The organism is Paenibacillus brevis, assembly GCF_018919145.1.
In the GTDB taxonomy this organism is placed as follows: Bacteria; Bacillota; Bacilli; order Paenibacillales; family Paenibacillaceae; genus Fontibacillus; species Fontibacillus brevis.
Map to the genome: position 1 here is coordinate 57,672 of NZ_JAHLQJ010000006.1, position 57,473 is coordinate 115,144.

Sequence of the window (57,473 nt, forward strand, 5' to 3'; positions counted from 1 at the left end):
TGACCCGGGGAGAAGAGGGGCGGGTGTTTCTTTATACAGACACACGGTGGCCGGAGCAGGCAGGCAATACTGGAATCGCCTTCGAGGTCCCCGTTCAAATCGTGTCTATCGGGCCAGAGCAGACAGCAAATGCTGCAATCGAACAGTTTGGGGTAAAGCGTTCTGCTGGAGAAGAGCCGGGAAGCAAGGGCAATGAAGACTCTAATGGGTCCCATTTTGGAGTAGCCGTAATCCGCAATGACGGTCCGGCCAGTGAATTGAAGCTGGATCTGTACGGAGACGGCAAGCTGATTGCATCCCGTGATTTCACGGCCGATGCGGGCCGGAGAACAACGGTGGAGTTCAACAGTTTACCTTCTGCGGAGGTATATCGTTTATCTTTACTACCGGAAGACAGCTATCCGCTGGACAATGAATCATTCGCTTTCCTGGAGCAGGCCGGAGCGACCAAGGTATGGCTGATCTCAAAAGGAAATTTATTTCTGGAAAAAGCGCTGCAGCTGACCGGTGCGCAGGTTACCCGGATCACTGAGACAAAGACGGACGGCGCGGGGGAGGCAGAAGCTCCTGCCATCCCGGAAACCAAGCCCGATGTCATTGTCATTGAAGGCGTATTGCCAGGCTATGCGAAGAGCGGAGCCTGGGCAAAGCTGCTTGCCGAGACGCCGCAGTGGATTATTGGCGGAGCTGATGCGGGCGTTGATCTTGAGCATGCGGAGACGGTAACGGCCAAGCATCCGGTCACGCGTTATTTGCAGCTCAAAGAGCCCCCGGCAGGCAGGCTTATCGACGCACCGATTCCGGCCTGGGGAAAACCGATCCTAACCGTAGGCGGGAAGACAGCAGCACATGCCGGAACAGAGAACGGCCGACCGAAGCTGGTCTTTCTGTTCCGGCTGGAGGATGGGGATTTGACGCTCAAGCCGGAATTTCCGGTGCTTGTTGACAATGCAGTGACCTGGCTCAAGTCGGGTCTGAGAACCGGCTTGGGTAGAGCAGTGGCTGGAGCAGAGCTCGATATTCCCGTAGCACAGGATGCGGCAACAGCAGTTTGGAGCCCGATGGATGGGTATGCCCTGAAGTCGGGAGCGGAGCCGATTCCGGCAGTCCGTCTGAAGAGCGGTGCTCTATCAGCGAAGCAACCGGCGCCGTCCATCCCTGGGCTTTGGCGGCTTGATGTCACTGGAAGCGATGGAGAGGCACAGCCTGGATATTGGCTGGCAGTAGCGGCGGATCCGTTGGAGTCGGCTACATCACCCGATCAAGCCTTGTTGACTGCTCTGGTTGCTGATTCCGGACAACCGGCCAGCGGGAATGACGGGGCGCAGGGTGAAACGGACTACGACGGACAGTCGGCAGGCAGATCTGAAGCCGGGGATGTCCATCATGAGGAAGCGCCGCTGCTGAAATGGATCGTACTGATCGTGCTGCTGCTGATTTTAGTCGAATGGGGGGTGTACCAACGTGGGCGTTCAATTTGATCATCCCTGGGTACTGCTGTTGCTTCCCCTTGTGATTGCAGGTGCCGTCTATGCATACCGTAAAGATTTCAGACTTGCAGGGGCACGAAAAAAATGGGCTATAAGCTTGCGGACGGCCATATGTGCGCTGTTTATTTTCGTGCTGGCAGGCTTCCATACCTACACGCTTGCTTTGAATAAAGAGGTCGTATTTATTGCAGACCGTTCCTCAAGCATTTCCTCCACGGTCCCGATCGATGAATGGATAGGGGAAGCCGTAAAGTCAAAGGGAGATCACGATCTTGCCGGAGCCGTCTCCTTCGGTATGAATACTGTAGTGGATAAAAGCCTGAGTGAGTCGGTTGGGCTCCCTGGCTGGGGTCAAAGGGAAGTATCGCGGGAGTTTACTCATATCGAGCATGCACTATCCCTGGCAGGAAGCCTGTTTCAGGGCAAGGAAAACCGGAGATTGGTGCTTATTACAGACGGAATGGAGAATGTCGGGGCCGTACTGGACGAGGCACAGCTGTTGAAGGAAAGAGGAATTGCGGTCGATGTGCTGCCGGTAACCTCACCGGAGCAAAGGGATGCATCCATTGAGGAGTTTCTTGTGCCTGAGAAGCTATATCCTGCCGAGTCATTTGCCTTCGAGGTGCTTGTCCGCAGTACTTATGCGGGAAGCGGAGAGCTCAGGCTGTATGAGGATAATCGCGAAATCGGACGTCATGCGGTCACCCTGGAGCGGGGAGATAACCGGTATTCTTTGCAAGGACTGGCTAAGGAGATGGGATTGCATCGTTACCGGGCCGAGATCTATATTGAAGGAGATGAGCAGTCCGCCAACAATGCGCATTATGCCTTCACCCGGGTGACAGGCAGTCCGAAGGTGCTGATTGTAGAAGGGGCTTCGGGTACGTCTGCGAACCTGGAAAATGCCTTAAGTGCGGGCTTGATCGATTATTCCGTCATTTCCCCCGGAATGCTCTCCTCCGAATTGTCTAAATACGCGGCCTATGACAGCATCATATTCAACAATGTGTCCGGCGAGCAGGTAGGCGGACGGCAAATGGAATTAATCGAGCAGGCCGTACGCTCCTACGGGGTTGGCTTTATGATGGTCGGGGGCCAGGACAGCTTTGGAATGGGCGGATATTTCAAAACGCCGATCGAGCAGCTTCTTCCGGTTTCGATGGAGCTTGAGGGAAAACGGGAAATTCCTTCCCTGGGGCTGATTCTGGTTATCGACCGTTCCGGAAGTATGGACGGAGAAAAGCTGAGACTGGCCAAGGAGTCCGCCATCCGTACCGTGGAATTGCTTCGGGAAAAGGACACGGTGGGCGTTCTCGCCTTTGATGACCGCCCATGGTGGGTAGTTGAGCCGCAGAGGCTGGACGATAAGGAGAGCGTGATCTCCACCATCAATGGAATCCCTTCGGGCGGGGGCACGGACATTTATCCGGCTGTTGCCGATGCCACTGCCAAAATGCTGGATCTGGATGCTCAGCGCAAGCATATCATTTTGCTGACAGACGGCCAATCTGCAGGAAGCTCGGGTTATGTGAATCTAATCGAGAGCATGGTTGAAGGTAATATTACGATGTCGACGGTGGCCGTTGGTGGAGATGCCGACGTACAGCTCCTCCAATCACTGGCTTCAGGGGCAAAGGGACGGTACTATCTGGTAGAGGACGAGACGACCCTTCCGGCGATTTTCAGCCGGGAAGCGGCGATGATTGCACGAACCTATATCGTAGACAAGCCCTTTGTACCGGCACAGGTTCAGGGAGGAGACTGGAGCTCGTGGTTCAAGGGCGGCTTGCCGCAAATTTACGGTTATGTAGCAACTACGGCAAAGTCCACCGCCCAGACCGTGCTGGCAAGCCCGGAGCCTGACCCGCTGTTGGCTAGATGGCAATACGGCTCGGGCCGGACCGTTGCCTGGACAAGTGATATGACCGGCAAGTGGTCGCGGGATTGGGTAGCTTGGCCCAGCTTCCCGGGATTATTCACGGATATGGTGAAGTGGACCTTCCCGCAGTTCTCTTCCTCTACCTTTGAAGTGGAGACGGAGCAGTCGGGCAGTGAAGTTCACTTTACAGTACGCGCTGTAAATGAACCGTATCCCGGCGAGTTGACCGGGAAGGTAACAGGTAATAACGGGGAAGAAGCTGAGGTTGTGCTAAGCCAGGTATCTCCAGGAAATTATGAAGGAGTTATGACCGTAACGGAGCCGGGATCTTTTCTGCTGCATGTGTCCGGCTCGGAAGAGGAGGCGGAGGCAGGCAGCACGAGCACTGGCTTTGTCGTACCTTATTCACCGGAATATCGGCTTAGCGCCGATTTTGACCCGGAGGAGCGGATGGAGGCCTTAGCGGAGCTGACCGGCGGAAGATGGCTGGCTTGGGATGAGCCCGAAGCGGCTTATGATTTTACCCCGTATCCGCAGCGCAAGCTGGATAATTGGGATCGGCTGCTGTTAATTCTGGCACTGCTGCTGTGGGTCTGCGACATCGCCGTCCGGCGGCTCGCAGTATCCTGGAGCCGGATAGCTGAACGGCTCGGGCAATGGGCCGGTCGGGGACGAAGACCGGCCGTGAGCGGCGGCGCGGTGCCTGCCGTGCCGCGTGAAGACAGCGGGCTGGGCCGGTTGGCCGCCCGCAAATCCCGCACTGCCGCGTTCTACGGCGGCAGTGATGCTGGCGCTGACCGCGTCCGCGGGGTCAGCGCCGAAGAAGGCGGCGCGCCTGCGGAGGCGCCGCCGATCCGTCCGCCGCGCAGCGAGGCGGACGCCGCAAGGCCCGCGGCCACAGGCACGCGGACCGAGTCTTCGTCTCCGTCCGTGGAGGAGACGAAGGAGGGGGCGGCCCCTGTCTCCGCACCCGGGCAAGAGCGGCTTGGCCGCCTGCTGGAGGCCAAGCGGCGGGGCGGGCGGCGAGGCTAGCCCGCTCCGCGCAGCGCACAACTGCCGAATTCACAAACATCCAGTCGTGATCCTTGATTCGTGATTTGTGATTTGTGATGCATCTCTAGGCCATGTTGGAATTATGTACGAAAATTCGTGCAAGCACTGTCTCCAAAGGAGCCAACTCGATGGTTTTATACGATAATTCGTATAAACGACGCTGTTGAAGGGAGCCAGCTCGAATATCCTATAAGCAAACCGTCAGCCCCAACCGGGCTGACGGTTTTTTCATAATATCCAAAACCTGAAAAAAACAAACCTGAATCCCAAAATTCGCACCTTGTTGGAAGCGCTATAGGACGTAATAATGAACATATCTTGAACGAGGGGGCATGAATGGATGGTAAACAGAAAGGTAAAAAAATCGGCGGCATTGCTGCTGACCGTGCTGATGGCGCTTAGTCTGGCGGCTTGCGGCGGCAATGGAGGCGGCAAGGAGAATGCGGCCGCTGAAAATACCGGCAGCAACAACGGGGCTGCCAAGAGCGGCGACAGCGAAAAGAAGGTTACGATCACGTTCCAGAATATTTACCCTGACCCGACGACCCCATCGCACAAAATGATCAACGAGCTTGTGAAGGAGTACGAAACGGCGAATCCGAACATCAAGATTGAACTGGATACGCTCAATACCGACCAGCAGAAGATCAAGCTCAAGACACAGGCGGCCTCGAAGGAAATACCGGATATTACGATTGTGAACCCGGCCGCGCAAATGAAGCCGTTTGTGGATGCCGGGCTGCTTGCTCCTTTGAATGACATGCTGGATCAAAACGGACTCAAGGATACGTATCAAAGCGGCTTGCTCGATTATTACAGCTTCGACGGTAATGTGTATGCGCTGCCGGACGGCAACAATATCGAAGTCGTGTATTATAATAAAGAAATTTTTGAACAGAACGGAATCAAGGATACACCAAAGACCTTCGATGAGTTCCTTGATGTAGTGAAGACGCTGAAGGCTAAAGGGATTACGCCGCTCGCGATCGGGGAGAAGGATTCCTGGACAGGATCATTCCTGTTCATGAATATCGTGCTGCGGACGAATGGCGGTCCAGGCTTCCTGCAGGATGTGATGGACGGCAAAAAGACGTTCGAGGATCCGGCCTTTGTCGAAGCGGTGGATGCCTTCCAGGAGCTGGTTCAAGCCGGCGCGTTCCCGGATGGGGCGACGTCGATTGATGCCACGGCAGGCGGTAATATTTTCAAATCGGGTCAAGCGGCCATGTGGGTGATCGGCTCCTGGGAGACAGGCGCGATTGATGCTTCTTCCGTAGCCGGTAAAGTCGGCGCATTCCAATTCCCGACGGTGAACGGCAAGGGAGACCCGAACGAATTCATGCTGGCTCCGGGAAGCGCGTTTGCGGTCTCGGCGAACAGCGAGCATTTGCAGGAAACAAAGGATTTCCTCAATTTCTTTACGCTGAACCTGCCCAAGAAGCAATTTGAACTGAAGAACGCAGTCGGTCTGGGACAAAAGGTGGATGGTGACCTCAAGGCGGCCGGTTACTCCGATCTGGCCATCCAGATTGCCGAGCTGTTCAACAACGTCAAGGGCGGAGACCTGGCCTTCGATAACACGATGAACCCTGCTACAGCGCAGGTTCATCTCAGCAGCATTCAAAACCTGTTCGTTCAGAAGGTAGATTCCGCTCAAGTCGCCAAGGAGCATCAAACGGCATTTGAAGCGAACAAAGAATAAGCTGAGCGAGTTATCGATCAATGCGGAGCGGCCTGGGACGGCTGCTTCGCATTGAATTTCATAGAGAGGGCGGAAATTAGATGAAAGTGCTCAAGGTGCCGGCCCGAACGATAGCCGTCTTCGTATTGCCGTGTCTGCTGCTGTATGTGTGCCTTGTGTTTGTTCCGATCCTGGTCTCTTTTTATAGCGGTTTGCTGAAATGGGACGGGATCACTACCGCCAAATTCGTCGGTCTGGCGAATTTCGGAGATATGTTCTGGAATGATCCGGTGTTCTGGCCGTCGGTCAGAAGGACGCTGCTCTATGCTCTGGCTTCCATGCTGGAAATTCCCCTGTGTCTGGGAATGGCAATCCTCCTTCACCGCTACTTGAAGCGGGGCAACACCCTGGCGTCGATTTATTTCACGCCTGTCATTTTATCGGTGGTTATTATCGGACAACTCTGGAAGACGATTTATAACCCGACCTCGATGGGCGGGATGCTGAACGGCCTGCTGATATCGCTAGGTCTGGACAACTGGACGCATAACTGGCTCACGGAGCCGAAGATTGCCATGTACAGTATTTATTTTGTATCGCTATGGCAGTATTTCGGCTACCATCTGCTGATTCAGTTCACCGGGGTATCCAACATTCCGGAGGAGCTCTATGAAGCCGCAAAGATTGATGGAGCAGACGGCTTGAAGGCAGACCGTTATATTACGTTGCCGCTTATTATCCCGATTTTTAAAATATCGATTGTCCTCGCCTTCATTGGTTCCTTGCAGGCCTTCGATATGGTTATGGTCATGACGGCGGGAGGGCCGGCCCATGCTACGGATGTCATCTCGACCCATATGTATAACAGTTCATTCTTGTCCTTGAAGTACGGTTACGGCAGTGCCCTCGCCACCTTCCTGGTTATTCTCTGCCTCACGTTTACGGTGGCCATCAATTTCGTCTTCAACAAGCTTGAGAAAAAATATAGCTAGGAAGGAGTACGCGATATGTCTAAGCTGAAAAAGGGAGTCGTGTACCTCCTTTTTGCCATTCCGGTTGTCACCCAGCTTTACCCGCTGTTGTGGCTCCTGTTGTATTCCCTGAAGACGAATGAAGAGATCCTGAGCGGCAGCTTCTTCTCGTTGCCCAAGTCGCCGATGTGGCAGAACTACCAGCAAGCCTATCAGCTTGGCAGCTATCCGAAATATTTGGCTAACAGCGTATTGGTGACAGGCGCTACAATGATCTGTGTCATTCTGCTCAGCTCGATGGTTGCGTATGCGATCTCCCGGTTCCGCTGGAAGTACGGCGGGCTGGTCATGACCGTATTTTTGATGGGAATGATGATCCCGATGCAGGCGACGCTGCTGCCGTTAATGGTTATTTTCAAAAATATGGGGATCCTGAATACGCATCTCTCGCTGATTCTGCCGTATATCGCTTTTTCCACACCGATTTCCGTATTTATTCTTAGCGGGTTCATGAAGAGCATTCCTCATGAGATCGAGGAGTCGGCATATATCGACGGGGCGAGCATTTACCGGATCTTCCGCAGTGTCATATTGCCGGTGTCTGTGCCGCCTATGATGACGGTATGCATCCTGACGTTCATCACCATTTGGAATGAGTATATTCTTGCAGCGACCTTCATCTCGTCCGAGCGCTTAAAGACATTGCCGTTCGGTGTGTATACCTTTGTCAGCCAGTACTCGGTCAACTATGGTAATATCGGGGCGTTTCTGGTGATGGGAGCGTTGCCGGTCATTCTCATTTATTTCTTCCTGTCCGGACAAATTACGAAGGGGATGGTTGCAGGGGCGGTTAAGGGCTGACGGGATTATGATATCGCTTTATAATGAAGAAGCAGTAAAACATCGACAGGGGAGGGAGTTGCATGCCCAAGGGATTTCGCTCCATTCACCATCGGCTGTTTTTGCTGTTTCTTTTTTGTATGTCCGGAATTGTGCTGATCGTCAGCTTGCTCTACTATAGCCGGGCTACTGAGGATTATCATGAGAAGCTCAGCGATCTGTCGCAGAAGAACGTTGCCCAGACCGCGGGATTGTTCAGGCTGCTCTATCAAGGCTATGACAGTCTGTCCAAGTCGCTAATCAACAACTTTGAGATGATCCGGCTTCTGAACGAGAACAGCGGAGAGCCTGCGGTGGAATACATAAATGAGCAGTCCATTACGAATATTCTTGGCGCGATCTTCTATTCCCGGGATGATCTGGTAGGAATCCATATCATTTCGGACAAGGGCAAAATTTATAATTACGGTAATGTCATGAATGTCGTCGATCCTGACTACCGGAATTCGGAATGGTATAAGCAGGTTAAGGCCTCAAGGGGGAAAATGGTCTGGCTAGGGATCTTTGAGCATTCCTTGATCGATAAGGTGGAGGATCAGCCTGTGTTTGCGTTTGGCCGGCAAATTTATGATTTGAATGAGCATAAGCCGATCGGGATTGCCTTGTATGAGATGAATCCGGCTCCGATCATGAATGCGCTGGAGAACCTCAAGCTTAGCGAGAACAGTAAGGTATATTTGCTGTCCGGCGACGGCAGTATGGTCTCTCCCGGCGAAGAGCTTCCTGCAGAGATCGGCAGCTTGCCGCTCCTTCAGAATCCGGGACAGGTGAAGGTTGAGCGCTTCGGGGGCAAGCTGATCATTGCTTCACAGCTTCCCTTGTCAGGCTGGTCGGTGGTTAGTGTTACACCGGCCCAAGATCTCAACGTCGAGCTGGCCCAGACGAAACGTTTTTTGCTTATTGTAATCTCGATCCTGATTGTGGTGTCCGCATTGATCGCTTCCATTGTATCCAGAACGATTTCTTCCCCGCTCAAACGGCTGATCCGGCAAATGAAGCAGGTCGAGACCGGGAATTTCCGCGGCACGCTAGAGGTAGCCTCTTATCAGGAGATCCATATTCTCGTGGCCTCCTTCAACCGGATGGTTCGAACCATTGAAGAACTGATCGAGCAGGTCAAGGTTTCCTCTGTCAGTGAAAAAAATGCAGAGCTGCAAGCTCTTCAATCCCAGGTGAATCCGCATTTCCTATATAACACGCTCGACATGATCTATTGGATGCTGGATGAGAAGGAGCAGGATCAGCTCGGGGAGCTTGTGCTCTCGCTGTCCTCGATGTTCAGGTACAGCAGTATTTGGAGCGAGGGCGCCGAGGTCACGCTTCGCGAGGAGCTAGAACAAACACGGCATTATCTGAAGATTATTTCGATTCGTCTTGAAGGCAGGCTCACTGTGATATGCGATGTCGATGAGCAGTGGCTGGATGTTCATCTGCCGAAAATGACGGTCCAGCCGGTCATCGAAAATGCAGTGAAGCATGGTCTGGAACGGGCGGGACGCCCGGGAGTTCTGCGTCTTTCCTCGCTGTTAGAGGGCTCCGCGCTGAAGATTATTATTGAGGATAACGGTGTGGGGATGGATCATGAACGGCATCAGCAGCTGAAGGATTCTTTGGCTCAAGCTGATCAGTCCGGCAACGGAGAGACCGGTATCGGGCTGATTAATCTGCATCGCCGCTTGCAGCATATGTTCGGCCGGGCTGGAGGCTTGCAGATCGAGAGCGAGCAGCATGCCGGAACCAGGGTGGCGATCATACTGCCATTGAAAGGAAGGGATGAATACCATGCAAATTCTGATAGCGGATGACGAGCGGGCGATTCGCGAAGGAATCCGGAGAACGCTGCAGCGGAAATGGCCGGAATGGGACATCCGAATTGCGGCCTCTGCGGAGGAAGCGATTGCCGTCATGGAGGATAGCCTAATGGATATTGTGTTGACTGATATTCTAATGCCGGGATTGAACGGTCTCGAATTCATGAAAATGATGAAACGCCAGTACCCGGGAGTGAAATGGGTTGTAATCTCCGCCCATAGCGAGTTCAGCTATGCCCAGCAAGCCGTACGGCTCGGAGCCAGCGATTATATGCTCAAGCCCATCGGGAAGGAACGCTTGTATGAGTTGATCGGCAGCCTGGAGCAGGAGATTCGGAAGGAGCGTGAAAGCCGGCTTGACGGGATCCACTTGAAGGCCAGCCTAACCTATCTCCGTGAAGGCATTTTTCAGCGGCTTGCGCTTGGGCTTGATGTCGGGAATCTGGATTTAAGCACGTTTTCCGAGGAGTACCCGGAGTTCTATCTGTTTCTGACCTCGATCAAAGCGGAAGAGCAGAGCGCAAGATTGGAGCATTTTATCGTTAGAAATGTGATCTCTGAGCTGGCGGAAGGGTACGGAAAAGGCTGCATTATCAGCTATGACAGGAAAAGTCTGATCGGCCTGGTCTTCATCCAGCGGAAGGGAGGACCGGAGGATTTCCAGCAGGATGTCCGATCCCATTTGACTCATTACTTGAAGGCTCCGTTTCAGTTCGCGTCCTCCGGGTTAACTCGTGATATTGGAGAGATCCCTGCTGTAGTATCCCAGCTGCGCCTGGCTTGCGCTGCAACCGATTCGGAGCCGGAGCCGCTGAAGGGCAGCGGAGAGCGGGCAATTGAAGTGGCGCTCGAATATATCAGAAGGCATTATTGCGAGGAGCTGTCATTGGAGAAGATTGCGTCGGCTGTTTATCTGAATCCGGCTTACTTCAGCCAGTTGTTCAAGCAAAAGACGGGGCAGGGCTACAAAGAATACGTGATATCTCTGCGTTTGGAAAAAGCCAAGGGACTACTGCTTAATCCGAAGCTAAGACTTGCCGAAATTGCCCTGCGTGTCGGATATCAGGATGTCCGGCATTTTACCCAGGTGTTTCGCAAACGCTATCAGTTGACGCCGACGGAGTACCGTCACCGGCAGCAAGTAAACATCATTTCTTAATTCAGCGGCGGACGGCTATAAGTTGTGCAATGTTGGAATAATGGTATGGAAAACGAAGGGATGAAGTGTTACAATAGATAAAGTCAAAATGATCTTTTCAATTTGAATGTTTTGTGCACGCGCAATTTCCATGACCAAGGAGGAAATGAAATGCCACTCTCTGACAACACAACGATTGACAATTTATCGATTACCACGATTCGAACGCTGGCGATCGACGCGATTGAGAAGGCGAAATCCGGGCATCCGGGGATGCCGATGGGTTCCGCACCGATGGGATACCAGCTGTTCGCGAAGACGATGAATCACAATCCGGATCAACCTGATTGGGTGAACCGTGACCGGTTCGTACTGTCTGCAGGACATGGATCGATGCTGTTATACAGCTTGCTCCACCTGTCAGGCTATGATCTGTCATTGGATGAATTGAAGCAATTCCGTCAATGGGGAAGCAAGACACCTGGACATCCGGAGTTCGGACACACCGCCGGCGTGGACGCTACCACCGGACCGCTTGGTCAAGGGATTGCCATGGCAGTGGGGATGGCTCTGGCCGAGACTCAACTGGCAGCAACTTATAATAAAGGTGATCTGAAACTGGTTGATCATTATACTTACGGCATCTGCGGCGACGGCGATTTGATGGAAGGCGTTGCAAGTGAAGCTGCTTCTCTTGCCGGGCATTTGAAGCTGGGCAAATTGATCTTCCTGTATGACTCCAATGACATCTCGCTCGACGGCGAGCTGAACCTGAGCTTCTCCGAGAATGTAAGACAACGCTTTGAGGCATACGGCTGGCAGACATTGCGTGTGGAAGACGGCAATGATCTGGCTGCGATCGAGGCTGCTATTGAAGAAGCCAAGCGCGATTCGGAGCATCCGACCCTGATCGAAGTGAAGACTGTCATCGGTTATGGCAGCCCGAACAAACAAGGCAAGGGCGGGCATGGCGGTACGCACGGTTCTCCGCTCGGAGCTGATGAAGCTAAACTGACCAAGGACTTCTACAAATGGGTATACGAAGAAGATTTCTATGTGCCTGAGGAAGTACGTGAGCACTTCGCAAAAGTGAAGGAGCGGGGCATTTCCGCTTATAACACTTGGAAGCAAACGCTAGACAAGTATAAAGCTGAATATCCTGAGCTTGCCGCTCAATTTGAGCTGGCTGTTGCAGGCAAGCTTCCGGAAGGCTGGGATGCGGCGCTTCCTAAGTACACCTCCAGCGACAAGGCAGTCTCGACTCGCGTTGCCTCTGGAAATGCATTGAATGGGCTTGCTGCGGGCGTTCCTCAGCTTCTTGGCGGCTCCGCCGACCTGGAGAGCTCTACAATGACGCATTTGAAGGGCTTGACGGTATATACTCCGCAAAGCCGTGAAGGCCGCAACCTGTACTTCGGTGTGCGTGAATTCGGTATGGCAGCAGCCATGAACGGGATTGCTCTGCACAGCGGTCTGAAGGTATTCGGCGGAACCTTCTTTGTCTTCACCGACTATCTGCGTCCAGCCGTACGCCTTTCTTCCATTATGAGGCTGCCGGTGACTTATGTGCTGACCCACGACAGTATTGCTGTCGGTGAGGACGGACCTACGCATGAGCCGATTGAACAGCTGGCATCCCTTCGAATTATTCCAGGCCTGACGGTAATCCGTCCAGCTGACGGCAATGAAACCTCGGCTGCATGGGCTTATGCGGTAGAGAACACCTCAAATCCAGTTGCGCTTGTGCTGACTCGTCAAAACCTGCCGATTCTGGAAGGCACGGATGTTTCTGCGCGTGAAGGTGTTACCCGCGGGGGCTATGTGGTCTCCGAAGCAAAAGACGGCAAGCCGGTTGCTCAACTGATCGCCACAGGCTCTGAAGTACAATTGGCGGTAAAAGCACAGGCTGCCTTGGCGGAAGAAGGTATTCACGTTCGCGTGGTCAGTCTGCCTAGCTGGGATTTGTTCGATAAACAGGATCAAGCTTACAAAGATTCGGTCATCCTGCCTGAAGTCAAATCACGCGTAGCCATCGAAATGGCACATCCATTTGGCTGGGAACGTTATGTAGGCGAAAAAGGCTCTATCATCGGAATTAACACGTTTGGCGCATCCGCTCCTGGCGACCGCGTCATTGCTGAATATGGCTTTACGGTAGAAAATGTTGTGAAGCATGTGAAGGAACAGTTGAACTAACCCGGGGAGAGACTAGATTAGGCGCTGGAGAGGGGTATGGAGATGGAGCAGCAATTCAAGAATGTTACGGTGGACAAGGCGGCCAATATTTATTTCGACGGCAAAGTGACGAGCAGAAGCGTATGGCTTCCGGATGGAAGCAAAATTACGCTGGGAATTATGCTGCCGGGAGAATATGAATTTGGAACCGATTCGCTTGAAGTCATGGACATTCTGTCCGGAGATCTGAAGGTTCTTCTTCCCGGCGAGACGCTATGGCGTGAAATCAGCGGCCGGGGAACCTTCACGGTTCCGGCCCACTCATCCTTTAAGCTGGAGGTCCGGAGTGTGACGGATTATTGCTGCTCCTACGGCTCCGGTGCTTAAGGTTTCATAAACAAACCGAAAAGGCAGGCACCCCGCTATATCGCGGGGGAACCTGCCTTTTTCTTTAAGACTAACGGATAATAGGTTTAAAGCTCAGGCTGGGGTGCATCACCGATTTTCTGCCCGATCCAGCTTTCGTAGATTTTCACGACAGACGATAAGTCCTCTTCGCCATACCCCTGAGTTTGTCCGGCCTGGAACAGGCTCTTGGCCAGATTAAGCATCGGGGAAGGGATCGAGGCGCCATCGGTTAGACTGGAGGCCAGCTTCAGATCCTTGAGCATAAGTGCTAGTGAAAATTGATTGGCGAAGTCATGTTCAATAATCTTGCGGCCCTTCAGTTCGGCAGCCTTGCTGCCCGCTGAACCGAGCTGTACAAGCTCAAGGAACCGTTCCGCAGGAAGACCTGACTTGGCGGCGATGGAGAAGCCTTCCGCCAAGGCCAGATTATTGATGCCTACAATGGTGTTATGGGCCAGCTTGGCAACGGCGCCGGTTCCGTTGTCACCCATATGAAGCACCTTCTTGCCCAGGCAATCAAAGATATCCATCTGGTCTTGAAGCGCATCGCTGCGGCCGCCGACCATAAAGACCAGCGTTCCGTCAATGGCGGCAGGCGAGCTGCCGGTCACCGGCGCGTCTAGGAATACACCGCCCAGCGCTTCAACCTTGGCTGCCGTCTCCCGAACCAAAGCTGGTGAGACGGTGCTGCAATCGATGACGGTGACGCCTTGCCGCAGGCCGGCTAGCAGGCCTTCCTCGTCTTCATATACCGCTGCGATCGATGAATCGTCACTAACCATCGTAATGACCGTGTCAGCTTGACTGGCAGCCTCGCGCGGAGTGGCGGCGGCGCTTGCGCCAAGAGCGACCAACGGCTCGCATTTAGAGGCTGTCCGGTTGTATACAATCACTTCAAATTGTTGCTTCAGCAGGTTTGCGGCCATAGGAGCTCCCATGGTTCCCAGACCGATAAATCCGATTTTTTTCATCGTTGTCACCCTCCTGGTGTGTGTTGAACAATACAGATTTATTTTAGCACGGACGTCTGCGGGGTGTACAATATGTCCTTGTTTTCGGGTATATTTTACAGTATCCTAATTACAAGTTGATACCTGGTTTGTCCAGCGGGATAGGCAGTGAGATCAAATAATTAGATGGAGGTAATTTTCATCATGTCTAAGAAAGTCACTTTTGATTACAGCACAGCCCTGCAATTTGTAGGACAGCATGAAGTTGATAACCTGGAAGCACAAGTGCGTGCAGCTCATGAGCAGTTACATAAAGGCACTGGAGCGGGCTCGGATTTTCTGGGCTGGATTGATCTCCCGACTGCCTATGACAAAGAGGAGTTCGCCCGCATTCAAAAGGCAGCTGCCAAGATCCAAAGCGATTCGGAAGTGCTTATCGTGATCGGCATCGGCGGTTCCTACCTTGGAGCCCGTGCAGCTATCGAATCTCTCTCCCATTCGTTCTATAACACATTGCCGAAGGACAAGCGCAAGACTCCGGAAATTTATTTTGCCGGTAACAATATCAGCTCTACGTACGTCAATCACTTGCTTGACCTGATCGAAGGCAAGGACTTCTCGGTTAATGTCATCTCCAAATCCGGCACGACTACCGAGCCCGCAATTGCGTTCCGTATCTTCCGCGCGGCTCTGGAGAAGAAGTATGGCAAGGAAGAAGCCCGCAAACGGATCTATGCAACCACGGACCGTGAGAAGGGTGCACTCAAGAAGCTGGCTAACGAGGAAGGATATGAAACCTTCGTTATTCCGGACGATGTGGGCGGACGTTATTCCGTACTGACTGCTGTAGGGCTCTTGCCTATTGCGACTGCCGGAATCAGCATCGAAGAAATGATGCAAGGGGCAGCTGATGCCGCTAAAGAATACAGCAGCCCGAACCTGTCCGAGAATGCCAGCTATCAATATGCAGCAGTTCGTAATGCATTGTACCGCAAGGGCAAGGTAACTGAAATTCTCGTTAACTATGAGCCTTCCCTGCACTACGTTTCGGAATGGTGGAAGCAACTGTACGGTGAAAGCGAAGGCAAGGACTACAAAGGAATTTTCCCTGCGGCTGTTGATTTCTCCACAGATCTTCATTCGATGGGACAGTTCATCCAAGAAGGCAACCGCAATATTTTTGAAACGGTTATTCAAGTCACCGAGGTGCCTAGCCATATCACGATTGAGGAAGATCCGGCAGACCTTGACGGACTGAACTTCCTTGCAGGCGAGACCCTGGACTTCGTGAACAAGAAGGCATTCCAAGGCACGCTTCTCGCACACACGGATGGACAGGTTCCAAACCTGGTTGTGAATATTCCAGACTTGACTCCATATTCTTTCGGATATCTGGTATACTTCTTTGAAAAGGCCTGCGGCATCAGCGGCTATCTGATGGGTGTTAACCCGTTCGATCAGCCTGGAGTTGAAGCATATAAGAAGAACATGTTCGCATTGCTCGGCAAACCGGGCTATGAGAAAGAAAAGGCGGAGCTGGAAGCAAGACTTTCCGAATAAGCAAGCTCCTTACAGGCAGGAATCATGCCGCCAGGAAGCAGTTCGCCGATACCCATATCGGTCGGGCTGCTTCTTGGCACATTCATAAGGATGATGTCATATGCTGGAACGGTACAGAACGGTTCGCGGAGCCGGAGAGAAAGAAATCGTCATAAAAAAGTCAAGGTTCATCGGTCATATCAAGCCGGTGCAGCATGAGGAAGAGGCCATCGCGTTTATTGAAGAGATCAAGAAACGCCATTGGAATGCGACTCATAATTGCTCTGCTTATATGCTTGGGGAACGGGACGAGATCCAGAAGCAGTCCGATGATGGAGAGCCGAGCGGAACTGCGGGAAAGCCGATTCTTGAAGTGATCCGGAATCAGGGACTGAAGGATGTGGCCATCGTGGTCACCCGTTATTTTGGCGGCATTATGCTGGGAGCGGGCGGACTGATTCGGGCTTATACCGACGGGGCGGTGGCTGCGATCGAAGCCGGAGAAGCAATTACGCGCGTGCTTCACCGTGAAATTTTCGTAGAGCTGGATTATACCTGGCTGGGCAAGGTGGAAAATGAGCTGAGAAGCCGGGGGATTCGAACCGGAACTACGGCGTTTGCAGACAAGGTTACGTTGTTGTGCTTGCCGCTAAATGCGGAGACGGAGACGTTTAGGAACTGGATGATTGATCTGACACAGGGGCAGGCCGTCTTGACGGAAGGTGACAAGGTTTACTTTATCGAAGGGGAATAAAGCCTATGGCAAGAAGAGCAGTAGAGCAGGAGTTGTCGAGGGAAAGAATTATGGACGCAGCGAGGCATCTGTTCATTACGAAGGGATACCGCGGCATTTCCATGCGGAGTATCGGTCAGCATTTGGGCTATAGTCATGGCTCACTCTATTATCACTTCAAGGAAAAGGCTGAATTGTTCTATGCGATTGTCGTTCAGGATTTTAATCATCTGGCACGGATGTGCGAGCAGGTGACGAAGCGTCCTCCGATGGACGGCTTGACGCGTCTGGAGCAGCTGATGCTTGATTTCATCAAATTCGGGTTGGAGAATCCTTATCAGTATGAGATTATGTTCATGCTCCGGGATGAAGAAATCCTGTCCTATTGCAAGGTGGAGCAGGCAAAGTGTTTTGACATGTTTGAGAAGATTGTGAGGGGCTTTCTAGCAGAAGAGAGACATCCTTTAGAGCAAAACTCTTCACTTCCGCTCAGCATGTTCCTGGGCATACACGGGTTTATATCGTTTTATATTCAAGACCGTTTGACTTTTGAGGATATTCGTCCTGCCGCAATTGCCCATGTCAAGATGTTAAGTCAAAGCTCTTATCGCATGACGTCTTAGAGGCGTTTTTTTAGAAGTCCGCACTTTATCCATTCACTCTTGCATAGCAGTAATTCATCAATACGCTAAATGATTAACGCACGAGAATGGGGCTAATTAGTCCCAGCAAAAAAAGTTGGGCGAGAAAACTGGAATCCAGTTTCGTCCAACTTTTTTGTTTGTTAGGTCACCGGCAATGCAAGCAGCTTCTGGCTAGTCATCTACTCCGGCGGCCCATCTAACGAATGTCTTTGAGGGACGACTTTTCTTTTTCTCACTCTAGTTGCGTGTACTTGTATTACGATGTCATTCCGTCATTGTGCATCGGGGTCGGGAATCATCTTGACCAGACATTGACGGTGGCGAGGGCCGTCAAATTCGCAAAAATAAATGCCTTGCCAGCGGCCCAGCAGTAATTTTCCATCCTGAATGATTACCGTTTGAGAGGTTCCCGTGGTAATTGCTTTTAGATGTGAGGCGGTGTTGCCCTCGGCATGTCTGTAACCCGGATGCTTCCAAGGAAAGACTTCATCCAGGCGGAGCAAAACGTCATGCTTGACATCAGGGTCTGCATTCTCATTAATGGCGATTCCGGCAGTGGTATGGGGACTATACACAACGACCAATCCGGACTTTACGCCGCTCTGTTGCACGAGTGAAACGACCTCTCTGGTAATGTCCCTCATTTCATCACGTTTAGTAGTGGTCAACTCAATCGTATGAAGCATGCGGGTACCTCCTTTTCAGCTAAATTACTCTTTAGTTGTATTGTACCCGTTCAGAGGAGCAGTGCAATACGATAAAATATATACATTTTCAAATCACATGCGGGATAAGGATTGACGTACCTTGGACGGTTTGGTAAAGTGTTTATAAGTTAATTCCAAGTAATTATATAAGAATAAGTTATATTGAGTATATGTGATAGCGGAGAAGGGATGTGCTCGACCATGCATGTGGAGGTTCGTAATCTGGATAAGCATTTCGGCAATTTTCATGCCGTGAAGGATGTCAGCTTTGGGATTGAAAAGGGGCAACTGATCGGACTTCTTGGCCCAAGTGGAGGGGGAAAGACCTCCATCCTCCGTATGCTGGCTGGCCTGGAGCAGCCTGATTCCGGCGAAATCCTGTTCCATGGGGAGAGAGTGAATGCTCTGGCTCCGCAGGATCGGGGTATCGGCTTTGTATTCCAGAGTTACGCCTTGTTCAAGCACATGACCGTATTCGATAATATCGCCTTTGGTCTTCAAGTGAAGAAGCTGCCCAAGAACAGAATCCGGGAACGGGTGCTGGAGCTGGTTGAGCTAACAGGCCTTTCGGGCTTTGAAAAGCGCTATCCTCATCAATTGTCGGGCGGACAACGGCAGCGGGTTGCCTTTGCTAGAGCCTTGGCGCCAGAGCCGCAATTGCTGCTGCTCGACGAGCCCTTTGCCGCTATCGATGCGAAGATCCGGCAGGAGCTGCGCTCCTGGCTGCGTGAACTGATCGAGCGAGTCGGCATCACCTCCATTTTCGTGACCCATGATCAGGATGAGGCTATTGAGGTGGCGGACGAGATTATGATTATTAATGAAGGAAGACTTGAACAGAAGGGTTCCCCATGGGACATCTACAAGGGGCCAAATACGCCATTCGTGGCCTCCTTTGTCGGACAATCAACCTTGATTCATCGGGCTGCTGATCTAAAGGGATTTGAGCAAGAAGCAGGAGACGGCAATACGAAGGCGCTTATCCGTCCGGAATATCTGGAGGTAGGAAGCGAGCATGAATTCACCTTGCTCTCGGCAACCTCTTCCGGGGTGGTGAAGCATACCCATTTCCGGGGAAGCGAATGGTTGGTGGAAGTTGAGGTTGGCGGGCATGTCCTGACCACCTTCCGTTCGCTGGAGAAGGAGACATTAAAGGCAGGCCAAGAGGTCAGGGTACTGGTACACCGCGCTTACCTGTTCAATGACGAGAAGAGCTGGATCGTGGAAAATCCGTTAAAGGGCGGTCCGATCACGGTGATGATCTAGAAGCGTGGCGAACAATGGGGGCCTGCGGCCGGTATAGGCTTACACTCCTCACACTCGCTGTTAAGCCCCCGATTTTCTGAAGGGATTAAACCTGAAAAGGAGAAATCCGGGTTTAAGGCGACTGCTTTCGCTCTGGGAATGTAACAAAAAAGACTGTCCTGAATGTCATCAGACTGACAATCAGGGCAGTCTTTGTGTTTTGAGAGGATCAGGCTCTGGAACGAACCTCTTGACGCATAAATAGGGCATAGGAGATGCCGAAGCAGACCATTGTCGCCGCTATCAGGCCCGTGAGCTGCGGCCAGACCAACAGAAGGCTTTGTCCCAAAGACAAGGGACTTGAGATCGCTCCGATTAATTGGTCCATAGTTAGCGGTCCAAGTGAACGAATGCCTGGCGTGAGCAATGTTGTGATTGTCTCGGAAAAAAGCTCGGTTGGCGAAAGTCTGTTCAACATCAGCACCAAGTTCATCTGACGAAGCTGGGCTGAGACATCGGCAGTTTGCGGTACAGCGGTCGCACTGTTCACAAGTCCGATAATCATGCTGTAGAAAATCGTAAAGAACAACCATACTGCGATCGATGAAAGTGCCGAAGTTGCAGCCTGTCTAAAGCGAATCGAGAATAAAATGGACAGGTTCAGCCAGAATCCGATATATATGACTGCAATGAGCAAGAACATCACGATGCGGATGAACTCCTCCGGTGTCGGCGGATAGCCTATGGTGAACAGGCTTAATCCCATTACCAGAAAGCCAAGGGAGAAGACGACGACAAAGATCAGGAACAAAGCCGCCATGAATTTGGCGATGATAAAGTCATCGCGATAAATCGGCTGGGATAGCAAACGCCCAAGCGTTCCCTTATTCCGTTCGGAATTGACCGCATCAAATCCGAGCGCAATTCCGATTAAAGGTCCCAGCCAGGATAAAAATGTAGTGAATGAAGGAACGGACAGACTTTCGCTGGTTAACGTAAACATCTTAAGAAAAAGAAAGTCGTCTCCTCCGCTGCTATTGTCGAGCGATCCCCCGCGAATGGCGGATACGGCACCGTAAATCGAGCCGATGCAGGCGAGGAGAATGATGCCGATTAGAATGACGAAGCGCCATGAGTAAATATGGTCGCCAATTTCCTTGCCGATCATGATACGAAGGGATGAGACGGAGCTGCGCTCACGAGGCGAGCCGGCAGGCGCATCCTTTTGCAGCATTTTCCGGATTTTTTCTTTGAACCCGTTCAAGATATTCCGGATATGCTGCTGAAGCGGGGCTTCCATGGATTTCATCGATCTGTCCTCCCTTCAAAGAAACGATGGTAGATGTCGTCTAATCCAAATTCCTTTCGCCTTAGGTAAATAAGTTCAGCCTGACTCCGAATGACGGTCTCGGCAATCAGCGGTGTAAGGTCATAACTGCAGACAATCGTGAATAACCGAGGCTGCTCTCCGTCAACAGCATGAACCTCAAATGAGCCTGGTGCAGATTCCAGAGGGAGAATTTCCTTGACCCCATCCAGAGATTGGAGCTGCTCTGTCAGACCTTGCGGCCAGGAGACGGCACCAATCTCAATAAACACATTACCATCCTGATTAAGCTCATTGGACAGCGTCCGAATATCACCGGCTGCGATCAATCTCCCTTTCACAAAAATCCCCACACGGTCACAAATCTGCTGGACCTGATGTAAATGATGGGAAGACAGTAGGACAGTCAGCCCTTCATCCCGGCTAAGGGATGAGATCAGTCCAAGCAGCTCGCGAACACCTTCCGGGTCAATGCCCAATGTGGGCTCATCAAGAATAATGACCTCTGGCTGCTTAATCAGCACATCAGCCAAACCAAGTCTCTGACGCATGCCACGAGAGAAGGTGCCGACCTTCTTGCCGGCACTATCGGAAAGTCCGGTCTTCTCTAGCAGAGCGTAGGCTCGTTCACGGGCTTCCGACTTATTGAGCCCATTTAATCTGGCTGTGTAGACCAGATTGTCGACTGCGCTCCGGTCATCATAAAATCCTACGTCATCCGGCAAATAGCCGACCTTCCGTTTTACCGACAATGCCTCCCATACCGGATCATGACCACAAATTTTTGCTTGCCCGGTGGAGGGCTCGGTTAATCCCAGCATCATGAGAATCGTCGTTGTTTTGCCGGCTCCGTTCGGTCCAAGCAAACCAAAGATTTCTCCCTTGGAAATACGCAAATTAAGATGATCCACAGCTGTCATGTCCCCGTATCTTTTGGTCAAGCCCTCAAGCTCAATAATCGCTGTCTGATCTGCCGGTTCAATTTGCAGTGGTTTGATCATGGCTCATCTTCTCCCGAATTTCCGGAACAGGTAGTAGATTCCTGCAACCACGGCTAGAATAATCAGAACTCCGATCCATCCCCATAAGACCGAGGACTCTACAGTAATACGCAGATCGGCGGAGGCGCTTTTTGCGGATGAATTTGCGGTTACACTGACCACATAGTCGCCTGCCAGCGATTTGTTGCTTGATTTGATCGTGGCTTGAACGGGCTTGCTCTCTCCCGGAGCAATGGATGTAATTGTCGATGGGGAGAAGGATACCTCCCATCCGGTTGGCGCATTGGCGGAAAAAGAAAGATCCTGAAGCTCAGCGGTTCCAGTATTGTATACGACGAAGTCCAGTTTGCGCGTACCTCCCGACTGGATGTCCGCACTCAATAGATTGTTGCTTGTTGTTAACTCCATCCCATAGGTGCCGGTAATGACGGCTTCTAATTCAGCCTGTGCCATTGAATCTCCACTCGACGCGGCGATTGGAATCGTATAGGTATCAGCCTGAACCATTTCCGCAGGCTTTACTTCTACAGAGATCGATTTTTCCGTATTCGGGTCTACCTCAACAGAGGTTACACTGGTCCCGTCGGATTTGAAACGCACATCCCATCCGCTAGGTGCTTGGGCTGTGAGTGCATAAGTTTGCGCGGTAGAGGTGCGGTTGCGCAGCACGGCGCTATAGGTAAAGCTGGAATCCGAATACCCTTCCATATTCGCTTGGTCTACATTCAGCTCGGTATTAAACGTTCCTTGTTCCGAGACATGGATCACTAACGGAAGAACAGCTTGGCCTGCACGAAGGGTAAAGGTATAACGTCCCTTATCCACCTGCAGCGGTACTTCGAGTTGAAGACTGATCGTCTGAGCTTCATCGGGTTTAACAGCTAATTTCGAAATATCACGCCCTCCGGCTGTCATGACGGACTTCCAATTGTTGCCGCCCTGGTCCAGAGTTATATCAGCAGTCAGTGTGGATGAACTGTGGTTCATCAACTCGATGGAATAGGACACCGTTTCGCCAGGTGCGGCGGACCAATCCACATAAGGCGTATACAGCTCGAGAGTCCCGGCCGCCCTGGCTTCAGGGGCCTGGATGAATCCACTGAACCCGAGAGCAGTGAACAGCATAATCAGCAGCAGAGCTGCTTTTCGAAATGATGAAAGCATGCGTGAATTCCTCCTTGAATGATGTAAAAGTATAAATCGTCTATGATACGAATAGGAAGGACAATTGGATTTAATCGGCCGCGATTTTTTTTTACGGCTTTTCAAACCCTGATTTTTTTGGTAAAACGAGGTACAGAGGGAGATGCTTCGTTTCAGGGGGGACGGACATGAGCCTGCAAAATGAAAGGTTGGAACGAGCGCTGAAAGAAATGGGAGAAGGCTCCGTTGAAGCCTTCGACGTTTTCTATAGCGAGCTTGCTCCATTTATCATGCAGGTGGCAATGAAGGCCATTGGGGACCGAATGGAAGCCGAGGATATTTGCCATGAGGTTTTTTTAGAGGCGCTTCGTAAGGGGCGGGACTATGATGCCGGGCGCGGGAGCATCAAAGCTTGGATGGCGGTCATGACGAGAAGCCGTTGTCTGGATCGGTTACGGAGAAAACAGCGGGTGGTTCCAACTGAGGATTGCAATCTGGAGTTCAGGGGCAGGGCTGCATCGGGAGAAGACATGGCGTTGGCTCGATTGGAACGGGAAGCCGTGAAGGAAGCGGTTATCTCACTGCCGATTTCGCAAAGGAAGGCGATTATCGGGTCCTACTTTTCCATGCAAACGCAGCGCCAAATGTCGGATGCCTGGAACGTGCCGCTAGGGACTGTAAAATCGTGGATGAGATATGGACTTGACAACCTGCGCAAGCAATTGGAAAAGCAAGGCTGGATGGCCGTGACGGAAGGGAGCGGACAGGATGGACACGAATCGGCACAATCGACAGAGCCATAATACTTCCTCTGCCCATTCCTGCAGGGAGGGGAAAGCCGAAGCTTCCCGTTTCTGCTCGTCTTTCTATCCGGAAGAAATCTGGGTAGACCTGGTGATGGGGAGCTTGCCGGAGAGGGAAGCGGAGCGCTTGGCCCGGCATTTGCTGGAATGTTCGTATTGCCGGGACCAGGAGCGCTATTGGAGAAGCATGCTCGAAGAGGAGTACACCGGTGACATAGTCGAAACGAAGCCCGGGGACCGGAATTTATCAGCCCATACTACCGGTAAGGACAGCAATTCGGCCGTACCGGATTGGATGCCTTCAGGATGGGTTCGCCACCGGCTAAGAACCCGGGTTCGCCTTCTTGGTTTGCTCAGATATGCACGTTCCCGTCTATCCGGAGGCCGTTTTGCTGGAGTGTGGATTGCCGCATCCTGCTGCCTGCTGCTTGCGTTCGGGCTCCTTATCACGCAGTATACCGAGAGACAGAATGATACGTGGGGACAATATGTTCAGGATTATGAGCCCTCCGCAGCAACACTAATGTCTAACCCCAACAGCATCGCTTATCCGATTCAGATCGGTCAGTCGGGTACGGAGTTCGGTATGCTGTGGTACAATCAGGGCTCTGAGGAGCTTTTGATGCTAGTGGATGGCCTTGTTCCGGATATCAATCGAAGTGTCAGGGTATGGGCTGTCCGCGACGATGGCAGGGACAGTCTGGGGCTGCTCCAATATCATCAGCTCCGCGCACATCTCTATGTTAAAAACCGCGCTGAGCTCCGGAAGGCCGATATGCTTGAATTGACCATTGAGCCTGTAGAGAAAGGGCATCCTGATGGAATGGCGCCCGTGATCCAATTCAAGCTGAATCAACAGTAGCTTCTGAACGGATGGAAGAGGAGAGAGGGTGCAACTTGAAGGACAGACTGGTATTTTTAGGTACAGGCGACGCTATGGGGGTACCGCGGGTTTATTGCGAATGCGAGGTATGTCAGGAAGCGCGGAGTGGCGGAGCGAATCGTCGTTATCGTTCCATGGTGTCCGTTGAATCTGATGATGGCGACGGGTTTCTGATCGATTGCGGTCCGGATTGGCGCAGTGCTATGGAGAGGCGGGATCAGCGGTTCGCTGGAACCATCCTTGTCACGCATGCTCATTTCGATCATATCGGGGGGCTGCCGGAATGGGCGGATGCTTGCCGCTGGTTGCATCGCCGGGGACAGCTCTATGCTCCGCGGGAGGTGCTTGAGCAGATTCTAAGACAATATCCCTGGCTGGATCGAAATCTGGATCTCTATACAGTGGACGGCGGAAGTAATCTCTGCGGCTGGAAAGTGACCGGCTGGAAGGTGAATCACGGGAAAAACGGATACTCCTATTCCTATCGTCTGGAGCAGGTTGATTTCGCCTGGGCCTATTGCCCGGACTCCATTGCGCTTCCGGATGAGCAGCTCCAGCCGCTGTATAATCTGGACCTGCTTGTGCTAGGCACAAGCTTTTATCAGGAGAAGGCTGAGTTCTCTACCCGCTCCGTTTACGATGTGACAGAAGCGCTGGAGCTGCTGAAGAAGCTTAAACCCAAACAGACGAGATTCACACATATGTCGCATGATATAGATTTGCGGCAGGATTATCATTTGCCGGAGCAGACAGGCTTTGCTAAAACGGACGAATGCGTAATTCTGGAATAGAAAAAGCGGATTTGCAGGACGTAGGCTCTGCAATCCGCTTTTTTACATACTGGGCTGTAATTAATTCTCCTGGCCCAGAATAAACTTCTCGATCACATGCTTCACGCCATCTTCGTTGTTGCTCAAGGTAACATAATCCGCAATTTCCTTCAAAGCCGGAATCGCATTGCCCATAGCCACACCCAGACCAGCAGCCTCAAGCATCTCATGGTCATTCCAGGAATCACCGATGGCAATGCAATCTGAAGGCGTACAGCCGAAGTGGGCGGAGAGGAATTTTAGCGCATGGCCCTTGGTGCCTTCATGATGCATGATTTCCAGGAAGTTCGGCTTTGATTTGGTGATATGCACTTGGTCGCCCAACAATTCACGCAGCTTTGGTGCGAGTTCGTCAAGAAAAGCAGGCTCATCGATGATGAGCATCTTAGGCGTAGGCTGGTCAACCAGCTTTTTAAAGTCAGGTTCAACATAATAAGGAGTCCGGTTCAGAGCCGTATATTCCTTAATCTTGTCATTATCTTCTCTTGAGTACAGTTTATCATCAATATAAGTCTGCAAATGCAGGTTATGCCGGATGCAATACTCAAACAGCTTTGTTGCCGCTTCGACGGGAACATAGCGTTCATACAACACTTGCTCGTCCAGCAGGTTCTTCACAAGGGCGCCTTGGTATGTAATGATCGGCACATTCAACCCCGTCTGGCGCGCAATAGCTTGTGCTGATGCATAGGCGCGTCCGGTTGCAAGCGTCACGACGACGTCTTGAGCGATTGCCTGCTCCAGTGCTTGTTGCGTGGCGGGAGTAACTTCCTTTTCATCATTAATCAGGGTGTCGTCGATGTCGATGGCAATTAACTTGTACAATGCGTCTCTCTCCTTTATCTCTAACTTACAGACTGTCTCTATTGTACCTCAAGGTTCGGAGATTTCAATTCGGACAGGAGCATTCCCGCTAAAATACATCCGCATCCCACGATCGCTGCCATGCCCAGGATCTCTCCTCCAAAGAGGACGCCGGTGATTGCCGCAAAGACGGGCTCCATGGCAAATATGACAGCAACCCGGGCAGGACTCGTATATTTCTGGCAAGAGGTCTGTATCCAGAAGGCAAAAGCGCTGGTTGGTCCGATCGAAATGCAGAGAGCCCATAGCACCTCTGGTTTCAATAGCAACGGAATAACTTGCTCCGGGCTTCCGACCTGTTCGGTGAACGCGGAGCCAAGCAAGCTGAGAATGCCGACAACAGCCATTTGCAGAGCCGTTAAGGGCAAGGCCGGATATTGGGGGGCGAATACACCGGTATAGGCGACATGAAGCGCAAAGGCGATTGCACATAGAAAGACCAGCAAATCTCCCCGATTCATCGTGTACCCCGATTCTGCAAAAGCAAGCAGATACAATCCGATTGCAGCAAGTACAATGCTGCCAAGCGTAAAACGCGTGATAGGTGTCTTTAATAGCAGCAATGAAAACAGCGGGACCAACACAACGGATAGCCCGGTAATAAAGCCGGTGTTGGACGTGGTGGTATACAAGAGCCCAACCGTTTGAAAGCCGTATCCAAGGAAGAGCAATCCTCCCAGAATGACAGCATGTCCGACCATCGGCCAGGATAGCTTCCTTAATTCGGAGCGGTAGAATATGCCGATAATCAGAAGGAGAAGGACCGCGGCTCCAATAAACCGGATTCCGTTAAAGGCAAGTGGAGGGAGCACGCGGACGGCATGCTGTACGAACAGAAAGGTACAACCCCACATCAAGGCAACCAACAGAAGGCCGGCATCGGCAATTAGGGATCGTTTCAATTCAGGCGGGCCTCCTTTTGAACACAAGTGATCAAATTGTACATTGCTGCAGAAAAATTGACAAGGATAGATTTATATAAGCGTGAACAAGCAGAACGAGCAGCACGAGTAGAACAAGAAAACAAGAAAGCAAGCTGCCCCCCAGTTGATGCTGCGTCGCTACTAGCCTAATAAGTTGGGAGCAGGTACGGCGAAATAAGTGCTGAAAAGCATTAAAATTGCATTATCATCAAAAAGGCATAGAGAGGCGGGCGGGCCTCCCTATGCCTATGAGCGGATGAAGAAGTTGGCGGCGCAGCTTCATTGCAGACTATCATGATTTGGATTCATGCCCAAGGGAAGGGGGATGGGCTGGCTAATCCAGATCGATATCCTCAATATTCGTAAAGTAGACTCTCACTCTGACATATTGTCCGTTTCTGCGTATGCGGAGAATGAGATAGTCTTCTCTGACAGCGACTATGACGCCTTCCAGGTCGCTTCCGTTAAAGCGATCGATATCCACCCGTCTTCCGATCCATGCCCTGGCTTGCCGGCGAAGCCGCTCAATTCTACGATTCATGGAATCTGTTCACCTTCTTTCTCATCAGGGATAGTACATTCTATGAAAAGACGAACCAGTCTGATAGAGATAAAAGGGGAGGGAAATTAAAAATATGCCAGTTTACTATAAGTGCGTGTTCAAAAAGTCGGCTTTTCAGCACCGAGAAGGTTGCGAGAACCCAAAGAAGGAGGAACGGAGTGTAGGCAGTACCTACATGAGTACCGGACTTCGAGGGTGAACGCAAGATTCGATGTCGAATTGCCCCCCCCTTGAAGTACTTCGTGATCAAAAGCTGACTTTTTGAACAACCTCTATAAAGCTGTACAAGCAAACAGCCCGGAAGCAGGGGCTGCTGTCCGGGCTGTGAGTATCGGCTCAAGGAAGAGACGCACTTATTCCATTATTAATCTTCCAGGAACACCAGACCGATGAAGTCTTCTTTTTCCAGGTTGCCAAAATAATGCTTCACGTCCACGTCCTCTAATGCGGAGCGAACTTCATGCTCCTCATAACGAAGCCCGCGGAGCTTGTCCTCGATATCGGTGACATCGCCGACGCCAAAGAAGTCGCCATAGATTTTGATTCCTTGAATATAGCCATCCTTAATATCCATGCGAAGGTCGATAATGCCGACAGGAAACTTCTTCGCGTGCTTGACATTGCTTTCCGGTGAAAGTCCGTAGTTCCAATCCCAGTTCTTGTAACGCTCGCGGGAAATCTCGTGAATTTTGTTCCAATCCTCTTCCTTAAGCTTGTATTGCGGAACATCCTTCGGCTCCATGCCGAAGATATGACGGAGCAGCTCGCTGCGGAATTCCTCGATCGTCATGTCTTTGTCCATGAAGCTCAGAATGTTGGCCACACGGCTGCGAACGGATTTTGTGCTCTTGGATTTGAATTTCTCCGGGTTGGCATGAAGAGAGGCCTGCACATCATCCAGGTTGAGGTTGAACATTAAAGTACCGTGGCTGAACATCCGTCCTCTGGTCGAAAATTGGGCGTTGCCGGAAATCTTCTGTTCGCCGACCTGCAGATCATTGCGTCCGCTTAATTCGGCATTTACGCCGAGGGACCGCAGCGCTTCTACCACAGGCTCCGTAAACTTGCGGAAGTTATGGAAGGACTGGCCGTCATCCTTGGTGATGAAGCTGAAGTTCAGATTGCCGAGATCATGATAGACTGCACCGCCACCGGACAGCCGGCGAACGACCTGGATGCCGTTCTCCTTGACGTATTCCTGATTAATTTCTTCGATCGTATTCTGATGCTTGCCGATGATAATTGAAGGCGCATTAATATAGAACAACAGATAACTGTCGTCCTCCAGCGGAAGGTGTCTCAGCGCATATTCCTCAATCGCCAGGTTTACGGAAGCATCGGTAATGCCTTGATTGTCGATAAACAGCATGAAAGTAATCCCCCTTATCCAATAATATATGGCTTGTCTATATGCTCTCTCTATTGTAAACCAATTTTCGGCAAAAAAAAGCGTGGATTTGAATTCATCTTCTCTTCGGAAGCGGGGTTATTTTTCTGATCGGGGTATGGTAGACTTCACCTGAATAGTTGAAGATTTGATTCGTGAATAGATGGATGCAGATTTGAAGCGTAAATATTGAAGGAAGGACTCAGCAGCAGTTCTTCAAGAGAGGTGAAGAGGATGTTGGAAATATACGGACATGGCGGGGATTTACATACGGCCTCGGCAAAGTTTGGGCTTGCACCGAAGCGCTTTCTCGATCTTAGTGCCAATATTAATCCGTTAGGACCGCCCCCGGGCGTGCTGGAGCTGCTGGTTCAGGCCTTGCCATCTATTACCGCATACCCGGACCCCGGGCATCGCGGGCTTGTGTCAAGGCTATCCCGAATGCTCGGCCTGGAGCCGGAATGTCTGGTGATCGGAAACGGTGCGGCGGAGAATATGGCATTGGCTTTGCTGGCCTTTACACCTGCAAAGGTGGGGGTGATCGAACCATGCTTCTCGGAATACGCTAAGCTTGCTGCGAAATTCGGGGCGGAGGTTATGGCTGTCTTTGGGAAGGAAGAGCGGGATTTCAAGGCTGATCCTGATGATATTGTCGAGCTGATCTCCCGCTGCGGGCTCGTATTCATCGGGCAGCCGAATAATCCGAACGGGGTTCAGTATGGTTTGCAGGAATTGAAGAGCTTTGCCGAAGCGGGGGAACGCTGCAATACGGTTATCGTGATGGATGAAGCGTTTATTGACTTTATTCCTGTGGAACGGAGACAAACCCTGGAGAAAGAGCTGATGGCCTACCGGAATCTGATTCTGATCCGCTCGATGACCAAGTTTTATGCAATCCCCGGGCTGCGGCTGGGGTACGCGATCGCGCATCCCGACCGAGCTGCTGCTATGCGGAACAAGCAGGTAACCTGGAGCGTCAACGGTCTTGCACTGTTAGCCGGTGAGGCTTGTCTGTCCGAGAACGGAACTTACGGCGGGGACACCATAGCTATGATCACGGAACAGAGAGCACGCTTGCGTAATGGACTTGCTGAGCTGGGCTGCCGGACCTGGCCCGGAGAGGCGAATTTCCTGCTCGTTAGATTGCCTGAAGGCAGTACGGCTGCAGTGATACAGGCTCGACTGGGGGAGCGCGGAATTCTTGTGCGAAGCTGCGCCATGTACCCGGGGCTTGGTTCCGGGGATATCCGGCTTGCTGTGAAGAACCCGGCAGCCTGTGACAGGTTATTGCATGAGCTTGGGGATATATTGGAAAGAGGGGACAACTGATGGCAACGCCATTTTTGTATACAGGCAATGAAGGACTTTATGAATCCGAGAGCTGGGCGGGATTAAAGCTGATTCGGGGAGAACGCCATATCCTGCTGGAGGCGCCTGCTGGTCTGGACGGCATTAGCAGCGCGGTATACGGGGGAGGAATGCGGCGCGTGGAGCGGATGATCAACATTTATGTGGACCGCTTCTACCGCTGTGACAACCCGGAGCGGGATATTGCAGAAAGCTTGAAGGAATGGGGGATTCCTGCGGAGCATACGGCAGGACTGTTGACTGCCGTTCAGCTGCGGCATGCGTCTGTACAGGAGGAGCATAGCGGGGATTATTCCGTGCTATGCTGCGCTACGGCGGGCGTATCCAATGCCGCAAGAGCAGGGAGCCAGCGAACGACGTTCCGGGCGGATTGGACGCCGGGAACGATTAATTTGATGCTGGCGGTGGACGGACGCATGACCCAGGGCGCAATGGTCAATGCGGTTATGACGGCGACGGAGGCAAAGGCCGCCGCCCTGCACGATCTCGGCGTGTGCGATGCCGAGAACGGCCTTTCGGCCACCGGCACAACGACCGATGCCGTCGTCCTCGGCGTAAGCCAGCGCCCGGAGTGGGCGCTGCTGCACAGCTACGCCGGCACGGCAACGGATCTGGGCGGCACGGTTGGCCGCCTGGTGTACGCCGCCGTGAGCGAGTCGCTGCGTGCCGCAGCGGCGGAGCGGGCATGACGGCGGCGTGGTGGGTGCTGCCGGTCGCGTATGCGCTGGACCGGCTGCTGGGTGACCCGCGCTGGCTTCCTCATCCCGTTGTCGGGATGGGGAAGGCGATCTCGCGGGTCGAGGCGGCGCTGCGCCGCCTGTTCGCGCCCCGGGCCTTGCGGGGCGCGGGGGTGCTGCTGCCGCTGACCGTAGTCGGCGGCAGCTATGGGTTGACCTGGGCGCTGCTATGGCTGCTGGCCCAGGTCAACCCGTGGCTGGCGGCGCTCGGAGAGGCCGCGCTGATCTGGACCACCATCGCGGCCAAGGGGCTTCGCGATGCAGGCATGGCCGTGTGCGGCCCGTTGCTCCGCGGTGATCTGCCTGCCGCCAGGCAGGCGCTCAGCATGATTGTGGGCCGCGACACGGACCATTTGGATGCGCCGGAGATTACCCGCGGCGCAGTCGAGACTGTAGCCGAGAACATTGTGGATGCCGTCGTGTCGCCGCTGTTCTTTGCGTTGATCGGAGGCGCCCCGCTTGCGATGGCCTATCGTGCGGTCAATACGCTAGACTCCATGGTCGGCTACAAGAATGAACGGTACAAGGACCTCGGCTGGGCTTCCGCGCGTCTGGATGATGTGGCCAATTACATCCCTGCGCGTTTAACTGCTCTTATGCTTGCCGCAGCGGCGGTCTGTCTGCGTTTGAATGCGCGGGAGGCCTGGAGGGCGGTACGGCGTGATGCATCCAAGCATCCAAGCCCGAACAGCGGCTACCCGGAGTCCGCAGTGGCCGGAGCATTGGGAATCCGCCTGGGCGGAGAGAACAGCTATGGAGGACAAGCTTCGTTCAGGGCTTATATGGGCGAGAAGCGAAGAGAGCTTGAGCCTAATGATATTGCTAAGACAGGAGCATTACTGATGGCTGTCTCCGGGGCCTTCGTGGTGATTGCTGCAGCCTTGCAATTTTTGCTATCCAGGGGCGTGGCGTGGTAATTCCGTTGCATCCCTGCATCCTGTCCGTAAATGGAGGCGCCGAAGCATATGGAATGGTGGTTTATTCGTCATGGATGTACAGAGTGGAACCGGAGCCGGCGTTATCAGGGGCACAGCGATCTTGAGCTGTTGTCCGGTGAAGGGGCAGCTCTTGCGCAGCTCCCTGCTAAATTAGCGGACATTCAATTCGCGAAGGTTTATTGCAGCGATTTGATACGCTGCCGCGAGACGCTGACCCGCGTTCGTCCCGATCTGGCTATGGTTGCGTATTATGATGCCCGAATCCGCGAGCTGAATTTTGGGGAGTGGGAAGGGAAAACCTATGAGGAACTGAAGGATTGCGAGACCTACCGGGAATGGATTGATGATCCGGCCTCGCATGTGCCGCCTGGCGGGGAGTCCTGGGAGCAATTTGAATCCAGGGTTGCCGATTTCTACAGTGAGCTTCAGAAGAATGCAGCTGATCTCTTTCTAAATAATGAGAATGCTGCCTTGCCCGCCTCTGTCCTGATCGTTACCCATGGAGGCGTAATTTCGCTGCTTGCAGGAAAACTGGCTGGCGGCCGTGACTTTCATGATCCTGACTTCAAAATCGCTCCGGGTGAAATCCTGCGGTTGCAAAGCATGCCAAGCGGTGAGACGGTTCTTTTGCCGCGGACCTGATCGTCCGTATTCCATATCAATCGAGCTAAAGAAGCTATGTTGAAGCGCACAAGTGTGTAGTTAACTTAAACCGACACGGAAAGGTCACAGCTAACCCTTCTCATAAATTGACTGGAACATACGTTCGTATTAAAATGAGAACAAAAGGGAGGCTGTGATGATGGATGTTTATGACAAGCTGACCATCTTGAGCGATTCGGCCAAATATGATGTGTCTTGTTCCTCCAGCGGGGTAGAGCGGGGAAATACGCCAGGGGGTACCGGCAATACGGCCGGGTGCGGCATTTGCCACAGCTTCACAGCTGATGGCCGCTGCATCTCTCTGCTTAAGGTGTTAATGAGCAATAGTTGTATTTTTGACTGCAAATATTGCGTCAATCGGCGTTCCAATGATACGAGACGGGCCATGTTTACACCGGAAGAGCTTGCCGATCTGACGATGAATTTTTATCGCCGGAATTACATCGAGGGATTGTTCCTCAGCTCCGGTATCATGCGGAACCCTGATTATACGACCGAGCAATTGATTAAGGTGCTGGAGCTGCTTCGGCATACCCATCGTTTTAACGGCTACATCCATGTGAAGGCCATTCCCGGCGCTGCCCCCGAGCTGATCTCCCGGTTAGGATTGCTGGCTGACCGGATGAGTGTCAATATCGAGCTTCCTACACAGGACAGCTTGCGCCTTCTTGCGCCTGACAAATCCAAGGAATCGATTCTGAAGCCGATGTCGGCGATTCGTCGGGGCATTCAGGAGAATAGCTTAGATTTGATGAAATACCGCCATGCGCCGCGATTTGTCCCCGGTGGACAAAGTACGCAGATGATTGTCGGAGCAACGCCTGACAGTGACTTGAAGATCATCACGCTCACCGAGTCGTTGTACAAGAAATTTCAATTGAAACGGGTTTATTTTTCGGCGTATACGCCTGTCATGGAGGATTCGCTGCTGCCTGCACTGAATAGCAAGCCGCCATTATTGCGGGAGCATCGTCTGTATCAGGCAGACTGGCTGCTGCGCTTCTACGGCTTTGAAGCAAAGGAGCTGCTGGATGAAGGAGCGCCGAATTTCAATCCGTTCATGGATCCGAAGTGCAACTGGGCGATGAATCATATCGATCAATTTCCGGTTGAAGTGAATACAGCTCCTTATGACAAGCTGGTTCGCGTACCGGGCATCGGAATCCGGAGCGCGAAGCGGATCGTTACAGCCAGAAGGGCTGGCCGAATTGACTTCCATGGTCTAAAGAAGCTGGGCGTTGTCTTAAAGCGCGCGCAATACTTCATCACCTGCTCGGGCCGGCGGCTGGAAGGCTTGAAGGTAAATGAGAGCACCATTCTCCGATCGCTGATTTCCAAGCGGGAATACAGCATGTATTTGCCGAGCCCGCAAGTTGAGCAGTTATCATTGTTCAGTGATGAGGAGCTTGCTGCCGGAGCGGGCAAGGAAGTGTTGTTGCCGTGAGTTGGACAACTGGAGTGACGTATATCTATGACGGCACCTTTGACGGGTTGCTGACTTGCGTCTTTGAGAGCTATGAACGCAAGGAAGAGCTGGCCGATATAAGTTCTGCGGAGGAGCCGCAGGCCGTTCTGTTTGCGCCGCGGACAGTGGCGACGTGCCAGGCAAAGGCGGAACGGGTCTACGAATCCATAGCGCGCAATATTTCTCCGCAAGCTCAGGATTTGATTCGCTGCGGCTTTCTTACTTGTGCCCCTCAGAAGGAGCTGCTGATCTACCGCTTCTTGCGGATCGGCTTTCGCGTTGGGGGACAAGTGATGCAAATGCTGACCGAGCCCTCGATCCATCAGTTGAACAAAGCTGTGCGTCATTTGAAGACGGAAAGTCATGCTTTTATGGGATTTGTTCGCTTCTCGATCCATGATGATGTGCTGGTAGCAGTGATTGAGCCCAAAAATCAGGTGCTTCCATTGATTGCAGGGCACTTCTGCCAGCGTTTTGCAGGCGATACTTTTTTGATTTATGATAAGAATCATGGCGAGGCCTTGATGTATCGCCATGATGCGCGGCCGGAAGATAGATTGATGATGCTGAATGCGGATGAAATTTCCATACCGGAAGCTGACGAGAAAGAAGAAGGCTATCGGCGGCTATGGAAGCGATTCTATGATACGGTTGCCATTCAAGAACGTATCAATCACCGCGCTCGTTTATCCCATATGCCCAAGCGGTATTGGGCCCATTTGACGGAAATGCAAGAGGAATGATTTTTATGAAAAGTAGCTGTGAACTAACGGAATATGAATTGGGAGAACAGTGGCGTGCTGGAGTCTGCATATATCCCTATGCTTGTCATGAGAGCGAGCGCGATCTGTGCAGGCTGGAGCTGTCGTCTTTATTTGAAGCAGGGACGGATAGTACGCTGTTTAGCAGCCGATTCGAAGCCAAAAGCGGGTCTAGGAATTACATTCAGAGTCTCAAGATAATTGCTCCGGATCGGAGCCCGTTCATATCCATGCGAGTCGACATCGGGTTGCAGACCCCAACCTTAGAAGAGCTGCTGGAGCAAGCAGAACACCTTACGCTGAACGAGCGCAGCTTCAAGATCATGTATCTGAAATGCGGAGAAATGCGAAGCTATGAGGAACAGCGGGAAATGGAGCGGCTTGTTGGCCGGAGAATACAGGGCAAGGCTGAGATGAGATCGCCTGATCTATTGTTTGGATTGCTAGCTTCTGAAGAGGGATGGCAGCTAGGCATATGCCGGCAGGGGCTTCGCCCTTGGCTTACTCATAAGCATAAGCCGAGCAATTATTCAACAGGTCTGCCCGCAACCGTCGCCCGCTCTTTAGTCAATATCGCAGTGCCAGAGCCGGAGGAAATCAAGGTGATTGATCCCTGCTGCGGGATGGGCAATGTCATGATCGAGGCTTTATCGATGGGAATTGATATTGTAGGGGTAGATATAAATCCGCTTGCTGTACAAGGTGCGCGGAAAAATCTCAGCTTTTTCGGATATGACCCTGCTGCTTTGGTGAAGCTTGGGGATATGAACGAAGTGCGTGAACACTATGACTCGGCGATTCTGGATATGCCTTATAATTTATGTTCTGTCCTGCCTGAAAGTGATAAGTTGAATATGCTGACCAGCTTAGGGCAGATCAGTTCAAGAGCCGTAATTGTAACTACGGAGGAGATCGCAGACTTGCTCCCTGGGTGCGGTTTGCGGGCTATTGGTTATGCATCCTTAGACAAGGGGAGCTTTAGAAGACATATATGGCTATGTGTAAGAAATTGAGAGGTTAATTCCGATTTTGTCCGATTAAGGCCTATAAACATTACGTTATATGTTATGTTTATGGGCTTATTTGTTTATTTTTATTTAAAACCATATTTTTTTCCTTGGAAAGCACTGTCTATAGCCAGGAATCTATTTTATAATGTTAGGTAAATTGACATTATAGAACGGAGTGGAGCTATGTTCCGATTTCAATCAGCAGTCAAGAATAAACGCGAGGAGGTTTCTCCGGTTTGGGAGAAGATGGCCCGGGAATCTTTAGTTGCTGCGGACCGTCTGCAGGCAGCAGTCAGTGAAGTGGATGAAAGCATGGAGCAGCTTCAAGAGCTGTCCGATATTTCTTCTGCACTGGACTTGGACTTGAAGGCAGGTAGTGAGCGTTCTTTGGAGCAAATGCAGGAGAGCTTGGCCGTGGTCCAGGAGGTCGCTTCCTCTGCACAGAGAATTCAGGAAGCGGCTGATCAGCTGTATCTTCGGAGCGACAAGACACTTCAGGAAGCTTCACGTATTACTCAGGCATTGGCTGAGGCGGATGGTACGATCCGCTCGCTGGCAGAATCACAGCAGTCCATTTCCGGTCCATTAGGTGATCTCGAGGACAATACGCGTCTTTTAAACAAGCTGTATGAAGAGCTGGAAGGAATTGCAGGCGAGGTATCCTTGCTTGCACTAAATGCGTCCATTGAAGCAGCCAGATTGGGAGAGCAGGGCAAAGGCTTCGATGTCGTGGCAAGCCGGATGCGGCAATTGGCTGAGCAGAGTACAACTGCAATCGGCAATTCGGCTCCGTTGTTTCGCCAGATATCTAATGAAGTATCACGGGTGAAGAATACGATCAAGCAGGGTCAATCCTCGGCCATGGACGGGGTGGCGCTGTTGAGATCTATGGGAGATGACATTCGATATATTTCCGAGGAGGTTGCCTCTGTGAACGAACACGTTGCGGAGACGGGACGTCTTAGCGAGGAACAATCGGAAATGACCGGCAATATGGAAGTTATGATGCAAGAAGTACATCAGGTGCTTCAAAGCAATATCATCCATGTTGATGGGGCGCTGCGGCGCATGGATTCTCAACGAGTACATATTTCCCGGCTGAAGTCGGTAGCCTCAGGACTTCATCTTGCCCAGGATGAGCTATTATCTTCTCTGCATTCTGTTCGCGGAGTCCTTGATCAACAGGACCGAGGATTGACATCCGCTTATGTGGAGGAGATAGGCCAAGTCTTTGCGGACAAGCTTCATGCTGAAGCGGTCGGAGGTTCGTATGAGGATATGAATATAGATGCACATCATACAGCGCTAAAATCGTTGTTAGCCAGAGAAGCAGGGTTGGAGGCGGCCTGGACCAACCGAGCGGATGGAACCTTCGTTGTCTCCATCCCTGAGGCGGGACTGCTGAATGCTAAGGGAAGGGAATGGTTCCGGCAGGCCATGAAGGGCAGGGCGGTCATATCAGAAGTATATGTGTCGGCGATTACGAAGCAGCGCTGTATTACGCTGGCGGTACCGATTACAAAGGGTGCGGCAGTAGTAGGAGTTCTGGGAGCGGATTTGTCGCTGGATTGATCAGCTCAGGAGTTGACAGTATTGTGTCTTTATAGCTTTTCCCCTATAATCCAATAGAGAAAGAAAGGTCTGAACAAGAATCGAATAACCTACCTGTTAGGTCCTGAAGCCAGCGTTTTACGTGTGTCTTCAGGTTAAAAGGGAAGCCGGTGCAAATCCGGCACGGTCCCGCCACTGTAACCAGGGATGAAGCTGCAAGAGGCCACTGCAAGCAAGATTGCTTGACGGGAAGGCGAGCATTCATCGAAACCTGGAAGTCAGGAGACCTGCCAGCAGGAAGCAGACGGTCCTTCGAGGAAAGGATAACGTTCTATCAAAGCCAGCGGAATGCCTGTACATGCTCAGGCTTGCTCCGTGCTCTCTTTGAAGACGTGACCCTCCCAAGCGGACGGGTTTTTCTTTTTATGTCCCGTTTATTCGTGTTCCGGCATTTCTTGACTACATTACAGATTTATGGGGGAGAGAACGAATCATGAAAAAATATACTCAGATGTGGGCGCTGGTACTGCTTGCTCTCGTGATTGCACTGACAGGCTGTGGTGCCAAGGAGAACAATAGTGCCGCGACAAATAACGGAACAAATGCGGTTCAAAATGCTGAAAACGGGAATTCATCCAATACAGCGGATGAACAAGCTGCTGAATCATTAAGCACTGAATATCCGTTAACAGTGACCGATGCCTTCGGAGCGGAATTCACCTTTGAAGCTGCGCCAGAGCGCATCGTATCTCTGGCGCCTTCCGAGACGGAAGGGTTGTTCGCGCTGGGGCTGGATGAGCAGGTAGTGGGGGTATCCGATAATGATGACTATCCGGAAGCGGCTCAGGCCAAGCCGCGGATGGGCGGGTTTCAAATTAATGTTGAAGCTGTCATCGCAGCCCAGCCTGATTTAGTGCTTGCCGGCAATCTGGTTGGTGAGGACGTGGTGAAGAGCCTTAGTGATCTTGGAATCAAGGTATACCGTTCCAATCCGAAGACGGTGGAGCAAGTCATGGAGAATATTCGTACCGTCGGACAAATTACAGACCGGGGACAAGTCGCAGAAGAAGTTATCGCGGGGATGGAAGCTGAGTTGAAGAAAGTAACTGATGCTGTGCAATCCGTACCGGCTGATCAGAAGAAGCAAGTATACATCGAATTTTCGCCGGGCTGGACGGTTGGCAAGGGTGAATTCATGGATGAAATGATCACGCTTGCCGGAGGCGTGAACGTCGCTTCCGACATTACCGGCTGGAGCGAAATCAATGAAGAAAACATTATCCAAAAGAATCCGGATGTCATTCTGTATGCGCAAAGTGTAATAGATGAAAATAATCGCACATTGGCCGAGATCATCAAGTCGAGAGGCGGATGGGATCAAATTACGGCGGTGAAGGAAGACCGTGTTGTTGGTCTGGATGACAATCTGTTAAGCCGTCCGGGTCCGCGTGTAACTCAGGGCTTGATCCAGGTTGCCGCAGGGATTTATCCGGATCTGATCCAGCCATGAGATCCAAGCTGACCGGCTACGGTATTCTCGGATTGGGACTGCTGTGCATTACGCTGGTCATCTGTGTCGGCTTCGGCTCCGTATCCGTGCCTGCACGGGAGATTGCCGCGATTCTTGCTCATCGCATTCCGGTGATCGGCAGTATGGTAGAACCGCAATGGAGCACCGCTTCAGAGACGATTGTGATGCAGGTCCGATTACCGCGGGTGCTGTTGGGATTGTTGGTCGGTTCTACGCTGGCTGTTGCGGGAGCTGCGTTTCAAGGCGTGCTGCGCAATCCGCTTGCAGACCCGTTCACGCTCGGCGTATCCTCCGGATCGGCTGTCGGAGCTGCGGTGCTCATTTTCTTCGGGTGGCAGTTCTCCTGGATCGGCATATTCACGCTCCCGGTCGTTGCCTTTACTACGGGGGCGCTGACGCTGGGCATTGTACTCTGGCTTGCCCGTGAGCAAGGGAAGATTCCTGCGGAAAGCCTGATCCTGTCCGGTGTAGTGATGCAATCCTTTTTGGGTGCGATTGTGTCGTTCCTGACAGCGATGTCGAAGAAGACGATTAATGAAATTATGTACTGGACAATGGGAAGCTTGAACCTTCGAGGATGGTCGTATACGGCCATCCTGCTTCCATATTTACTGGCTGGCTTGATATTTCTGTGGAGCCAGGCCCGTTCGCTGAATCTGTTGGCGCTTGGCGAGAAACAAGCAGCCCATTCCGGGCTTCATGTGGAACGCACCAAGATACTGACTTTGCTTGTCGCCACTTTAATGACGGCGGCGGCTGTATCGGTGTCCGGGGTCATTGGCTTTGTCGGCCTGGTCATTCCCCACATGATCCGTTTGTTCACGGGATCTGATTACAGATTGATTATCCCGCTATCCGCTCTTGGCGGGGGGATCTTTATGATGTGGAGTGATCTGGCGGCCAGATCACTGCTTGCGCCTACAGAAATTCCGCTGGGTGTGATTACAGCCTTTATAGGCGCTCCGTTCTTCGGATATTTGCTATACCGAAAGAAAAAAGTCAGAGAGAGTGAATCATGATGCTCGAAGTAAAGCAGGTATCCAAAGCGTACGGCAAGCAGCAGGCATTAAAGGATATTGACTGGAAGGTCAAGCAAGGGGAATTCTGGGGAGTCATCGGCCCGAACGGCAGCGGCAAGAGCACCTTGCTGAATCTGCTGTCCGGTACGGAGATGGCGGATTCCGGGGAAGTCCTTCTGCTTGACAAGCCGATCAGATCCTACCGGCGTAAGGAGCTTTCACGGCGTCTTGCCGTATTGCAGCAGGATGGCCTTCCTCCCGTATCGTTTACGGTCAGAGAGGTTCTGGAAATGGGTCGTTATCCTTTTCAGAACTGGCGAGGAGCGGATATGGATGAGCATGCGGAGCATATTCTGGAAGACATTATGCAACGTCTTGATCTGACCTCTCTCGCAGATCGGCCGCTAAGCAGTCTGAGCGGAGGACAGCGTCAGCGGGCCGCCTTGGGCAAGGTAATGGCTCAGCAGCCTGAGATTATTTTACTGGATGAGCCCACTACATTTCTGGATATTCGCTATCAGCTGCAATTCATGGAATTGGTCGAGTCATGGCGGCAGCAAGATGGCTTAACCGTGATTGCAGTTATGCATGATCTCAATCTGGCCTCGTTATACTGCGATGCCTTGCTTGTGCTGGATCGAGGGCATGTTGCAGGTGCTGGTTGTCCGCAGCAGCTGATAACGCCTGAGCTGATTCAGAGAATCTTTACGGTCAATGCGTATAGTGTGCCGCACCCCGATCACGGCGAGCCGCAGCTGCTGTATCGAAAGGGACTCTCACAGACTACACCGGATGAATTCTGATAGAATAGGAATACGATAATTCTATTTCTTGGAAGCGAGGTTGAAACGATGAATCAGACGATCTCAAGCCTGGTGGATAGCATTGCTCCGGTGGACAAGTCTGCGGAAGAGGCGGCTTTGGCCCATCTGAATCAGTTGACGAAGCCCCCGGGCAGTCTCGGTAAATTAGAGGGGTTAGCCATCAAGCTCGCCGGAGTGAGCGGAAAAGTCATGTCCTCATATCCCAAACGTGCCGTTGTTGTAATGGCCGGGGATCACGGGGTATGTGAGGAAGGGGTCAGTGCTTTTCCGTCTGAGGTGACCGCGCAAATGGTCGGCAATTTCCTGAATGGCGGTGCGGCTGTTAATGTACTTGCCCGTCAAGCGAGTGCCGAGGTGCTGTGTGTTGACATCGGAGTACAGACGGATTTGCAGCACCCTGGATTGATATCGAAAAAAGTCAGGTACGGAACAGCTAATATGGTCAAGGAGCCGGCGATGACTCGGGAAGAGGCAGAGGCGGCTATTATAGCCGGCGCTGAGGTTGCCCGGGATGCCTACTCCCGAGGTATAAGACTCTTTGTGACCGGGGAGATGGGGATTGGCAATACAACGGCAAGTGCGGCTGTGATGAGCGGCTTGACGGGCATCTCCACCCGGGAGAGCGTCGGCAGGGGGACTGGAATTGATGATGACGGACTCCGCCTCAAAATCATTACTGTAGATCGGGCCCTCGAATTTCATAAGCCGAATGGTAATGATCCGGTGGATGTCCTGGCCAAGGTAGGCGGACTGGAAATTGCCGGTCTTGCAGGCGTTATCCTCGCTGCTGCGGCACTTCGCTGTCCTGTCATTATTGACGGATTCATCTCAGGTGCCGCAGCACTTGCTGCATATAAGCTGGCGCCTGATACTGTCCAATACATGATTGCTTCTCACGTATCTCAAGAGCCTGGGCATGTTCATTTGCTGAAGGAGCTTGGACTGGAGCCTATGCTTCATCTTGATATGCGATTGGGTGAAGGAACCGGGGGTGTCCTGGCTATTCATCTTGTCGATGCTGCCTGCAAAATTATGGCTGAGATGGCGACGTTCGCAAGCGCCGGGATTTCTTCAGCTTCCGATGGGGATACACCTCCGCCAGAGGGGGAACCGCGATGATCGTATTGGTCACGGGCGGTGCGCGAAGCGGCAAGAGCAGCTTTGCCGAGTCATGGTGCATAAAGCACAGTGAATCCGGGAACGGGCTGTATATAGCGACCGCACAGGCTTTTGACGAGGAGATGAAGGAGCGTATTCAGCTTCACCGGGACCAGCGGGAGGAGAGCGGGTTCATATGGACCACGCAGGAAGAGCCTCTCCGGCTGCCGGAGCTGCTCCGGACCTCGAGTCAAGCAGGAAGCGGCTCACCGGTTGTGCTTGTGGATTGTCTTACATTGTGGCTTTCCAATGTGCTGCTAAGCGATGGAGAAGAGAACGGCCCGGGGGGAGAATCCCGGACAGAATCCAGCATCCGTCAGCTTGTTGAAGCCGTGTCGGCATATTCAGGTCAGCTTGTTCTGGTGACTAATGAGGTAGGAAGCGGTATTGTCCCAGAATATAAGTTGGGGAGACAGTACAGGGATCTGGCAGGACGGTTGAATCGAAGCATCGCAGCGATTGCTGATCAGGTATTTCTGGTAACCGCAGGTATTCCAATCGAGCTAAAGAGCAGGGAGTATCGATTATGAGACAGACGGTACAGCCGATTCAAGCGGCCTTTCAGTTTCTGACCCGCTTCCCGGTCAAAGCGGAGCTGGACTTCACACCGGAGCTGTTGCGGGCGAGTACGCGCCATTATCCGTTAGTTGGAGCAGCCATCGGCTTAAGTATGTGCGCAGCAACGCTGGTAGCCTCCTGGCTGCTTCCGCCGTTGCCTGCTGCTGTCGTTAGCCTGATCATCTGGGTCTGGCTGACGGGAGGTCTGCATCTCGATGGCTGGATGGATTGTGCAGATGCCCTCCTTAGCTACCGGTCACGGGAAAAGATGCTGGAGATCATGAAGGACAGCCGGGTAGGAGCCATGGGGGTTCTGGCCTGCGTTCTGCTGCTGATGCTAAAGGCCGCGCTGCTCTCCTCGCTTATTGCTGCCGGTCAATTGGCTATCTCCTGCGCCTTGTTGACGGTGCCGGTATGGAGCCGCTGGTTCATGGTGTACGCTATGAGCAAATGGCCGCCTGCCCGAGGCGGAGAAGGACTTGCCGCAAGATTCGAAGGGCTGAACGCATCCCATGCCCAAAGTGCAGCAGTATCAGCTATCTTGATCACATTTTTGGGCATGACGATTCCTTTATTAGTGTTTGGCGTTACCATCGGGCTTCCGGCTGCTTCCTATGGAATCTACTTCTTTGCCGCTCCATTATTGACGCTGGCAGCTGGAATATATGCGGGCGGCAAAGTCAATAAGAAGCTGGGAGGATTAACGGGGGATGTGTATGGCGCGCTTAACGAAGGCTTGGAGAGTCTTCTTTTGCTGGCCGCAGTTATTTTGTTTCTCTAAATACTCAGGTGTTTTGGTCTAATCAAATCCAAAAGCGGCTGTCCAAAGGGAAGTTAATCCCGTCGGACAGCCGCTTTATTTCTAGATTTTGAACTTGAGCACTTCATTTTGAAGGATTAAGGCTTGATTGTACAGATCCTGCACGGTCTTCGTATGCTCTTCCATTTCCGTGATTTGCTGTTCCGCATAACCGGCAATTTCTTCGATACTCTTCAACGATTTGCCCGTAATATTGGCGGCCTCCTCCACGGAGGCAGTCACTTCTTCCGTTCCGGCAGAGACCTCCTGCGTAGAAGCGGAGACGCTTTGGATCGTCATGTTGATATTGTTGATCAATTCAGTCAATTGCTCGAAAGCGTTGCTTGCTTGCGTTACGCGCTCCGTGCCCGAATGGATCTCATCACCGACTAAATCCATTGCTTGTACCGAATTCATCGCTTCTTCGCGGATACCCAACAAATTCTCGCTGATATGATCCGTTGCAATCCGGGACTGCTCTGCAAGCTTGCGCACCTCTTCGGCAACAACCGCAAAGCCTTTGCCATGCTCGCCTGCGCGGGCTGCTTCGATTGCTGCATTGAGTGAGAGAATATTGATCTGCTTCGTAATCTCCATAATCGTACTGACTGTTGTAGAGATCGACTCTGACCGGTCATTAAGCGCCGCAATCGACTCTCTTGACTTGTTGGCTGCTTCTTCGACCAGCTTCATTTGAGAGACGGCGGTTTGAGCAAGCTCATTACCTGTCATTGCTTCATTAGAGGCTTGACCGATCTTCTCGGTTACTTCAGCCGACGAGGTAGCAATATGCTGCACGCCCTGAGAGATTTCTTCCATTGCACGGGCATTTTCAGCCGTAGTGGAAGCAATGGTGTAGCTGCCTTTTTCAATTTCGCTTGTAGCTGCGCCGGAACGCTCCGTCAGTTCTTTAAAAGTGGCGGCCGATTGATTCAAGTATCCGGACCCATCAACCACGGCCTGGGAGGTCGTCATAACCTTGCCAATCATATCCTGCAATTGCTTGCTCATCATTCGGAAGCTCTCAGCCAGCTTGCCGACCTCATCCTTGGAAGTAAAATCAACAGTTTCTCTGAAGTCGCCCTTGGCCATTTTTTCAGTCGCGATAACCAATTTCTTCATGGGCTTGGAAATTCGGCTGCTGACAATATAAGCTCCGAGCAAGCCGATCACGATGACGGCAAGCGAAATCAAGAGACAAATCCAGAGAATGAAGGCTTCTTTGTCCTTGATAAAAGTGGCGTCCATGCTTACTGCCAGAATAGCAGTGCTGCCAGGCAGCGCGATGTAGGCGGTCTTATGGTAACCATACTGATCCGCGTAAAGATCCGTGATGGAGGCATTGCCTTTCGATTCCGCAGATTTCATGGCCTCCTGGATTTCAAGCTTGTCCCCGACTTTCATCAAGGAATCATCGTTGACACCGATTAACGTGGCCTCGTTCTCTTGCAGATCGATTAAGTAGGCGGAATCCAGTTGAAACTCTTCTACCTTCTGCGCCAGATAAGACTCAACGGCAAAGCGCGAATTTTCTTTTCCTTTTAATAGTTGAAGCGCTTGGGAGGTATCCATTTGTCTGAAAATATCCTTGGAGCTGGTTCTCAGGACTTTGTCGAACTGCGGCAGAACCTGCTGTGTAATGATTCCGGTAGACACCACATAGAAGCTGGTAGTAAACATTAGGGAAGATAATAAGATAACCACTGTAAATGTCACCATGAATTTGCGGTTGATAGAATGACTCAGTTTCAGCATGAACATCCTCTCCATTTATCCAATTTTCTTTTTCTCTATGTACTATTAGGGCGGCAATTGTAATTGACCGCTGTTCATTGTATCTATTCTATAGAAAAAAAAGGTTTTTGAAAATAATAATTTTGTGTATTTCATTTTCATTATCGTCACTTTTGGGAAGAAAGTGTAGTAAAGAAGGCTGAATTGTGATAATTTGTCGTTTGGGAGGCGAGGAAGCTTGTTTAATGTTGCTTGGGGTATTTTGTATATGCTTGTAAATTTCAGTTTCTTTCTGCTTTGTTACAAGCTGTTTGGTAAAAAGGGAATATACGCCTGGATAGGAGTGGCTACTGTCGTGGCTAACATTCAGGTGATCAAAACGATTGAAATGTTCGGCATCGTTATGACGCTGGGCAATACGATGTATGTCAGCTTGTATCTTGCGAGCGATCTGCTGAATGAGAAGTTTGGGCGCAAGGAAGCGAAGAAGGCGGTATGGTTCGGTTTCTTCACCCTGATTATGACGACGATCCTGATGCAGATGACGTTGGTCTTTGAACGCCAGCCAAGCGATATGGGTCAAGCCTCGCTGGAGACGATTTTCGGTCTGATGCCAAGGTTGGCCTTAGGAAGCCTGAGCGCCTATTTTGTGAGCCAGTTTATGGATGTTCGCCTATATGCCTGGATCCGCAAATTTTATCCCGCCCGCAACCAGCTATGGATCAGAAATAACGGGAGCACGATGGTAAGCTCGTTTGTCGATACCTTGATCTTCTGTACTATTGCATTTGCCGGCGAATACAGCCTGCAGGTATGGACGGAAATTTTACTGACGACCTACTTATTCAAATTTGTACTGACGGCAGCGGGGACGCCGTTTCTTTACATCGCACGTAATTTTCGCCATGAAGAGGATGAAGCTGCCGTTGCCGGCTCCTAGATAGCAAGACCTCCAATCCCGAACCAGGGATGGAGGTCTTCAGTCTTATACACATTGAAGGTGCTTGGGAAAGGAGGTAAGGACGTCCACTCCCGAGTCTGTCACTGTAACATCGTCTTCGATTCGAACTCCGGCGACGCCCGGCACATAGATTCCAGGCTCAACGGTGAATACATTGCCTTCCCGCAGGAAGAGCTCGTTCTGGCCGTGCACGGAAGGGAATTCATGAACATCAATACCAAGCCCGTGCCCAAGCCGATGATTGAAATAAGGGCCATAACCCGCAGCTTCAATCACATCTCTGGCAGCCTTATCGATGGAGCCGAAGGTAACCCCCGGCTTGATTGCAGCAATTGCTGCTTCATTCGCGGCGAGTACGGTCTCGTAAATTTTAATCTGCTCGGCAGATAGCTCGCCAAAGCCGAAGGTTCTTGTAATATCAGAGGCATACCCATTAGCGTAGACTCCGATATCGAACATGATCATATCTCCGCTTCGAAGCTTGCGCTCACCCGGCACACCATGCGGGAGTGCCGTCTTTTCCCCGAACAACACCATGGAATCAAAGGAGGGACCGTCAGCTCCGAGCTTGCGGATTTGATACTCGACCTCGGCAACAAGCTCGTTCTCGGTAACCCCTTCCTTAATCTGCTTCAGGCTAAGCTCAAGCACCTGCTCGATCAGCTTGGCGGCATGCCGCATCCGCTTGATCTCCTCCGGACTCTTTCTGATCCGCATCTCGCGGAGAGATGGACCGATATCGGCTGATGCCGAGAATCGAAGCGCCTCTTGCAGGCGTTCATACCGGTCCAGAGTTACATATTCCTTTTCAAGTCCAAAGGTACCTATAGAGCGGTCTGACCCCAGTCTTTGCCGGAGCAAGCGGTAAGGGTCCTCGGTATCCTGATGAGTGATTAATTCCATGGAGCCGATAGCCGCCTTCGCCGCCTCTCCGTCCAAAGCAGGTGCGAACAGAACAGGCTCGCTTCCGGCTTTCAACAACAGTCCCAGAAAGCGTTCATGAGGATTGCTGAGAAATCCGGTTAAATAGTAGACATGCTTGGGATCGGTGATCAAGAGCGTATCCATGCCGAGCTGATGCATTTGCTGTTCAAGCTCGATCCAGCGTTGATCCATAATCAAAACTTCCTTTCATGCGGATTCTTTATTTATTATAGGACAAAATGACGCTGACAAGGAAATGAATGCTGAGTTGCATTGAAAAGTGTAAAGCTATTTTGTCTGAAATTTTAAAAAAACGGAATTTACATTTTACACGTTTCAGCTACAATAAGATTGTTATTCAAATTTGAATAGAGGGGGCTCGGCATGGCTGAAGCTAATAATGACCGTACAAAATGGATTCTGCTAGGTTTATTGCTCGGAATTCTGATGTCGGCGATGGACAATACCATTGTAACAACGGCTATGGGGACAATTGTCTCTGAACTCGGAGGAATGGAGCAATTCGTATGGGTCACCTCCGCATATATGGTTGCAGTCATGGCAGGAACCCCGATTTTTGGGAAACTGTCCGATATGTATGGCCGGAAAAGATTTTTTATCTTCGGGATTATTACCTTCCTGCTTGGATCGGTGCTGTGCGGTATGGCGACGAGTATTGTACAACTCAGCATTTTCCGGGCTATCCAGGGGGTAGGCGGGGGCGCCTTGATGCCGATCGCCTTTACGATTATTTATGATATCTTTCCAGTTGAAAAGCGGGGGAAAATGACCGGGCTGATGGGGGCTGTCTTCGGTACCTCAAGCATCTTCGGGCCATTGCTTGGAGCCTTCATCACGGATTCGCTCGGCTGGAACTGGGTGTTCTATATCAATGTGCCGATCGGCCTGGTCTCATTGCTTCTAATTGTATTGTTCTATAAGGAGTCGATGGTCCGTGCGAGTCAAAAGATCGATTGGGGCGGCGCCTTCTCCCTGGTAGGGGCTGTTGTGTGCCTCATGTTTGCGCTGGAGCTGGGCGGTGAGAAGTTTGCCTGGAACTCCTCGGTAATTATCGGCTTGTTCACGGGCTTTATTGTGCTGTTTGTTATTTTCTTGCTGGTTGAGCGGAAGGCATCCGAGCCCATTATCTCCTTCGATATGTTCCATAACCGGTTATATGCGACGAGCAGCTTGCTGGCTTTACTGTACGGAAGTGTATTTATCGTAGCTACCGTGTACATTCCGATTTATGTTCAAGGGGTATATGGAGGAACGGCAACCAATTCGGGATTGATACTGATGCCGATGATGGTCGGCTCTGTCGTGGGTAGTATGCTGGGCGGAATGCTCACCTCTCGAATGTCTTATCGATCTATCATGTCTATCTCGGTGGTATTTTTCATTGCCGGCATTTTTGCCTTGAGCACACTTCATGGAGATTCAGCACGTTCCTTGCTGACGATGTACAGCATTGTGGCGGGATTCGGCGTCGGCTTCTCCTTCTCCGTGCTCGGTATGGCGGCGGTTCATCCGTTCGATATGCAGCGGCGCGGCGCGGCAACCTCTACGAACTCCTTCCTGCGTTCACTTGGAATGACGCTTGGAATTACCATTTTCGGGATCGTACAGCGGAATCTGATGACCCGCGGAATGGAGGATGCTTTTCCGGGTATGGCCGGGGCTGCAGCGCAATTTGGCGATACCCGCGAAGCCCTGTCTCCTGAGAAGCGGGCGTTGATCCCGCAGGAAATTTTGCAGGGAATTGTTGACGCCATGTCCTCTTCGATTGCACATACGTTCATGTGGGCATTGCTGCCTGCCGTTCTGTCAGTCTTGGTTGTGCTTGCCATGCCGGGGGACCGGTTAAGCTCAATCGTCTCGGATAAGACGAAACAAGGCGCATAAAGGGGAAGGAGAAGACTGATGCAGTCATTATCCATCCGTCTGAGCATACTGGGGTTGTTAATGGAGCGGAATATGCATCCTTATGAAATACGTACACGAATGAAGGAACGGTTTCTGGATTTGCAGGGAAGGTTCAAAATCGGTTCGCTCTATTATGCGGTAGATCAATTAAAAAAACAAAATTATATTGAAGCCGTAATGACGGTTCAGGACGAATTGGGACCGGAAAAGACGGTATACCGTATTACTGACAGCGGCAAGGCTTATTTTCAGAATTTGCTGCTGGACCGTTTCCGGGAAGCGGCGCCTGACAATCATCCGCTTTATATTGCTCTTGTGTTCGCAGGTAAGGGGGATCAGGAGCAGATTGCCATGATCTTGCGGGAGCGGATCGGGGAAGCGGAGAGGCATGTCGAGTTATGTCACAGAACATATGCAGAACACGAAGGTATCGTGCCAAGAAGCGTGCTGCATTTGATGGCGGGATATTATGAGCATGCCAGGACAGAGCTTGCGTGGCTGCGCCGACTGCTGATCGACGCTGAAGCGGGAAAGCTTCATGAGATCAGCACTTTGCCGGGATTTGAAAATTGAACACGATGTATTTCTATCCGGTTGAGGAAGTGAAGCAGGGACCTGGGGGCGGTCAGCCCTCAGGTCCCTGTTGTCGTAGATGATATTATTTAACGAAGCTCTCTAACCAGACAGGACGGTGCATGCCCTTGCAGGGCGGCGACCAGATTCTCGGCTGCAAGCATGGCCATATCGAGCCGGGTCTGTGCTGTGGCAGAACCGATATGCGGCAAGGTGACGACATTCGGCATATGCAGCAGCGGATGATCCGGAGAGACGGGCTCATGCTCGAATACATCCAGACCCGCGCCGAAGATCAAGCCTTTTTGCAGAGCCTGAACCATTGCCTGTTCATCTACGGTTGCTCCACGAGAAGCATTAACGAAGATTGCAGTGCGTTTCATTAGCGCGAACTCGCCAAGCCCAATCATGCCTTTTGTTTCAGGGGTCAAGGGAGTCATCAGCACGATGAAGTCACTGGTTTGAAGCAATTCTTGAAGGGAAAGGTACTCCGCTTCGAGAGCCGCCTCGGTATCGGGCTTTCGATTCCGGTTATGGTAGGCAATATTCATATTGAATCCGAATTTTGCTCTGCGTGCCACAGCCTCACCGATACTGCCCATGCCGATGATACCGAGCTTCTTGTGATGGACATCCAGCCCAAAGAGCGTCTTATCGTCTCCCCGCTTCCAGGCGCCTTCCTTCACGTACCTGTCCATTTCCGGAATACGGCGGGCCACAGCCAGCATGAGACCGAAAATCAGGTCTGCTACGGTGTCATTCAATACGTCTGGAGTATTGGTGCCGATCACGCTTCTGGTCTTCATGGCCTCAATATCAAAATTGTTATAGCCTACACTGATTGTGCTGACTGCTCTCAGGCGGGGAGCATGCTCCAGCAGTTCGTCATCGATTTTGCCGCCGGAGGTCAGGAGGCCTTCGGCATCGCGAAGACTTGCCAGCAGCTTGTCCCGCGGGATGGGGTCTTCTTGCTCCCATTTGGTATAGCTGCAGTGCTCTCCCAAATAAGCTTCGACCTCTGGAGGGACTGAGCGGGCAATAAAAATGTTCGGTTTCAATGTTCCTCTCTCCTCTCTTTTCGGCATGATCAAGCTGCCCTGAAAATACAAAGGAGGGGCTAGCGGTTATCGACCTTCTCGGGATAGAGATCGTGATTCAGCAAGCGATGCTCGGCCATCGTCTCATACTTGGTGCCTGGTCTTCCGTAATTGCAATAAGGATCAATGGAGATGCCGCCTCGCGGTGTAAATTTACCCCACACTTCAATATATTTCGGATCCATCAGCTTGATCAGGTCGTTCATTATTATATTAACGCAATCTTCATGGAAATCGCCATGATTGCGGAAACTGAACAGATATAATTTCAGGGACTTGCTCTCGACCATTTTGATGTCGGGAATATAACTGATGTAAATGGTGGCAAAATCAGGCTGTCCGGTAATCGGACACAGGCTCGTAAATTCCGGACAATTGAACTTTACGAAATAATCCCGGTAAGGGTGCTTATTATCGAAGCTTTCCAGCATTTCCGGGGTATAGGTCATGGGGTACTTTACACCCTGGTCCCCCAGCAGGGTTACTTCCTGCATTTCTTCTCTTTGTCTTCCAGCCATAGATAGGTCTCCTTTTCATGTATACTCATGATTAGTCTATACGCCTCTTTTGTTCCCCCATACAAGCGCATGAAGCTGGGGCAGAATTCGGACGTTATTCATTGAACTCATCATCATGACGCGATCGATCAGCCATTCGTATCGCTGAAGCAAATCGGCCGCATGATGGGAAATGTCCATTCTGCGGACATCCGGATTTCCTACCTGAAGATACAGGTCGATCTGCGGATATCTCTGATGAATGGATTCAGCATAGATGAGGTCGGCCTCATCGAACACGACAACCTTGAGACTTAACGATAAAGGGGCTGGTCTACGGGATAGTCTGCGCGCAATCTCATTCAGCACATGCCAGTCCGTCTCCATTCCGGAGCTTGGCGGTTTGGGGGAAAGGGTGACCTGGTCGATCTCTTCCAGCCAATCCTGCCATCTTGAGCCCTGAGTCTCCACAGCAACCTCCATGCCCTGTTGATGAAGAAGTCTGATCAGCTCGGCAAGCTGCGGGAGCAGAGCAGGGTTGCCCCCGGATAAGGTGACATGGCTGAACCGGTTCCCGCCCAGCGAGATCAGCTCCTCCCAAATATCCTGGGCTGACAAAAGGCGAATTTGCTCCTTGGAGCTGCCGTCCCAGGTGAAGGCGGAATCACACCAACTGCAATGATAATCACAGCCTGCCGTACGAACGAACATGGTTTTCTGGCCAATGACCATGCCTTCTCCCTGGACTGTCGGACCGAATATTTCCAGCACCGGAATAGGGCGCGCCTTGTTATTCATCCTGCATCCACTCCCGTCTGACCTCCGCATAGCTGGTAGGCGTCTCATAGAGGCGAACGAATTCGGTTTGTCCCTCCGTTAATGAAGAGCAGTAAGGCTGAGATTGTAATGCGGACTCCATTTGCTCAAATAGCCACACAACCATATTCTCCGCTGTGGTATTCATAGGAGGCAGGGTTTCGTTCAAATAACGGTGATCCAGGTAGCCTTCAATTTCGTTCTTCCAAATATCCTTGATCGTTCCGAAATCGACGGTTAAGCCCCGGTCGTCAGGCTTGCCGCTGATGCCAAAGACAACCTTATAAGTATGTCCGTGCAGGTTTTTGCATTTGCCTTCATAGGCATGAAGATGATGCGCCGCGTCAAAGGTAAACTCCTTGCTGACGAGTACCCGGCGCTGATGGTAGCGCAACTGGGCAGGGGCTATGTCTTCTCCATAACGCTGGAGCCGTTCCACGATAACAAATTCACCGGGTTGTCTGCTCATTGCGGACCATCCTTCCCGCGCACGGTGAGGTATTTCTCCAGTCCGGCTTGTCTTAGCTTGCAGGCCGGGCATTCTCCGCAGCCGCTTCCGACAATTCCGTTGTAACAAGTGAGAGTCCGTTCACGCACATATTGAAAGGCGCCCAGCTCATCAGCCAGCTTCCAGGTATCCGCTTTATCGATCCACATCAGCGGCGTGTGAATGACGAACTGATAATCCATCGCCAGATTTAACGTGACGTTCAAAGATTTCACGAAGGAGTCGCGGCAATCGGGATATCCGCTGAAGTCTGTCTCGCAGACACCGGTAACAAGATGTCTTGCGCCGACCCCTTTTGCCAGAACAGCAGCAAAGCTGAGAAATAGATGGTTGCGGCCTTCTACAAATGTAGTCGGCAGCTCCCCTTCATGATGTTCAATGGCCATATCGCTGCGAGTCAACGCATTCTGCGTTAGTTGACCGAGCAGGCTCATGTCGAGCAAATGCCATTTTACCCCAAGCTCTTCAGCGATACTGCGGGCGCATTCAATCTCCAGACTGTGGCGTTGGCCATAGTCGAAGGTAACCGCCTCAACCTCGCGGAAATGTTTGAGCGCCCAGAAGAGACAGGTCGTACTGTCCTGTCCGCCGCTGAAAACGACAACCGCTTTTTCATTTTTAAGCATAAAAAAACCTCTCATTCCTCTATTATTGTGAAATAGAAAAGAAGGAGAGTTCTTGAACTGTGCCAGCAAAAAACAGACCGCTGCAACTAAATTGCAGGGTATTCTTAGTTTTTTATAGAGGGAGTTCGCGAACCTCTCCCATGGCGTGGGCCATGGATCTTCTTATTCAGTTCAGAGTTACACATGCAAGTATACCACAATCAGCAGGGAATAGCGCATGGAATAGAATGACTATAAACCTATTTACTTTATCAAAATTGTAAATAATAATGGGAGATATTAACTAGCTTAGGAGGAGAGAAATGAAAAGAATCCTACTGAAAAAATGGGGCTTGCCATTAGCGCTTCTTGCAATGACCATGCTTCTCCTGTCCGGATGTCAAAATGTCGCCGGTCTGGACATAAACAAGGCACTCGTGCAGAGCATGACTCAAGTCTCCGGAGAATCGAAGCAGACACTGTCGTTAGAACTGGTACCTGCGGAGGGAGTGGTTCATCCCGAAGCACAACAATTAATCGAACAGCTCAATTCCCTGTCGCTGACGATCGATAGTGCGAAGGTTCAGGACCAAGGCAACATGTCGGTTAAGGGATCGGTGCAGTATAAAGAAGAACAATATCCGTTCCATTTGTCGTTGGACGAACAAGGAATGGCTATACAATTAGAGGGCGCCAAGCAGCCAATATACATAAGCACCGAGAGCGGGGCCTTGAGCGGGATGTACGTGGGGGAAGCGGCAAAGTATGAAGATCAGATTCTGGGCTTCACCAAGCAGGCAGCAGAATTTTTCTTCAAGCATTTATCGAATCCCAAGACTCTTTCCGTGAAGCAGACGCAAAGTGAAGTGTTCGGAGAATCCCTGAGCCTCACCCAGCTGCATACCGAAATTCGCGGTGACGAGCTGCTTGCGATGGTAAAGCCATTTTTGACTAGCGTGGCAAAGGATGAACAGGGAATCAAAGATTTGGTCGGGGCATTTTACGATGTGTATTACCCGATTATGCAAGAGGCTTCCAGCTATTATGATGATTATTATTACGAAGATTACTATGATGATGAATATTATGAGGATTACGAGTACGACGACTACGACGACTATGAGTATGAAGACTATTACTACGAATCCGATGATTCCGATGATACGGTAGATCGTGGATTCGGATTGGACCTGTTCTCGATTTCGCAGTCCAAGCCTGTAGTAGTTGCTACCATGACAGCGACCATTCAAGAGGTGATCAATGCCCTGCTGACCGACTACGACGCGAACATTAAGAGCCTGCTTGAGGAGACCCCGGAGCTGAATGTGGTTCTCGGAAAGGATACCGTACTGAATCTGGATCTGTATTTTGACAGCAAGCTGCAGATTCGCAAACAGGCCATGGAATTAACGATTGCACTCCCGGCCTCAGAGGACTTTCCGCTTCAGTCTGTGAAGCTCAAGGCTGATACCGAACAGCGTAATTTGGGCGGAAATGTGGAAATCGATGCTGTTGACGTCACTTCAGGCGTCATTGATTACTTCGGGAAGCCCATGACTCCCGGTGAGATGCTTCGTAACTTCGAGTCCGATTCTGCCATTTATAAGCTGCTAAAGGAGGACTTCCAGTTTACGTACAAGAGCGTCTATCTCGATCCTCATAACAGTTATTATGGAGTGATCGTAAAGAATAACACCTCCTTTGTACCGCTTCGTTATTTGTCCGAAGAATTGGATGCTGCGGTTAAATGGGACGCGGCTTCAAAGAGTATTGTCATTACTGACGATATCACGGGTCAGGAGATCAGAGTGACTCCGGATTCAAAGCATGCTTCCATTGGCGGAAAGCCTGTAGTTCTGGTGCAGCCGGTCTTTGTCAGTCAAGATGGCGTGACATACGTGCCGCTTCGTTTCATGTCAGAGGCATTGGGAGCGAAGGTCACGGTTGAAGAGGACGGATGGATTTTCATTGAGCGTCCCTAAGCGTTTGTAAGCACAGGACAACTTAAGTTTATTTATGACTTACATGCGGAGGAACCGGACGAACAATCCGGGTTCCTTCGTTTTTTTATGTGGATAAATAAGGGGACCTTTTTTTCATTCGTCTGGGGAGCTTGACACAACAATCGGCGGCTTATACGATAGGAAGAGTGTATAACCGTAAAGATTACAATTTAAAGTAATTTGTTTTTGGTTGAAAGGGATGACTTGTTTTGTTAAAGCTAAAACGTGGAGATATTCTGCTGATTGTTCTGCTGCTGACTGCGGGGGTCGGTTGGCTTGTGGTGCAATATTGGGACGGCATGCGCGAAGTAGAGGCGGGGCAACTTAGCGCTTCGATTTCAGTAGATGGTGAATTTTATCGCTCTGTGTCGCTTGATGGCGAGGATGAGGAAATTGATATACAGACCGAGTATGGGCATAACATACTGAAGAAATTTGATGGGGGCATCCAGATGATTTATGCGGATTGTCCAAAAAAAATTTCTATGGCCATGGGCTTCATCTCCCGCCCTAATCAAACGATTATTTGTGTGCCGAACCGGGTCTTTGTGGAGATCGTCGGCTCCCCTTCGCCGGATATCGATCCGGCAGAAGAAATTGATGCTTATGTACGCTAAAAAAATCTGACTGGCACGACGCCAGATCAGATGATATTTTTCCCATAGAAGATTTCGTCCATCTCAACTGTTAGACGCTCGGTAATTTCCTCCTGTTCCTCCTTGCTTAACGATTCCTTCGTATAGCCGAATAAGTAATTATTCAGGTCGAATGCCTTGAGCTTGCACTTGGTGTGGAAGATATGCTCCTGGTAGACGTTGACGTCAATCATCTGATACTGTTCCAGTACTTCGTCAGGGATATAGTTCTGGATGGAGCTGATGTCATGGTCGATGAACAGCTTGTGCCCATTAATATCCCGGGTAAAGCCTCGTACGCGATAGTCAATGGTCATGATATCCGTATCGAAGGAATGGATAAGGTAGTTCAATGCCTTCAGCGGCGATATCTCACCACAGGTGGAGACGTCAATATCGGCCCGAAAGGTGCTGATGCCTTCATTCGGATGGTATTCGGGATACGTATGCACGGTAATATGGCTTTTATCAAGCTGGAGAACAACATTGTCCGGAAGCGGGCCGGGAGACTCCTCAAACGATTCGGTAGGAACTTCAACGACAGGCCCTTCTGATACCAGTACAGTGACGCTGGCTCCCTGAGGGACGTAATCCTGCTTCGCTACATTTAATACATGCGCCCCAATGATGTCGGCGACCGTCGTCAGAATGCTGGTAAGACGTTCTGAGTTGTATTGCTCGTCAATATAGGCGATATATGCCTCACGCTCTTCCCTGGTGCGAGTATAGCAGATATCGTACATATTGAAGCTGAGCGACTTGGTCAGATTATTGAATTCATGCAGTTGGATTCGCTGCTCCTGAGTCAGTTTCACGAAAGAGGCCTCCTTTGGTTATAGTACCTCTTCTTTTTTATACCCACTCTTGAAAGGAACAAACGTCAACCTAAAAAAACCGCTCCCCGAAGGGAGCGGCAAGGTGCCGGATAATTACGCAGAAACCGGAAGAGGTCCAGTCTTCGGGTTCGGGCCGTATTGGTTTGCTTCAGGATCGCTATCCAGGCAAGCGAAGATGATTAATACGACTGCTCCAACAAAGGGAATAAGGACAAGCAGAAGCCACAGGCCGCTTTTTCCGGTGTCATGGAGGCGGCGAACCCATAAGGCTATAGTTGGCAGTAGAACCGCCAAAGCGTACAGCCCGCCCAGGAATCCGCCAAGCCCCAGAATTCTATCCAGGATCCCGAGGACGAACGCGGCCAGAAGGTTGAACAAGATGAACATCCAGAATTCTGTCCGACGCGCCCTCCCGCTAAATCCCACATAGTTCTGTAATACCTTAAGATACCATTGCATTGTGTTTCCTCCCTCAAAATTGAGCTACATTCACATATGTATGCTGGAATGCTCTATTTATTTATAAATGATTTTCCAAAATACGACAATGTTCCTTTTGTACTATTTTATGCTTCCTTTTTCCTATCTCTGATTTGTGCATGAAATAATTCAAAATTAATATGGTATTGGCCTCCAGAAAATTGTGGTAACCTTAAAAAAAGAAAACGCTTACAATAAATTGTCGCGAAAGGGAGGAACATGAATCCATGAGTAGTAGAAAGAAATTCCGCTCGATCACCGCATTCGCCATGGCGGCCATGATGGCGGTATCCTTGCTGTCCTCAGCAGTATCCGCTGCCGCGGAGGAACTGAAAGCACCGGATACGAGATCAAGTATCAGCGCTTATGCCGAGGCCATGCAGCCGGGCTGGAACTTGGGCAACACCCTTGATGCTACAGGGGACGATGAGACATCCTGGGGGAATCCG

54 protein-coding genes and 2 riboswitches (2 of these 56 cut by a window edge) are annotated in these 57,473 nt (G+C 51.4%); of the genes, 36 read left to right on the plus strand and 18 right to left on the minus strand.

The window, feature by feature from the left end; genetic code table 11:
- The 9 genes from KQJ23_RS08315 to ppnP form a co-directional block, all read left to right on the plus strand.
- Positions 1 to 1,481, plus strand: partial view of a vWA domain-containing protein gene (locus KQJ23_RS08315; RefSeq protein WP_216478382.1) — the 3' portion only. It extends 550 nt beyond the left edge of the window; 1,481 of the gene's 2,031 nt are visible here — the last part of the coding sequence; the start codon falls outside the window, past its left edge; its stop codon occupies positions 1,479 to 1,481.
- Entirely contained in the window at positions 1,465 to 4,401 is a 2,937-nt protein-coding gene (locus tag KQJ23_RS08320; protein ID WP_216478383.1) for a VWA domain-containing protein, read from the plus strand. The genes KQJ23_RS08315 and KQJ23_RS08320 overlap by 17 nt, the downstream gene beginning before the upstream one ends.
- Before the next feature lie 361 nt (positions 4,402 to 4,762).
- Positions 4,763 to 6,124, plus strand: a complete 1,362-nt coding sequence (locus KQJ23_RS08325) for a sugar ABC transporter substrate-binding protein (RefSeq protein ID WP_216478384.1) — start codon at positions 4,763 to 4,765, stop codon at positions 6,122 to 6,124.
- 80 nt (positions 6,125 to 6,204) lie between these two features.
- Positions 6,205 to 7,095, plus strand: a complete 891-nt coding sequence (locus KQJ23_RS08330) for a carbohydrate ABC transporter permease (RefSeq protein ID WP_216478385.1) — start codon at positions 6,205 to 6,207, stop codon at positions 7,093 to 7,095.
- A 15-nt stretch (positions 7,096 to 7,110) separates the two neighbouring features.
- Entirely contained in the window at positions 7,111 to 7,935 is an 825-nt protein-coding gene (locus KQJ23_RS08335; RefSeq protein WP_216478386.1) for a carbohydrate ABC transporter permease, read from the plus strand.
- 62 nt (positions 7,936 to 7,997) lie between these two features.
- Positions 7,998 to 9,779 (plus strand): sensor histidine kinase, encoded by a 1,782-nt coding sequence (locus tag KQJ23_RS08340; protein WP_216478387.1) that lies wholly within the window; start codon positions 7,998 to 8,000, stop codon positions 9,777 to 9,779.
- A complete protein-coding gene (locus KQJ23_RS08345; protein WP_216478547.1) occupies positions 9,757 to 10,944 on the plus strand; it encodes a response regulator in 1,188 nt (395 codons plus the stop codon). The genes KQJ23_RS08340 and KQJ23_RS08345 overlap by 23 nt, the downstream gene beginning before the upstream one ends.
- A gap of 150 nt (positions 10,945 to 11,094) precedes the next feature.
- Positions 11,095 to 13,119, plus strand: a complete 2,025-nt coding sequence (gene tkt, locus KQJ23_RS08350) for a transketolase (protein WP_216478388.1) — start codon at positions 11,095 to 11,097, stop codon at positions 13,117 to 13,119.
- A 42-nt stretch (positions 13,120 to 13,161) separates the two neighbouring features.
- On the plus strand, positions 13,162 to 13,485 hold the full coding sequence (gene ppnP / locus KQJ23_RS08355; RefSeq protein WP_216478389.1) for a pyrimidine/purine nucleoside phosphorylase: 324 nt from the start codon (positions 13,162 to 13,164) through the stop codon (positions 13,483 to 13,485).
- An 86-nt stretch (positions 13,486 to 13,571) separates the two neighbouring features.
- Here the strand turns inward: ppnP and KQJ23_RS08360 are convergent, their stop codons facing one another.
- Positions 13,572 to 14,477, minus strand: coding sequence for an NAD(P)-dependent oxidoreductase (locus KQJ23_RS08360; protein WP_216478390.1), 906 nt, complete (start codon positions 14,475 to 14,477; stop codon positions 13,572 to 13,574).
- Positions 14,478 to 14,660: 183 nt separating this feature from the next.
- Here KQJ23_RS08360 and KQJ23_RS08365 point away from each other — a divergent pair, with 183 nt between their 5' ends.
- From KQJ23_RS08365 to KQJ23_RS08375, 3 genes are all read left to right on the plus strand, one after another.
- A complete protein-coding gene (locus tag KQJ23_RS08365; RefSeq protein ID WP_216478391.1) occupies positions 14,661 to 16,016 on the plus strand; it encodes a glucose-6-phosphate isomerase in 1,356 nt (451 codons plus the stop codon).
- Between the two features lie 100 nt (positions 16,017 to 16,116).
- Complete coding sequence (locus KQJ23_RS08370) at positions 16,117 to 16,749, plus strand: YigZ family protein (protein ID WP_216478392.1); 633 nt, start codon at positions 16,117 to 16,119, stop codon at positions 16,747 to 16,749.
- Between the two features lie 5 nt (positions 16,750 to 16,754).
- Entirely contained in the window at positions 16,755 to 17,351 is a 597-nt protein-coding gene (locus tag KQJ23_RS08375; protein ID WP_216478393.1) for a TetR/AcrR family transcriptional regulator, read from the plus strand.
- A 293-nt stretch (positions 17,352 to 17,644) separates the two neighbouring features.
- Here the strand turns inward: KQJ23_RS08375 and KQJ23_RS08380 are convergent, their stop codons facing one another.
- On the minus strand, positions 17,645 to 18,058 hold the full coding sequence (locus KQJ23_RS08380; protein WP_216478394.1) for a secondary thiamine-phosphate synthase enzyme YjbQ: 414 nt from the start codon (positions 18,056 to 18,058) through the stop codon (positions 17,645 to 17,647).
- Between the two features lie 222 nt (positions 18,059 to 18,280).
- Here KQJ23_RS08380 and KQJ23_RS08385 point away from each other — a divergent pair, with 222 nt between their 5' ends.
- Positions 18,281 to 19,345: a sulfate/molybdate ABC transporter ATP-binding protein gene (locus KQJ23_RS08385; RefSeq protein ID WP_216478548.1), complete on the plus strand. Its 1,065-nt coding sequence runs from the start codon at positions 18,281 to 18,283 to the stop codon at positions 19,343 to 19,345.
- Between the two features lie 208 nt (positions 19,346 to 19,553).
- Here KQJ23_RS08385 and KQJ23_RS08390 read toward each other — a convergent pair whose 3' ends face one another.
- The 3 genes from KQJ23_RS08390 to KQJ23_RS08400 are packed head-to-tail and all read right to left on the minus strand — an operon-like array spanning position 19,554 to position 22,816.
- Positions 19,554 to 20,624, minus strand: a complete 1,071-nt coding sequence (locus KQJ23_RS08390; RefSeq protein ID WP_216478549.1) for an ABC transporter permease — start codon at positions 20,622 to 20,624, stop codon at positions 19,554 to 19,556.
- A gap of 5 nt (positions 20,625 to 20,629) precedes the next feature.
- On the minus strand, positions 20,630 to 21,652 hold the full coding sequence (locus tag KQJ23_RS08395; protein ID WP_216478395.1) for an ABC transporter ATP-binding protein: 1,023 nt from the start codon (positions 21,650 to 21,652) through the stop codon (positions 20,630 to 20,632).
- A gap of 3 nt (positions 21,653 to 21,655) precedes the next feature.
- Positions 21,656 to 22,816 (minus strand): COG1470 family protein, encoded by a 1,161-nt coding sequence (locus tag KQJ23_RS08400; protein ID WP_216478396.1) that lies wholly within the window; start codon positions 22,814 to 22,816, stop codon positions 21,656 to 21,658.
- Between the two features lie 167 nt (positions 22,817 to 22,983).
- Here KQJ23_RS08400 and KQJ23_RS08405 point away from each other — a divergent pair, with 167 nt between their 5' ends.
- From KQJ23_RS08405 to KQJ23_RS08415, 3 genes are all read left to right on the plus strand, one after another.
- Complete coding sequence (locus tag KQJ23_RS08405) at positions 22,984 to 23,598, plus strand: RNA polymerase sigma factor (protein ID WP_216478397.1); 615 nt, start codon at positions 22,984 to 22,986, stop codon at positions 23,596 to 23,598.
- The gene (locus tag KQJ23_RS08410; RefSeq protein ID WP_216478398.1) at positions 23,564 to 24,460 is read left to right on the plus strand and encodes an anti-sigma factor domain-containing protein; all 897 of its coding nucleotides are present in this window, start codon (positions 23,564 to 23,566) and stop codon (positions 24,458 to 24,460) included. The genes KQJ23_RS08405 and KQJ23_RS08410 overlap by 35 nt, the downstream gene beginning before the upstream one ends.
- 74 nt (positions 24,461 to 24,534) lie before the next feature.
- Complete coding sequence (locus KQJ23_RS08415; RefSeq protein ID WP_216478550.1) at positions 24,535 to 25,272, plus strand: MBL fold metallo-hydrolase; 738 nt, start codon at positions 24,535 to 24,537, stop codon at positions 25,270 to 25,272.
- A gap of 60 nt (positions 25,273 to 25,332) precedes the next feature.
- Here the strand turns inward: KQJ23_RS08415 and KQJ23_RS08420 are convergent, their stop codons facing one another.
- The 4 genes from KQJ23_RS08420 to lplA all read right to left on the minus strand — a co-directional run bounded on the left by KQJ23_RS08420 (position 25,333) and on the right by lplA (position 29,029).
- A complete protein-coding gene (locus KQJ23_RS08420; protein WP_216478399.1) occupies positions 25,333 to 26,136 on the minus strand; it encodes a Cof-type HAD-IIB family hydrolase in 804 nt (267 codons plus the stop codon).
- A gap of 38 nt (positions 26,137 to 26,174) precedes the next feature.
- Positions 26,175 to 27,077, minus strand: a complete 903-nt coding sequence (locus KQJ23_RS08425) for a DMT family transporter (RefSeq protein WP_216478400.1) — start codon at positions 27,075 to 27,077, stop codon at positions 26,175 to 26,177.
- Positions 27,078 to 27,432: 355 nt separating this feature from the next.
- On the minus strand, positions 27,433 to 27,639 hold the full coding sequence (locus tag KQJ23_RS08430; RefSeq protein WP_216478401.1) for an acetyl-CoA acetyltransferase: 207 nt from the start codon (positions 27,637 to 27,639) through the stop codon (positions 27,433 to 27,435).
- 385 nt (positions 27,640 to 28,024) lie between these two features.
- A complete protein-coding gene (gene lplA / locus KQJ23_RS08435; protein WP_216478402.1) occupies positions 28,025 to 29,029 on the minus strand; it encodes a lipoate--protein ligase in 1,005 nt (334 codons plus the stop codon).
- A gap of 252 nt (positions 29,030 to 29,281) precedes the next feature.
- Between lplA and cobD the strand changes: the two genes are divergently transcribed.
- The 14 genes from cobD to cobS all read left to right on the plus strand — a co-directional run bounded on the left by cobD (position 29,282) and on the right by cobS (position 43,411).
- Positions 29,282 to 30,376, plus strand: coding sequence for a threonine-phosphate decarboxylase CobD (cobD, locus tag KQJ23_RS08440; protein WP_216478403.1), 1,095 nt, complete (start codon positions 29,282 to 29,284; stop codon positions 30,374 to 30,376).
- Positions 30,376 to 31,104, plus strand: coding sequence for an adenosylcobinamide amidohydrolase (locus KQJ23_RS08445; protein WP_216478404.1), 729 nt, complete (start codon positions 30,376 to 30,378; stop codon positions 31,102 to 31,104). The genes cobD and KQJ23_RS08445 overlap by 1 nt, the downstream gene beginning before the upstream one ends.
- Positions 31,101 to 32,069, plus strand: a complete 969-nt coding sequence (cbiB, locus tag KQJ23_RS08450; RefSeq protein WP_216478405.1) for an adenosylcobinamide-phosphate synthase CbiB — start codon at positions 31,101 to 31,103, stop codon at positions 32,067 to 32,069. Before KQJ23_RS08445 ends, cbiB begins: the two co-directional genes overlap by 4 nt.
- 48 nt (positions 32,070 to 32,117) lie before the next feature.
- Entirely contained in the window at positions 32,118 to 32,732 is a 615-nt protein-coding gene (locus KQJ23_RS08455) for a histidine phosphatase family protein (RefSeq protein WP_216478406.1), read from the plus strand.
- A 160-nt stretch (positions 32,733 to 32,892) separates the two neighbouring features.
- Complete coding sequence (locus KQJ23_RS08460) at positions 32,893 to 34,197, plus strand: putative DNA modification/repair radical SAM protein (RefSeq protein ID WP_216478407.1); 1,305 nt, start codon at positions 32,893 to 32,895, stop codon at positions 34,195 to 34,197.
- Positions 34,194 to 34,961 (plus strand): TIGR03915 family putative DNA repair protein, encoded by a 768-nt coding sequence (locus tag KQJ23_RS08465; RefSeq protein WP_216478408.1) that lies wholly within the window; start codon positions 34,194 to 34,196, stop codon positions 34,959 to 34,961. The genes KQJ23_RS08460 and KQJ23_RS08465 overlap by 4 nt, the downstream gene beginning before the upstream one ends.
- A gap of 5 nt (positions 34,962 to 34,966) precedes the next feature.
- On the plus strand, positions 34,967 to 35,992 hold the full coding sequence (locus KQJ23_RS08470; RefSeq protein ID WP_216478409.1) for a TRM11 family SAM-dependent methyltransferase: 1,026 nt from the start codon (positions 34,967 to 34,969) through the stop codon (positions 35,990 to 35,992).
- 180 nt (positions 35,993 to 36,172) lie between these two features.
- Positions 36,173 to 37,561, plus strand: a complete 1,389-nt coding sequence (locus KQJ23_RS08475; protein ID WP_216478410.1) for a methyl-accepting chemotaxis protein — start codon at positions 36,173 to 36,175, stop codon at positions 37,559 to 37,561.
- Positions 37,562 to 37,641: 80 nt separating this feature from the next.
- Positions 37,642 to 37,849: riboswitch (cobalamin riboswitch) on the plus strand.
- 184 nt (positions 37,850 to 38,033) lie between these two features.
- The gene (locus KQJ23_RS08480) at positions 38,034 to 39,050 is read left to right on the plus strand and encodes an ABC transporter substrate-binding protein (protein ID WP_216478411.1); all 1,017 of its coding nucleotides are present in this window, start codon (positions 38,034 to 38,036) and stop codon (positions 39,048 to 39,050) included.
- Complete coding sequence (locus KQJ23_RS08485) at positions 39,047 to 40,090, plus strand: FecCD family ABC transporter permease (protein ID WP_216478412.1); 1,044 nt, start codon at positions 39,047 to 39,049, stop codon at positions 40,088 to 40,090. The genes KQJ23_RS08480 and KQJ23_RS08485 overlap by 4 nt, the downstream gene beginning before the upstream one ends.
- Complete coding sequence (locus KQJ23_RS08490; protein ID WP_346779365.1) at positions 40,087 to 40,893, plus strand: ABC transporter ATP-binding protein; 807 nt, start codon at positions 40,087 to 40,089, stop codon at positions 40,891 to 40,893. The genes KQJ23_RS08485 and KQJ23_RS08490 overlap by 4 nt, the downstream gene beginning before the upstream one ends.
- Positions 40,894 to 40,941: 48 nt before the next feature.
- Positions 40,942 to 42,033, plus strand: a complete 1,092-nt coding sequence (gene cobT / locus KQJ23_RS08495; RefSeq protein ID WP_216478413.1) for a nicotinate-nucleotide--dimethylbenzimidazole phosphoribosyltransferase — start codon at positions 40,942 to 40,944, stop codon at positions 42,031 to 42,033.
- A complete protein-coding gene (gene cobU, locus KQJ23_RS08500) occupies positions 42,030 to 42,602 on the plus strand; it encodes a bifunctional adenosylcobinamide kinase/adenosylcobinamide-phosphate guanylyltransferase (protein WP_216478414.1) in 573 nt (190 codons plus the stop codon). Before cobT ends, cobU begins: the two co-directional genes overlap by 4 nt.
- Positions 42,599 to 43,411 carry an adenosylcobinamide-GDP ribazoletransferase gene (gene cobS / locus KQJ23_RS08505; protein WP_216478415.1) on the plus strand — a complete coding sequence of 271 codons (813 nt, stop codon included), beginning with the start codon at positions 42,599 to 42,601 and terminating at the stop codon, positions 43,409 to 43,411. The genes cobU and cobS overlap by 4 nt, the downstream gene beginning before the upstream one ends.
- Before the next feature lie 81 nt (positions 43,412 to 43,492).
- Here cobS and KQJ23_RS08510 read toward each other — a convergent pair whose 3' ends face one another.
- On the minus strand, positions 43,493 to 45,184 hold the full coding sequence (locus tag KQJ23_RS08510; RefSeq protein WP_249529610.1) for a methyl-accepting chemotaxis protein: 1,692 nt from the start codon (positions 45,182 to 45,184) through the stop codon (positions 43,493 to 43,495).
- Positions 45,185 to 45,401: 217 nt separating this feature from the next.
- Between KQJ23_RS08510 and KQJ23_RS08515 the strand changes: the two genes are divergently transcribed.
- Positions 45,402 to 46,103 carry a queuosine precursor transporter gene (locus tag KQJ23_RS08515; RefSeq protein WP_216478417.1) on the plus strand — a complete coding sequence of 234 codons (702 nt, stop codon included), beginning with the start codon at positions 45,402 to 45,404 and terminating at the stop codon, positions 46,101 to 46,103.
- Between the two features lie 45 nt (positions 46,104 to 46,148).
- Here KQJ23_RS08515 and KQJ23_RS08520 read toward each other — a convergent pair whose 3' ends face one another.
- Complete coding sequence (locus tag KQJ23_RS08520) at positions 46,149 to 47,240, minus strand: M24 family metallopeptidase (protein WP_216478418.1); 1,092 nt, start codon at positions 47,238 to 47,240, stop codon at positions 46,149 to 46,151.
- Positions 47,241 to 47,432: 192 nt separating this feature from the next.
- Between KQJ23_RS08520 and KQJ23_RS08525 the strand changes: the two genes are divergently transcribed.
- Both KQJ23_RS08525 and KQJ23_RS08530 read left to right on the plus strand, forming a co-directional pair.
- Positions 47,433 to 48,953, plus strand: a complete 1,521-nt coding sequence (locus tag KQJ23_RS08525; RefSeq protein ID WP_216478419.1) for an MDR family MFS transporter — start codon at positions 47,433 to 47,435, stop codon at positions 48,951 to 48,953.
- Between the two features lie 18 nt (positions 48,954 to 48,971).
- Positions 48,972 to 49,547 (plus strand): PadR family transcriptional regulator, encoded by a 576-nt coding sequence (locus tag KQJ23_RS08530; RefSeq protein WP_216478420.1) that lies wholly within the window; start codon positions 48,972 to 48,974, stop codon positions 49,545 to 49,547.
- 89 nt (positions 49,548 to 49,636) lie between these two features.
- Here KQJ23_RS08530 and KQJ23_RS08535 read toward each other — a convergent pair whose 3' ends face one another.
- Genes KQJ23_RS08535 through queC form a run of 5 tightly spaced genes read right to left on the minus strand, consistent with a single transcriptional unit; the run spans position 49,637 to position 53,091 of the window.
- A complete protein-coding gene (locus tag KQJ23_RS08535; protein WP_216478421.1) occupies positions 49,637 to 50,632 on the minus strand; it encodes a 2-hydroxyacid dehydrogenase in 996 nt (331 codons plus the stop codon).
- A gap of 32 nt (positions 50,633 to 50,664) precedes the next feature.
- Positions 50,665 to 51,162, minus strand: a complete 498-nt coding sequence (queF, locus tag KQJ23_RS08540) for a preQ(1) synthase (RefSeq protein WP_216478422.1) — start codon at positions 51,160 to 51,162, stop codon at positions 50,665 to 50,667.
- A 36-nt stretch (positions 51,163 to 51,198) separates the two neighbouring features.
- On the minus strand, positions 51,199 to 51,939 hold the full coding sequence (gene queE, locus KQJ23_RS08545; RefSeq protein ID WP_216478423.1) for a 7-carboxy-7-deazaguanine synthase QueE: 741 nt from the start codon (positions 51,937 to 51,939) through the stop codon (positions 51,199 to 51,201).
- A complete protein-coding gene (gene queD, locus KQJ23_RS08550; protein WP_216478424.1) occupies positions 51,932 to 52,426 on the minus strand; it encodes a 6-carboxytetrahydropterin synthase QueD in 495 nt (164 codons plus the stop codon). Before queD ends, queE begins: the two co-directional genes overlap by 8 nt.
- Entirely contained in the window at positions 52,423 to 53,091 is a 669-nt protein-coding gene (gene queC / locus KQJ23_RS08555) for a 7-cyano-7-deazaguanine synthase QueC (protein ID WP_216478425.1), read from the minus strand. The genes queD and queC overlap by 4 nt, the downstream gene beginning before the upstream one ends.
- A 98-nt stretch (positions 53,092 to 53,189) precedes the next feature.
- Positions 53,190 to 53,233: riboswitch (PreQ1 riboswitch) on the minus strand.
- Between the two features lie 160 nt (positions 53,234 to 53,393).
- Here queC and KQJ23_RS08560 point away from each other — a divergent pair.
- Together KQJ23_RS08560 and KQJ23_RS08565 are read left to right on the plus strand one after the other, a co-directional pair.
- Positions 53,394 to 55,052 carry a copper amine oxidase N-terminal domain-containing protein gene (locus tag KQJ23_RS08560; protein WP_216478426.1) on the plus strand — a complete coding sequence of 553 codons (1,659 nt, stop codon included), beginning with the start codon at positions 53,394 to 53,396 and terminating at the stop codon, positions 55,050 to 55,052.
- Between the two features lie 230 nt (positions 55,053 to 55,282).
- A complete protein-coding gene (locus tag KQJ23_RS08565) occupies positions 55,283 to 55,690 on the plus strand; it encodes a NusG domain II-containing protein (protein WP_216478427.1) in 408 nt (135 codons plus the stop codon).
- 26 nt (positions 55,691 to 55,716) lie between these two features.
- On the opposite strand, the gene speD is transcribed toward KQJ23_RS08565, so the two are convergent.
- Together speD and KQJ23_RS08575 are read right to left on the minus strand one after the other, a co-directional pair.
- The gene (gene speD, locus KQJ23_RS08570) at positions 55,717 to 56,523 is read right to left on the minus strand and encodes an adenosylmethionine decarboxylase (RefSeq protein WP_216478428.1); all 807 of its coding nucleotides are present in this window, start codon (positions 56,521 to 56,523) and stop codon (positions 55,717 to 55,719) included.
- 114 nt (positions 56,524 to 56,637) lie between these two features.
- The gene (locus KQJ23_RS08575) at positions 56,638 to 57,003 is read right to left on the minus strand and encodes a DUF805 domain-containing protein (protein WP_216478429.1); all 366 of its coding nucleotides are present in this window, start codon (positions 57,001 to 57,003) and stop codon (positions 56,638 to 56,640) included.
- Between the two features lie 248 nt (positions 57,004 to 57,251).
- Between KQJ23_RS08575 and KQJ23_RS08580 the strand changes: the two genes are divergently transcribed.
- Positions 57,252 to 57,473, plus strand: the 5' portion of a protein-coding gene (locus KQJ23_RS08580; RefSeq protein ID WP_216478430.1) for a cellulase family glycosylhydrolase. Its footprint extends 1,503 nt past the window's final position; the window shows 222 of its 1,725 coding nt (coding positions 1–222); it begins with the start codon at positions 57,252 to 57,254; the stop codon falls past the right edge of the window.

Bases quoted from the DNA above. Each gene is read 5' to 3' on its own strand.
- KQJ23_RS08325 (WP_216478384.1), top strand. From the start codon at position 4,763: ATGGTAAACAGAAAGGTAAAAAAATCGGCGGCATTGCTGCTGACCGTG.
- KQJ23_RS08330 (WP_216478385.1), top strand. From the start codon at position 6,205: ATGAAAGTGCTCAAGGTGCCGGCCCGAACGATAGCCGTCTTCGTATTG.
- KQJ23_RS08335 (WP_216478386.1), top strand. From the start codon at position 7,111: ATGTCTAAGCTGAAAAAGGGAGTCGTGTACCTCCTTTTTGCCATTCCG.
- KQJ23_RS08340 (WP_216478387.1), top strand. From the start codon at position 7,998: ATGCCCAAGGGATTTCGCTCCATTCACCATCGGCTGTTTTTGCTGTTT.
- KQJ23_RS08345 (WP_216478547.1), top strand. From the start codon at position 9,757: ATGCAAATTCTGATAGCGGATGACGAGCGGGCGATTCGCGAAGGAATC.
- tkt (WP_216478388.1), top strand. From the start codon at position 11,095: ATGCCACTCTCTGACAACACAACGATTGACAATTTATCGATTACCACG.
- ppnP (WP_216478389.1), top strand. From the start codon at position 13,162: ATGGAGCAGCAATTCAAGAATGTTACGGTGGACAAGGCGGCCAATATT.
- KQJ23_RS08360 (WP_216478390.1), bottom strand. From the start codon at position 14,477: ATGAAAAAAATCGGATTTATCGGTCTGGGAACCATGGGAGCTCCTATG.
- KQJ23_RS08365 (WP_216478391.1), top strand. From the start codon at position 14,661: ATGTCTAAGAAAGTCACTTTTGATTACAGCACAGCCCTGCAATTTGTA.
- KQJ23_RS08370 (WP_216478392.1), top strand. From the start codon at position 16,117: ATGCTGGAACGGTACAGAACGGTTCGCGGAGCCGGAGAGAAAGAAATC.
- KQJ23_RS08375 (WP_216478393.1), top strand. From the start codon at position 16,755: ATGGCAAGAAGAGCAGTAGAGCAGGAGTTGTCGAGGGAAAGAATTATG.
- KQJ23_RS08380 (WP_216478394.1), bottom strand. From the start codon at position 18,058: ATGCTTCATACGATTGAGTTGACCACTACTAAACGTGATGAAATGAGG.
- KQJ23_RS08385 (WP_216478548.1), top strand. From the start codon at position 18,281: ATGCATGTGGAGGTTCGTAATCTGGATAAGCATTTCGGCAATTTTCAT.
- KQJ23_RS08390 (WP_216478549.1), bottom strand. From the start codon at position 20,624: ATGGAAGCCCCGCTTCAGCAGCATATCCGGAATATCTTGAACGGGTTC.
- KQJ23_RS08395 (WP_216478395.1), bottom strand. From the start codon at position 21,652: ATGATCAAACCACTGCAAATTGAACCGGCAGATCAGACAGCGATTATT.
- KQJ23_RS08400 (WP_216478396.1), bottom strand. From the start codon at position 22,816: ATGCTTTCATCATTTCGAAAAGCAGCTCTGCTGCTGATTATGCTGTTC.
- KQJ23_RS08405 (WP_216478397.1), top strand. From the start codon at position 22,984: ATGAGCCTGCAAAATGAAAGGTTGGAACGAGCGCTGAAAGAAATGGGA.
- KQJ23_RS08410 (WP_216478398.1), top strand. From the start codon at position 23,564: ATGGACACGAATCGGCACAATCGACAGAGCCATAATACTTCCTCTGCC.
- KQJ23_RS08415 (WP_216478550.1), top strand. From the start codon at position 24,535: ATGGGGGTACCGCGGGTTTATTGCGAATGCGAGGTATGTCAGGAAGCG.
- KQJ23_RS08430 (WP_216478401.1), bottom strand. From the start codon at position 27,639: ATGAATCGTAGAATTGAGCGGCTTCGCCGGCAAGCCAGGGCATGGATC.
- lplA (WP_216478402.1), bottom strand. From the start codon at position 29,029: ATGCTGTTTATCGACAATCAAGGCATTACCGATGCTTCCGTAAACCTG.
- cobD (WP_216478403.1), top strand. From the start codon at position 29,282: ATGTTGGAAATATACGGACATGGCGGGGATTTACATACGGCCTCGGCA.
- KQJ23_RS08445 (WP_216478404.1), top strand. From the start codon at position 30,376: ATGGCAACGCCATTTTTGTATACAGGCAATGAAGGACTTTATGAATCC.
- cbiB (WP_216478405.1), top strand. From the start codon at position 31,101: ATGACGGCGGCGTGGTGGGTGCTGCCGGTCGCGTATGCGCTGGACCGG.
- KQJ23_RS08455 (WP_216478406.1), top strand. From the start codon at position 32,118: ATGGAATGGTGGTTTATTCGTCATGGATGTACAGAGTGGAACCGGAGC.
- KQJ23_RS08460 (WP_216478407.1), top strand. From the start codon at position 32,893: ATGGATGTTTATGACAAGCTGACCATCTTGAGCGATTCGGCCAAATAT.
- KQJ23_RS08470 (WP_216478409.1), top strand. From the start codon at position 34,967: ATGAAAAGTAGCTGTGAACTAACGGAATATGAATTGGGAGAACAGTGG.
- KQJ23_RS08475 (WP_216478410.1), top strand. From the start codon at position 36,173: ATGTTCCGATTTCAATCAGCAGTCAAGAATAAACGCGAGGAGGTTTCT.
- KQJ23_RS08480 (WP_216478411.1), top strand. From the start codon at position 38,034: ATGAAAAAATATACTCAGATGTGGGCGCTGGTACTGCTTGCTCTCGTG.
- KQJ23_RS08485 (WP_216478412.1), top strand. From the start codon at position 39,047: ATGAGATCCAAGCTGACCGGCTACGGTATTCTCGGATTGGGACTGCTG.
- KQJ23_RS08490 (WP_346779365.1), top strand. From the start codon at position 40,087: ATGATGCTCGAAGTAAAGCAGGTATCCAAAGCGTACGGCAAGCAGCAG.
- cobT (WP_216478413.1), top strand. From the start codon at position 40,942: ATGAATCAGACGATCTCAAGCCTGGTGGATAGCATTGCTCCGGTGGAC.
- cobU (WP_216478414.1), top strand. From the start codon at position 42,030: ATGATCGTATTGGTCACGGGCGGTGCGCGAAGCGGCAAGAGCAGCTTT.
- cobS (WP_216478415.1), top strand. From the start codon at position 42,599: ATGAGACAGACGGTACAGCCGATTCAAGCGGCCTTTCAGTTTCTGACC.
- KQJ23_RS08510 (WP_249529610.1), bottom strand. From the start codon at position 45,184: ATGCTGAAACTGAGTCATTCTATCAACCGCAAATTCATGGTGACATTT.
- KQJ23_RS08520 (WP_216478418.1), bottom strand. From the start codon at position 47,240: ATGGATCAACGCTGGATCGAGCTTGAACAGCAAATGCATCAGCTCGGC.
- KQJ23_RS08525 (WP_216478419.1), top strand. From the start codon at position 47,433: ATGGCTGAAGCTAATAATGACCGTACAAAATGGATTCTGCTAGGTTTA.
- KQJ23_RS08530 (WP_216478420.1), top strand. From the start codon at position 48,972: ATGCAGTCATTATCCATCCGTCTGAGCATACTGGGGTTGTTAATGGAG.
- KQJ23_RS08535 (WP_216478421.1), bottom strand. From the start codon at position 50,632: ATGCCGAAAAGAGAGGAGAGAGGAACATTGAAACCGAACATTTTTATT.
- queF (WP_216478422.1), bottom strand. From the start codon at position 51,162: ATGGCTGGAAGACAAAGAGAAGAAATGCAGGAAGTAACCCTGCTGGGG.
- queE (WP_216478423.1), bottom strand. From the start codon at position 51,939: ATGAATAACAAGGCGCGCCCTATTCCGGTGCTGGAAATATTCGGTCCG.
- queD (WP_216478424.1), bottom strand. From the start codon at position 52,426: ATGAGCAGACAACCCGGTGAATTTGTTATCGTGGAACGGCTCCAGCGT.
- queC (WP_216478425.1), bottom strand. From the start codon at position 53,091: ATGCTTAAAAATGAAAAAGCGGTTGTCGTTTTCAGCGGCGGACAGGAC.
- KQJ23_RS08560 (WP_216478426.1), top strand. From the start codon at position 53,394: ATGAAAAGAATCCTACTGAAAAAATGGGGCTTGCCATTAGCGCTTCTT.
- KQJ23_RS08575 (WP_216478429.1), bottom strand. From the start codon at position 57,003: ATGCAATGGTATCTTAAGGTATTACAGAACTATGTGGGATTTAGCGGG.